This window comes from Frankia canadensis (assembly GCF_900197875.1).
Lineage (GTDB): Bacteria > Actinomycetota > Actinomycetes > Frankiales > Frankiaceae > Frankia > Frankia canadensis.
Window position 1 is genome coordinate 1 of the sequence record NZ_FZMO01000113.1, and the last position, 54,006, is coordinate 54,006.

A 54,006-nucleotide genomic window follows, 5' to 3' on the forward strand; every position below is an offset into this window, starting at 1 on the left:
CGCCTGACCACCACCCGCCGCCCCGCCCTCGGCAGCTAACTCCCAAACGCACACCCGAAGGGCCGGCCCACTCCCACCGGGAGGCGCCGGCCCTTCGCTATGCCACGGCGTCTGAAGCGCCGCCTGAAGCCCCTCCGCAGGCCGCCGGCGAAGGCGGCCCGTGGCGAGCTGGGCGCAACCAGCCGAGACGCAGTCGGCCGCACCCGTCACCAGAGCGAACTACACCCCAAAAAAGCACGACACCCGGCGTCACCAACCTCCGTCGGCACATATGGAGCTTGCGCTACGCGCAAGCTCCCAGGAACCACGACTGGCCGTTGAGAACGGCCTGCCGTGCGCCCGCGTGACGCGAGCACGGCAGGCCTCTCACCGAGCTGCGCGCTCCCACGGAAGATCAGCGCCGAGGCGGACTAGCTCTTCGGGAGCGGCTCCCGGAAGACGAGGGTCACCTCGACGTCACCGAAGTGTTCGGTGAAGAGGGCGTCCACCGGCAGCGTGGCCAGCGCCGCGGACACCTGCGCCACCGTCGCGTCCGGATCAACCGTCAGCCCGTGATCCACCACGGGCGCGTGGACGATCGTCGCCACGCGGACAGGCTGAGACGAGAGAAGCGGACCACCGATCGGATCAGGGATCGGGTCGTAATTCATGATCTACGGCCTCCTGGTAGCCAGGGCCCGCCGCCGACCTTCGCGGCCGGCGGGACCGTCAGCGACACACACCATCTGGCGTAGTCGTCAATTGACAACCATCCCCCTTCTGTTCGAGGTTGTCAATTGACAACTCCATATGATCGCCTCGTGGCACCGCCGGTGATGGGAACCCGCGAAGTCGCCGACCGCCTCGGCGTCTCCCGTCAGTACGTCCTCCGGCTACTACGAGACGACCCCGCCTTCCCCCGACCGATCGCCGAGCTGTCCGCCGGCCTCATCTGGAACACCAGCGACATCGAGGCCTACGCCGCCACTCGCGGAAAAGATCGCGGCGCCCCCTCTTGATCACACTGTGAATCGAACCCGGGTGCATGCCGGGCCCGGCCCGCGCCTCGACCAGACGGTCAGGCACGCGGCACTTGGCCCTTCGACAAGAGACATCGCCATCGCATCCGCCAGCCTCGGAACCCGAAGCGGTTCGCCGTCTCCCGGTACCTTCCGAACCCAAAACCGACATAAACCGGGCGGAATCACCGCCATCTTGCGGACGCGCCGGGAACAGGCGTCCGAAATATGCTGCTCGGGCAGGGCAGCGTCGGGCGTCCGCGCCCGGCGAAGGGTCACAACGTCCTCGGCGACGCCGCCGCGAGTAGCCCTCAGGAGCAGCGCCGGACGCCAGACTGCCGCACATCCTGCAAAGAAATCTCGAGGAGCAGCTGGGCAAGCTGGGCGTGGACGACACGGACCAGGACGACTGGCTGACCGCGCTGCGCACCAGCCTGTTCCAACGTCTCTTCCTGCTGCTCCAGTACGCGCGGACCGAGGAAAGGACCATCCGGCTGGACAAGCAGTTCCGGATGCACCCGGACCTCGGCAACCTCGTCAGGCGGATGTTCTATGAGCCGACCGGGCCTCGCATCGAGAACGGAGGGACGGCCGAGCAGAGGCGGCACGGGTTCGCGCAGTATGGCGGACGACCTGCAGCCTGGCACACCACGACACGGCATCGATGTCACACAATGCTATAGAAACGTTACCAGGAGAGACTCAGTGACCCGGGTCGATCACCGATGGGTCGTACGCAGGTAGGGAACAGCAGCTTCTGGCACAGCTCGTGAGCAGATGTGCCGTGACGGTTCGTGGGGTTGCAATGCGATGCGTGCATCAGCCTGGCCGCTGCCGCGATGACTTCCGTGAGGTCCTTGGCGGTGTCCTTGCCTCCGATCTTGTCGCCCATGACGGAGACAAGGCCACCAGCAAGGTCTGCGGCAGCGCTACCCGATTCCGGCGCGCCAGGGTCCGCGACGGGGGAGCGGAGTCGAACAGAGTGTGGGAACAGCGACGGGTCTCCCAGAAGCGCCGGCCGTTCGCTGGGTTCGGCGAATGGCGTCTCGGTAGGGGAGGCGGTCCGGTTGATCCCACCGGAGACCCCGCCCGTCATTACGCCGGACGTCGCGCGGCTGTTGCTGCGTATCCTGTACGCAGCGAGGGCCAGTCGCCGCTCCTCCGAGGCCAGTCGGGCACGGGGTGGGCCGCCCCGCGGCGCATCGACCTGACCGGTCTGCGTCCGACCATCCTGAAGGGCAGAGCCCATGATCCGGTTTGCCTTCTACGGCCGAGTGTCCACCGAGGACCAGCAGGACCCGGAAGCGTCGCGCAGCTGGCAGCTCGGGCGGGCCCGCGCCCTCATCGACGGCCACGGGCAGGTCGCCACCGAATACTTCGATGTAGGCCAGTCCCGTTCCCTGCCCTGGAAGCGTCGCCCAGAGGCCGCGCGTCTGCTTCAGGACCTCCCGCATTCCGACCGTGGATTCGACGCGGTGCTCATCGGCGAGCCGCACCGGGCGTTCTACGGCAACCAGTACGGCCTGACCATGCCCGTCTTCGAGCACTACGGAGTCACCCTGTGGGTTCCAGAAGTCGGCGGGCCCATCGACCCCGCCTCCGAGGCCCACGATCTGATCATGTCCGTGTTCGGGGGCATGTCCAAGGGCGAACGAAACCGAATCAAGATTCGGGTGCGGTCCGCGATGCAGTCCCAGGCCAAGGTCGAAGGCCGCTATCTCGGTGGACGGCCTCCCTACGGCTACCGTCTCGCCGACGCCGGTCCCCATCCCAACCCGGCAAAGGCCGCCGACGGCAAGCGTCTCCACGTGCTGGAGAAGGACCCGGTCACGGCACCCGTCGTGGAACGGATCTTCCGCTGGTACCTGGGCGGCATGGGGTTCTTTCTGATCGCCCAGACACTGACCGACGAGGACATCCCCTCACCATCGGCCTACGACCGGGCCCGTAACCGGCACCGCACCGGCATCGCCTGGTCGAAGGGCGCGGTGCAGGCCATCCTCGCGAACCCGCGCTACACCGGCTACCAGGTCTGGAACAAGCAGCACAAGGCCGAGGTCCTTCTCGACGTTGACGACGTCGCTCTCGGCTACGAGACCAAGCTGAAGTGGAACGAACGGGAGCAGTGGGTCTGGTCCGACCGGCCCGCCCACCCCGCCATCATCGACAGGGCGACCTTCACCGCAGTCCAGGAACGCCGCGCCCGCCGAGGGCCCAGCTCCGACCGGCCGAAGGTCCGTGCCGCGCACCCCTACGCCCTGCGCAGCCTGCTGGTTCACCATCAGTGCGGCCGACGGATGCAGGGCACCTGGAACCATGGGCACGCCCACTACCGTTGCCGCTACCCGCAGGAATACGCGATCGCCAACCTGATCGACCATCCGCTGGCGGTCTACCTCCGTGAGGACGCGATCCTCCCCGACCTCGACGCCTGGCTGGCCAGCGCCTTCGACCCGCAGCGGCTCACGGCCACCCTGGACGCGCTCGTAGACCAACAGCCCGAGGAGACGACCGCCCTGACCGACCCGATCCGCCGGACGATCGCCGCCTGCGACCGCAGGCTCGCCCAACACCGTGCCGCCCTCGAAGCCGGCGCCGACCCCATCCTCGTGACCGGGTGGATCAACGAGACCCAGGCCGAACGCGCCACGGCCGTGGCCGCCCTCGCACGGGCCGGAGCCCGCACGAAGACCACACCGCCTCGCCTCACCCGTCAGGAGATCAAGAACATCGTCGAAGGCCTCGGAGAGATCATCGACGTCATCCGCGCGGCAGAGGCAGCCGACAAAGCGGAGATCTATGGCCAACTCGGGCTGCGTCTAAGCTACGATCACGAGACCCACGTGGTCTCGGCTGAGGTCTCACCGAGATCATCGGTGGGCCTACTGGCTGTGTCCGAGGGGGGACTTGAACCCCCACGCCCGATAAAGGGCACTAGCACCTCAAGCTAGCGCGTCTGCCATTCCGCCACCCGGACAGGTGGTAGCGGGGTGTCTCACCCGCGTACGACTGCGATGTTACACGGTCGGACAGGGTGCTTGTCGCTACCCTCGACCACCGGCAGATCAAGAGCAACCGTGTGTCCCGTGGGGGCCTGGCAGCAGGCGTGGACGACCACGTCGAACGGTTACTGGTGGCGGACCAGCGCTTCGCCCGGAGGGCGGGACCCGCGGGTGTCCGGGGTGGGGTAGGCGAGGACGTCACTGGTGACGGTGACCCGGACCTCGCTGCCGGGTTCGGGTAGCTCCGTGCCGCTGAGGCGGGCGGTGATCGGGAGCCCGTCGGGGTGCAGGGTCAGTCGCACCGCGGCGTCGTGGCCGTAGTAGCTGATCTCCCGTACGGTCGCTGTGGGCCCGTCGCCGTCGTGGCGCAGGCGGAGCTGCTCGGGGCGGACGAGGACCTCGGCCGGGCCGGTGACGCTGGGCGTGCGAACGACGAGGGTGCCCAGTGCGCACCTCGCCTTGCCGTCGATGACGTCGGCGGGCAGCAGGACGGCCTCGCCGAGGAAGCGCGCGATCCCGGCATCACGTGGCTGCCGGTAGACGGTGGCAGGCCGGTCGATCTGGACCAGGCGCCCGTCGCGCATGATGGCGACCTGGTCGGCCATGGACAGCGCTTCGGCCTGGTCGTGGGTGACCAGGACCGCCGTGGCCCCGGCAGCGCGCAGCGCGGCGGCGACGGCGCGGCGGGTGTCGTCCCGTCGGCGGGCGTCGAGCGCGCTGAACGGTTCGTCGAGCAGCACGAGGTCGGGTTCCGGTGCCAGTGCTCGGGCCAGGGCGACCCGCTGCTGCTGGCCGCCGGACAGCTCGTGCGGGTTGCGGCCGGCGATCTCCCGGTCGAGCCCGACGAGGTCGAGCAGCTCCCGTAGCCGGTGCCCGGACCGCCGCTCGCGCCGGGAAAGACCGAACGCGATGTTGGCGGCCACGCTCTGGTGCGGGAACAGGGCGCCTTCCTGGGGCACGTAGCCGATCCGCCTGCGCTGCGGCGGCACCGAGCGCCCGCCGGCGAACACGGTCTGCTCGCCGAGGGTGATGGTGCCGGTGTCGGGGTCGGCGAACCCGGCGATCAGCCGCAGCAGGGTGGTCTTGCCACAGCCGGAGGGGCCGAGGATCGCGGTGAGGCCACGGGCGGGGGCGTCCAGGTCGACCCCGTGGAGCACCCGGGTCGTCCCGAACGACTTCGTGACGCCCTGCACGGTCAGTGCTGTCATCCGGAGGACGCCCTCCTCATGTCACGGGTCAGAAGGTAGGTGGCCGGTGTCGACAGCAGCACCATCACGGCGGCATAGGGCGCGGCCTCGCCGTAGGCGAGACCGTCGCTGCTGGCCCAGAACCGGGTAGCCAGGGTCTGGGTACCGGTCGGGGCGAGCAGCAGCGTCGCGGTCAGTTCGGTCACGACCGCGATGAACACCAGCGCCGCCCCCACGCCGAGTCCGGGCGCGGTCAGCGGGATCGTGACCCGGCGCAGGCCGGCCATCGCGGACAGGCCAAGGCTTCGCGCGACGTCGTCGAGCACTGGGGGCGCCTGGGCGAGCGCGGCCCGCACACCCACCACGGCGCGCGGCAGGAACAGGATCGCGTAGGCCGCCGTCAGCAGCGGAACCGTCTGGTACAGCGCTGGGACGACGCGGATGCTGATCGTCACCAGCGCCAGCGCCACCACGATTCCTGGCAGCGCGTTGCCGAAGTAGGTGCTGCGCTCGATGAGGGTGGCCAGCCGACCGGGGCGGCGCACGTCCAGCCAGGCCACCGGCAGCGCCAGCGCCACGGTCACCAGGGCGGCGGTGGCTCCGAGCCCGAGCGAGGTCGCCGCGGCCACCCCGAGTGGGCCGAAGGCCACGTGGCTGGTCGTGCCCTTGGCCAGCCAGTAGACGAGGCTGCCCAGCGGTACTCCGAGCGACAGCGCGGCCAGCAGCGCCAGCCCCGCCACGGCGGGCAGCGTCAGGGCGCCCAGCCGCACGCGGGGAGCGGGCCGGGCGGCGCCGGAGCCGACCCGCGCGTAGCGGGCGCGGCGGCGCAGCCGCAGCTCGGCGAGCAGGAGCAGCAGGCAGTAGGCCAGCAGCACGGCGGAGAGCATGTTGGCCGCGGGGCCGTTGAACGAGGACTGGTACTGCTCGTAGATCGCGACGGTGAAGGTCGGGAACCGCAGCATCTGCAGCGCGCCGAACTCGGCCAGCAGGTGCAGCCCCACGAGCAGGCAGCCACCCGCCAGTGCGGGGCGCAGCTGCGGCAGCACGACCCCCCAGAACACCCGCAGCGGACCGCGGCCCAGAGTGAAGGCGCTTTCCTCCAGCGCGGGGTCGAGCCCGCGCAGGGCAGCCCCCACCGGCAGGTACACCAGCGGGAAGTACGACAGTGTCACGATCAGCAGCGCCCCGCCGTAGCCGCTCGCCCCCGGCAGCAGCGACACCCAGCCGTAGCTGTTGACAAAGGCGGGGATCGCCAGCGGGGCCACCAGCAGCACCCGCCACAGGCCCCGCCACGGCACCGTCGTGCGTTCCACCAGCCACGCCGTCGCTGTCCCGAGCACGGCGCAGGCCAGCACGCATCCGGCGATCAGGCGGCTGGTGTTCCACAGCAGCTCCGCGGTGCGGGGCCGCAGCACCAGCTGCCGGATCTCGGCCCAGCTCGAGGTCGCCACATAACTGGCGACGAACCCCAGCGGCAGCAGCACCAACAGCGCGACCAGGACCCCCAGTACGGGCACGGCTGACGGAAGGCGCCCGTGGGCGAGGGCCAGCGCGCGCGGCAGGTCCTGGGCGACCTGCGGCGTGGCCGGATGTGCGTCAGTGGCCGGTTGAGCGTCGGTGGCCGGAACCGAGCTGGTCAGAGCAGCCCCGCCTTCTGCATCAGCGTGACCACCTCGGGCCCGTTGAGCTTGGCCGGGTCCACCTCGGGCGGATCGAGCACACTGATCGGCCTGAGCACCGAGTTGGTCACACTGGGCAGGAGTGGGTACTCCATCGCCTTGCTGGCGGCGAGCACCTTCTGGCCGGCCTCGCTGGTCAGGTACGCCAGGAACTGCTGGGCCTGCGGCTGCTTCTTGCTGGAGGCCAGCACGCCCGCGCCCGAGGTGCTCAGGAACGCGCCCGGGTCCTGGTTGCCGAAGAACCTGAGCTCGGCGTTGCCGCTGGAGACGCCCCCCGCGGCGCGGTCCTTGTACCAGTAGTAGTGGTAGCTCACCCCGGCGGCGACCTCGCCGGAGTTGACGGCCTTGAGAATGGCGATGTTGTTGGAGTAGGCCTTGGCGTTCGCCTTGAGCCCGTCCAGCCACTGCCGCGTGGCCGTCTCGCCCCTGAGCGCGAGCACGGCGCTCACGATCGCCTGGAAGTCCGCTCCGGAGGGAGCGATGCCGACCCGGCCCCGCCACTGCGGCTGGGCGAGATCCATGATCGACACAGGGAGCTGCCCGGGGGCCAGCGCCTTGGTGTTGTAGACCAGCACGGTCGAGCGCGCGGCGAAGCCGACCCAGTTGTGGCTCGACGGCACGAACTTGCTCGGCACCTGGGCAACCGTCGCGGTGTCGACCCGGGCGAGCAGGCCCCTGCTGTCCGCCAGCCCCATCGCGGGCGAGTTCTCGGTCATGATCACGTCGGCCGGCGAGGCTTTGCCTTCCTGCACGATCTGGTTGGCCAGCTCCGCGTCGGCGCCGGGCCTGACGTTGACCTTGATCCCGGTCTGTTGCGTGAACCCGTCTGCCATCGCGCTGAGTAGCTCTCCGTGCGGAGCCCCATAGACGGTGAGCGCATTGCCGTCGGCTCCGGACCCGCCTCCGCAGGCAGCGAGCGCCGCACCCAGGGTCACGCTGAGTAGCACGGGCAGGGCCCGCCTCGACCGACGCATACGCTCCCTCTCCCTCGATTGTTAGCTCAGGTATACCTTAACCAGCATCACCGTGAAATGATCTCTAAAGCGGCATCTGACCTGCGCGTTCTGTGCCCTTCGCCACAGATCTACCGTTGATGTTCGGTTAGGTTAACCTACCCAATCGTTTCCCCTGGTTCCAGTGCCGGCAGCTACCGGTAGATGCAGGTAGGAGTACTAAATCCGGTGTCGACGCCGCTCCTGTCACCCGCCGGACCCGCCGATGTCGAGGGCGCGGGCCGTGGAGTGCCGTTCGTGCGGGCGATCGCCCGGTACGGCAACCGGCCGGCGCTGGTCGACCCGGATGGATCTACGCTGAGTTACATCGAGCTCGCGGGGAGGGTCGGCGAGGTCGCCGAGCGGATCGGCCCCATCCGCCGGCTGGTGCTCGTCACCGGAAGTAACACCGTCGACGCCGTCGTCGCCTATCTGGCGGCCCTGCACGGTGGCCACCCCGTCCTGCTCGCCACCGACCACCAGCATCACGAGGCCCTCGTCGCACGCTACGACCCCGATGTCGTGGCCGGAGACGGGTCGGCCGTGGACGAGCGGCGCGCGGGGACGGCGCACCGGCTGCATCCCGACCTCGCGTTGCTGCTGTCCACCTCCGGCTCGACCGGCTCGGCGAAGCTGGTACGCCTCTCGCACGACAACGTGCAGGCGAACGCCACCGCGATCGGCGACTACCTGGACATCCGGAACACTGACCGCGCGGTGCTGTCGCTGCCCATCCACTACTGCTACGGCCTGTCGGTGCTCAACAGCAACCTGGCACGCGGCGCCGCCGTGCTGCTGACCGACCGATCGGTCGTCGAACCCGAGTTCTGGGCGATGTTCCGCGAGCACGGCGGCACCAGCCTGCACGGCGTCCCGTACACCTTCGACCTGCTCGACCGGGTCGGGTTCGGCCGGATGAGCCTGCCCAGCCTGCGGTACGTCACCCAGGCGGGTGGCCGACTCGCACCGGAACAGGTCGGCCGCTACGCCCGGCTGGCCGAGCGCGGCGGCTGGCGGTTCTTCGTCATGTACGGCCAGACCGAGGCCACCGCGCGCATGGCCTACCTGCCGCCCGAGCTGGCCCTGACCCACCCCACGACCATCGGCGTGCCGATCCCCGGTGGCGCGTTCGAGATCCGGCCCACCGGCGACGCCCCCGACGCCGGCGAACTGGTCTACCGCGGACCCAATGTCATGCTCGGCTATGCCGAACGCCCCGCCGACCTCGCCCTCGGGCGCACCGTCGACGTGCTCGCCACCGGCGACCTCGGCCGGCGACGCCCGGACGGGAGCTACGAGGTCACCGGGCGAGCGAACCGATTCTGCAAACTGTTCGGCCACCGCGTCGACCTCGACCATGTCGAGTGCCTCCTGCGCGAGCACGGCCACGACGCCGCGTGTACCGGCACCGAGGACACCCTCGTGGTCGCCGTGACCGGCCACGACGCCCGCTCCGCCCGGAACCTGCTGGCCACGCACCTGCCCGTGCCGCGGCGGCACATCCTCGTCCAGCCGGTGACCGAACTCCCCCGGCTCGGCAACGGCAAGATCGACTACCCCGCGCTGGCGCGGCTACCCGGGGCGCGGCGTGAGGGACCCTCGGCCGGGTCGGTGCGCCAGGTGTTCGCCACCGCCTTCCCCGGCGCCCCCATCACCGGCGACGACACGTTCGTCGACCTGGGCGGGGACTCCCTGTCATACGTGGCGGTGTCACTGGACCTGGAACGGCTCATCGGCCGCGTCCCGCCGAGCTGGCCCACGACCCCGGTGCGCGACCTCGAAGCGCTCCGGCCGCGGCACCGGCGCCTGCCACGCGTGGAGACCACGATCGTGCTCCGCGCGGTCGCGATCACGCTCGTGGCCGCCAACCACATCGGGGCCTTCCATCTGCTTGGCGGCGCCCACCTGATGCTGGCCGTCTCCGGCTGGACCTTCGCCCGCTTCGCCCTCGCTCCGGCCGGTCCGGCGGCGCGCCGCATCCTGCGCGGCGCGGCCCGGATCGCGATCCCCGCCATGCTCTGGATCGGGTACCGCGTCCTGGTCAGCGACGACGTCGGGTGGGACAACCTCCTGCTCGTCAACAGCTACCTGCACCGGTCCCCGGCCGCCGGCTACTGGTACATCGAGGTTCTTGTCCAGATCCTGCTCGTGCTGGGCGCAGCCGCCGCGATCCCGGCCGTGCGGCGGTTCGAGCGCCGCCGACCCTTCGCCGCCGCCGCCGTGGTGCTGGCCCTCGCCCTGGCCGCGAACCAGTTCGCCCAGGACCGCGACGACTTCCCCGAGCAGTTCTACACCGCGCACGGCGCGGCCTGGTTGTTCGTACTCGGCTGGCTCGCTCACCGCGCCGTGACCCGCACCCGCAGACTCGCCGTGCTCGCCCTGGTGCTGCTGCTGGTCCCCGGATACTTCACCAACCTGACTCGCGACACCATCGTCACCGCCGGCCTGCTCGCCATCGTCCTGCTTCCGACGATCGCCCTGCCGCGGCCCGCTGCCCGCGTGGCCGGGCTGCTCGCCAGCGCATCGCTCGCGATCTACCTGACCCACTACGCGATCTACCCGGCGCTCCTGCCGCACCTGCCCCCGCCCGTCGTGCTCCTCGTCTGCCTCGCCGCCGGAACCGGCGCCTGGGCCGCCGGCCCGGCCCTGCTCACGCAGATACGGCCGCGGGGCGCGACCGCCCGGCCGCGGTGGCCGTCACGGGACACGGCGAACCGGTACCGGCTGCCGCGATCGCCGATGTCGTCACCAGCGGAACCGGAAGGCACGGCCCAGCCGGTGGATCACCTGAACGGCGATGACACGTGGGCCGACGGGACGTCGAAGTAGCCGATCATGTCGGCTCCGCGGATGGCCAGGTCCCTGTCGGTGAAACCGTCAAGTCGTTCGGCGTCGCGCGCCAGCAGCGACGCCGCACCCCTGTCGACCAGCATCACGTAGATGCGAGTCGTGATTCCGGGATAGCCCGGGTAACCCACGATGCCGCGCGGTCCGCGAAAGCAGAGCTCGTCGGAGACGGTGAACACGTCCCCGGGGTAATAGCGGCCGTTACCCGGGTTGTGCCGGGGCGTCGAATCAGTCGTGGCCGGATCGGCCCAGCCGGCGCCGACGAGCTCCTTGCCGACCGGTACCGGCGTCGAAAGCCGGCCGCCCACCTCCAGCGCCGGATTCCAGGAGGCTTGGTACGTGTAGGAGGCCTCGATGACCCGGACGCCGTACTGGGTTGCGCCGCGCTGGTCGACGACGGTAGCCGCCGTCCGCAGTGGCAGGTTGAAGCAGCCGTGCGGGCCGGCCGCGGCCCGCGCGGCCGGCACCGCGGCCGGCGGCACGGTGCCGCCGCCGAACAGCAGCGCACCCAGACCGACACCGGCGCCGATCCCCACCCCCACAAGGCCGATCGCCGCCCCGAACAACGTCCTGACCGACACCGCCCGCCGCTGTCCGCCGGGCCGTTCCCCGTCTCGTTGCGGCCGGCCCTCGCGAGGTCGCGCCGGGACGGCTTCGGACGGGTAGGTCACGGACGGCCCGGTCACGGACGGGTCGGTCCCGGACAGGTCGGTCCCGGACGGGTCGGTCCCGGACGGGTCGGTCCCGGACGGGCCGGTCCCGGACGGGCCGGTCCCGGACGGGCCGGTCCCGGACGGGCCGGCTTCGGGCTCCTGCCCCACGGGCTCCTGCCCCAGGCCGGCCGTGCGCTGCAGCCGGTACCAGGCGGCCAGCCAGGCCGCGCTGCGGGCCGGGTCGAAGGCCTCGACGATCCGGGTCACCGAATGCTCGGTGAGCCGACGGCGCCGATTTCGCAGGTCGTTGATAGTGGTCTTGGACAGGCCGGTCCGTGACTCGACCGACCGGTCGTTGGACCTCCCCCACAGGCCGGTGATCGCTTCGTGCAGATCCTGGTAGCTGGATACCCCGTCCGGGCCCTGTGGCGGCGACTCGGCCATGTGCGACGTTTCCCCCGTGCGCGACATCGCTTCCGTTCGTTGGTGGTCTGCGGCTTTCACGTGAGCCGATTTCATGCGCAAGATTGTCCGTTTGGTCCATTTTTATCCACTCGGACAGGTCTGCGTTCCCGCCGATCCGACTGTCCCGGGCGGACAGGACAGGACAACCGGTACCTATTGTGCCGCCGGACGCCGGCTGGGGGCACCGAAATCCGGCTACGTTTTCCCCGGCCCGGTCGATCGGGGGCGGCCGGGCCGCCCTGATCGCCGTCTCGGTCACGCCGGGCGCCGAACGTCGAGGACGAGTGCGGCGCGGGGAGACGTCACGGCGACCGGCCAGATCTCTCACCTTCTCTTCATGCTTCGGGGGAGCAATGATTCGCATGCCTGCTCGACCGAGTTCGGCGCCCGTCGTGGGCCGTCTGACTCGGGGCACCGTCGCGTTGGTGGCGCTGCTCGCGGCTCTGGTGACAGTGGCCACCACCACGCCGGCCGATGCCGCGACCCGGTCCTGTTCAGGCCTTTCGGGGGATGGCTCCTACTCGCACCCCTACCGGCTCGGTACCGTCCGGGGCAGCATCGTCATCCGTCGGTGCCCACCGCTGATCTCAGGCGCCGGATACAACACGGCCTACTTCTCCTTCGCGCTGTCCTCGACGGCGCGGCCGACCTCCTATATCGGCGCCCGCTTCACGCTGGGACGCAATACCCGGTCCGCGGTGAATCCCCGCCTGCTGCGAGGCGCTCTGACCGTGATTCCCTCCAGCGCGGCGGAGTGGACCGGCTCCGGCCCGAACTACACCGGCCGTTACCTGTACCTAGCCCCGCTCGCCAGCGGCGGCAACCTGCGGGCCGGCGGGTACACGCTGGCCGTGGGGAAACTCGACAGCCCGCTGCGGTCGACCTCCACGCCTTCCTACGACCTGGTCCTCAAGATCCGCTGACCTGTCCGAGAGCCGATCCCACCCGACCAGAACGGCGTCGCGCCAACCATCGGCGCGGCGCCGTCTCTCGATGAGCCGCGAGATCGGGCAGGAACGCCTGCCTCAGGTGACCTCACGCCTGCCGACGGTCTCCGCCCATCGTCGAACTGGGCCCGGCCGGTCCAGGCTGTTCAGGGATCTTGGCGGTCGATGCGGTTTCGCCTGGGACGGCACGGTAAAAGAATGGTCATGGCTGCGAGCTGGCGACGTCGTCGACGCGAGAGGAAGCGGGCGGCGGCGAGCGCCGAGCCGCAGGATCTCACCCTCCATACGGCACCGCCGGCGCCCGCAGTCCTGGCCGCCCCCGGCAAGGGGCCGGCCGGGCGGCCGGCAGCGGCGTCCGGTGAAGGCACCGTCACCGGGGTATCGGCCGAGCTCGAGCGGCAGCCGCAGCTGCGGCCGCGGTCGTGGTTCGCGGTGCTGCGCCGCACGATCGGCGAGTTCCGCGGCGACGAGCTGCCCGACCGCGCGGCCGCGCTGACCTACTACGGCGTGCTCGCGGTCTTCCCCGCGCTCCTGGTGCTGGTCTCGACGCTCGGGTTCATCAGCCAGTCGGCGGCCGACACCATCCTCACCAACGTGCAGCAGCTCGCGCCGGGTTCGGCCCGCGACATCCTGCGCGACTCCGTCACGGGCATCCGCGCCAGCCCCGGTACCGGCAGCGTCCTCGCCGCGGTTGGTCTCGTCGGTGCGCTGTGGTCGTCGTCGAGCTACATCGCCGCGTTCATCCGGGCGGCGAACGTGGTCTACGACGTACCCGAGGGCCGTCCGGCCTGGAAGGTCGTGCCGTTGCGGCTGGCCGTCACGGTGCTGCTGGTGATCCTGCTCGCGGCCTGCACCGGCATCGTCGTCATCTCCGGCGGCCTCGCCGACCGGGTCGGCGACGTGCTCGGGCTCGACGTGCACTCGCTGCACGCCTGGTCGTACGTGAAATGGCCGATCCTCGCCGTGCTCGCGTCGATGGTCATCGCGTTGCTGTACTGGTCGACGCCGAACGTGCGGGGGCCGGGGTTCCGGTGGCTGACGCCGGGCAGCGCCCTCGCCGTGACGCTCTGGCTCGCCGCGTCCGCCGGCTTCGCGGTGTACGTGGCGAACTTCGGCTCGTACAACAAGACCTACGGGACGCTCGCCGGCGTCATCATCTTCCTGGTCTGGCTGTGGCTGTCGAACCTGTCAATCCTGCTCGGCCTGGAGCTGGACGCCGAGATCACCCGCGAGCGGGCCCTGCTGCGCGGCGTGCCGGCACACACCGAGCTGTACGCCCAGCCCCGCGACACCCGCACCTGGCGCCGCCGACGCACCCCCGGCGCCGGACAGTCCCACCAGCCAGGGCAGGCGCTCTCCCGCGAGACGCCGTGAACCGGCCGCGCTCGCGCATCGCCGCGGGCCGGTTCCCCGGATGACGGGCGGGGAACCGGCGGGCTGACGGCGGGGCGGGGGCCCTCAGGTGCAGCGGTCGACCAGGTGCCGGGTGCTTGTCGTCACCTCCGTGAGCAGGGCGGGCTGATAGGTGCCGGCGTCGCTGCGCAGCCGCAGGAAGCCGACGGCGGTGGTCACCCTCTCAAGGTCGGCGACGTACTCGCCGGCCGTGTCGAGCTGGCTGTACAGCTTCTCCTGGGACGGGACGAGCGCGCGGGAGAGCGTCGCGATCCCGTTCGGGCCGCTGTGGTCGGCCTGGGCGAGACGCAGCGTCTCGATCAGGTCGGGGGCCAGCTGCCGGCAGATGCCGGCGGTGAACGACGCCGCCTGGGGCAGCGGCGGCGCGGGCGGCGGGCCGTTGTCCGCGCAGCCCGCCGCCGCGGTGGCGAGGACGGCGATCAGGACAGCGGCCACGCCGGCGCGCGGAAATCGATTCATGGTGTCACCGCTCGTCGGTCAGTTCGATCCGGAGGTGGGCAGGCCGACGTAGGGGAACCAGCCCCGGAAACGCACGTCGGTTCCGTTCACCCCGTCGCCGAGTCCGGCGACGGCGGCCGGCGGGTTGGGCAGCAGGGCGCCTTCGACGGCCTGCAGGGAGATGTCGAGGACATCGTCGCCGAGGCGGCGTCCGTTCGGGTAACCGGCCTTGTCACCGCCGAGGACGCCGAGGCGGTTGGGTGCCGCGGTCGGTGGGATGGACATGTTCAGCCGCAGCTGCTCGGACGGCGCGATTCTCGCCCGGTCGGCGTCGGCGTTGAGGGTGTGTGCGTTCAGGTCGACGCCGACGTTGTCCTTGCTCACCCCGGTCAGGAACACCGCGGTCAGATCTCTGCGCGGGGCCGCCGGCGCGGGAATCCTGTAGATGGCCTGGATCAGCTTCGGCAGTTCGGGGTCGGTGACGAACTTCAGGAACTGCGCGTCGGTGCTCGGCGTGGAGGCGTTGAAGCGGTCCTTCTGGCCCACGGGTACGACGACCTCGTTGACGAGCGGGGAACCGAGCCGGGACACCTGCGACCAGCCGCCGAACGACATCCGCTGGCCGGAGCCGCCCGTCGGGCCGAGCAGCGCGGCGCCGCGGCGCTGGGTGCTGCTCCACACGCCGATCACCGGATTGCGCTTCTCGTCGCGGCGCAGGGCGAGCTCCGACCTGGGTACCTGCAGCACGATCGAGTTCACGTTGAATCCGGCGAGGGTGTCCTTGCCGACCTCGGACAGGTTGGCGCCGTAGAGCAGGTCGAACACCCGCAGGTCAACGAAGAACGGGTCGTCGGCCTGCCCGGCGAACGTCTTCGCGCCACCAGGCAGGGTGCGCAGCGTGGAGGTGCGCAGCGCGAGATAGTCCGGCATGGACGCGTTGCCGACGAACGACGGCGCCACCGGCACCTTGTCGGCGAGGGTGGTCGTCTTCCCGCCGGCGATCCGCTCGAGCCGGTAGGTCTGGCGGAAGTTCAGGTCGGGGTCGTTGAACGAGGTCACCTGCCCGGTGTTGTACAGGAACGTGTTCGGGTTGCGGTAGCTGCTGGTGAACGTCCAGCGGAAGGTGATGTCGGGCTTGGCGTCGCCGTCGTTGTCGACGTGGATGTCGTACTGGGCGTCGGTGGCGAACGGGTAGAAGTTCGGCCCGCCGGCCGGCTTCTGGAAGGGCGACCAGTTGGCGACGAGCGTCACGGACTTCGGGTCGTCCGGGCTGACGAAGGCGTAGGTGTCGGTGTTGTCGACCGTCGGGTCGGCGCTGATCAGTGGTGCCTCCCGGTGGCTGGACGCCTCGGCGGCGGTGGGCACGGCGGCGAGCGTGGCGGCCGTCATGCCCACGACCAGCGCGCCCGCGCCGACGATCCGGCGATGACGGCTGCGGCACCGGCGCGGCAGCCAGGCCCGAGGCGGACGGTCTCTGACGGCGCCTGGAGCGGGGCCAGCGCCGGCAGTGGGGCCAACGCCGGCAGTGGGGCCGGCCCCGGGCGTCAGTTCTCTCATGGTTCTCCCTGGAGTGGGGACCGGCCCTCGGGCGCGGTCTCGGTGATCGCCGATGGTTCGGCGCCGCGGGCGACCCGGATGTGTCGGATACCCGACACCCTTCGGCGCGGCCGGCGGTGATCCGTGCGCCGCCGCGGGCCGAACAACCGATGCCTGGCTGTCGGCCTGGCCGGTGGCCTGGCCGGTGACAGGCGGACATGGACGCGGACACGGGAGGACGGCCTTGGGATGGCGGTCATGACAGGGCTGCGGAGCACCAGGGCGCGCCGGATGCTGACGTTCGCCGTCCTGGCGGCGGTGCTCGGCCTGACGGGCAGCGCCGTGACGGTCAGCCGGCCGGAGGTCCGACTGGCCGCCACGTCCGCCGATGCCGGTCACGTGCCAGCGGCGATGACCGGACCCGCGGCTGGCCGCACGAGCAGCTCGGCGGCGCGCCTCCGTCCGGCTGAGCTGACGGACCAGACTGACCCGGCGGGTGCGTCCGTCGCGGGTCTGCAGGACCGGCTTGGACGGGTACCGCGGGACTGGACGAGCTGGGCCGCGCTCGGCCTGGCCTACGTCGAGCAGGCCCGGCTGCGCGGCGATCCGACCTCCTATCCGCGCGCGGACGGCGCGTTCGCCCGTTCGCTGGCGCTGCGGGCGGACAACGATCCCGCGCTCGCGGGACGGGCGGCGCTCGCCGCGGCGCGCCACGACTTCCCCGCCGCGCTGCGCGACGCGGACCATGCCCTGGCCGCCAACCCGTACAACGCGACCGCGCACGGCATCCGCTTCGACGCCCTCGTCGAACTCGGGCGCTATCCCGAGGCCTGGCAGGCCGCGCAGGCCGCGGTCGATCTCCGTCCCGATGTGGGATCCCTGGTCAGGGCCGCGTACGCGGAGGAGCTGCGCGGACAGACCGACGAGGCGGCCAGCCTGCTGCGCCGTGTCCTCGCCGACGCCACCTCCCCCGCCGACATCACGTTCGCCTCCTTCCACCTGGGGGAACTGGCTCGCCAGCGCGGCGACCTCGACGGCGCGGCCGTCGCCTACGCGACGGGACTCGCCCACGACCCGTCGTCGGTGCAGCTGCTGGTGGGACGCGCCCGGCTGGCCGCCGCCCGCGGGCAGACCACCGCCGCCCTGGCGGACTACGGCGTCGCCGCGACCCGCAGTCCCCAGCCGTGGATCGTCGCCGAGTACGGCGAACTGCTCGAGGCGTCGGGCCGGCCCGACGAAGCGAGACGGCAGTACGACCTGGTGCGCACCACGGCGGCACTGTTTCGCGCCCAGGGCGTCGAGGTGGACGTCGACCTGGCGCTGTTCGAGTCCGACCACGGTGATCCGGCCGCGGCACTGGCCGCGCTGACGCCCGCGCCGGGCGCCGCACCGCATCGCGCCGGCGTCTTCGTCGACGACGCGCGCGGCTGGGCGCTGCACCGCCTCGGCCGGGACCGTGAGGCGCTGGCGTCCGCGAACGCGGCGCTCGCGCTGGGGCTGCACCGAGCGCTGTTCTCGTATCACCGCGGCGAGATCCGCGCCGCTCTCGGCCAGCCCGCCGGGGCGATCACCGATCTGCGCTCGGCGCTGGCCATGGACCCGCATTTCTCCCCGCGGCACTCCCCGCGGGCGCGCACCCTGCTCGCCTCCCTCGAGGCGGCACGCCGATGAGCCGGGAACCGCGTCCGCGCCGGCGCCTGGGCCGTGCCGGTGTGCTGGCAGTGGCCGTGGCGGTGTTCGTCCTGACCGCCGGCGGGTCCGCGTCGGCGCATCCGCTGGGGAACTTCACCGTCAACACCGCCAGCGTGCTGCGGGTGGGCGTCACACAGATCCGCGTGGACGTGGTCGTCGACGCCGCCGAGATCCCGACCGCCCAGCTGCGCCCGGACGTCGACCGGCTCGGCGCCCAGCGCTGGCAGCGGGCCGAGTGCGCCCGCACCGCCGGTCAGGCTGCCCTGGCCCTCGACGGCCACCGTCTCGCCCTGGCCGTGACCGGCACCTCGGTCACGTTCCCCGCCGGCGCCGGCGGGCTGGCGACGACCCGCCTGGTATGCCGCTACGCCGCCACCACGGCTCCTGCTGCCGGCGGCACGGCGGGGGCGGCACGGACGGTCCGGTACGCGCTGACCGCCTACACCGATCGGATCGGGTGGCGGGAGACGGTCGCCCTCGGGGACGGCGCGACGGTGATCGCCTCGGACGTTCCCGACCGCTCGACGACCGCGCTGCTCACCCGGTATCCCACGGATCCCCTGGCGCGCGGCTCGGACGTCACCCGCGCCAACGTCACCGTGCGCCTCGGCGGCCCGCCGGCCCCGGACCTGATCTCCGGCCCCCCGGCCAGCACCGCCGACACGTCCAGTACAGGGCAGCGCGGGCCGGCTGACGCGACTGCGAGCCGACGGGTGGGCGGCGGATTGTCCGGCTGGTTGGACGGGTTGGTCCGGCGCACCTCACTGTCCCTCGGCGTCGCTCTGCTCGCGCTGCTCGCCGCGGTCGTGCTGGGCACGGCGCACGCCTTCGCCCCCGGGCACGGGAAGACGGTGATGGCGGCCCGGATCGTCGGCGGTTCGGTGACGCGCCGGCAGCTGGCCCTCACCGCCGCGGCGGTGACCCTCACCCACACGTGTGGCGTGCTGGTCCTCGCGCTCGTGCTGTCGGCGTCCAGCGGCTTCGCGCCGGAGCGCGTGTACCCCTGGCTCGGCGTGGCGAGCGGGCTGCTCATGGTCGGCGTCGGCGCGGGCCTGCTGCGCTCACGCCTGGCCCGCGGCTCCCCCGGCCTCGACCTCCCCGGCCACGAGCACCCCCACCGCGACCACGACCACCCCGACGACCACGACCACGACCACCATCCCGAGCACAGCCATCCCGAGCAAGGCCATCCCGAGCACAGCCATTCCGGCCACGACCATCCAGGCCGGGACAACGGCCACACCCACACCCACGATCACGGCCGTCGCCATGATCACCGCCACGCCCACGAGCACAGCCACACGCGCGGGCACAGCCACACGCGCGGGCGTGGGCGTCGCGAGGGGGTCGCGCACGCTCACGGGGGGCGTTGGCATACGCACCCCGCCGTGACGGAGGCGCCGTCACTGCGTGGGCTGGTCGCCGCCGGGTTCGCCGGTGGGATGGTGCCGACGCCGTCGGCCGTGATCGTGCTGCTCGGGGCGGTGGCGCTGGGGCGGGCGTGGTTCGGGGTGCTGCTGGTCCTGGCCTACGGCACTGGGATGGCGGTGACCCTGGTCGGCGTGGGATTCCTGCTCGATCGCACCATCATCCCGCTGCTGCGCCGGGCGCAGGCCTTGGTCCCCGGGTTCACCGCGAGCCTGCGCTGGGCGCCGGTGGCGAGCGCGGCCGTAATCATCATCGTGGGGGCAGCCGTGGCTCTGCGCGCCGGTGGTCAGGTTCTCCCTCCCCCATGACCCGCGTTGATCGAACGACGGCGGCCCCCTGCGTTACTATCCCGATCGTGCGTGATCCGGCCAAACCGGCAGAAGTCCCGCACCCGGCCGCCTCGGCACGCCCATCACCCGCGTCGCCGCCACCTCCGTCGTCCTCGGGTGGCGAGATCGTCGAGTTGCACGGCCGGCTGGTATCCGGTGATCCTGCGGCGCTCGCTGAGGTGCACGAGCGCTACGCTCCCTACCTGCTCGCCGTCGCCATGCGAGTGACCCGGGACGCCCATGCCACCCGGGATGTGCTGCAGGAGGTCCTGGTCGCCTTCTGGCAGCATCCGTTGCGTTTCGATCCGTGCCGCGGCGAGCTGCGCACCTGGCTCGCGGTGCTCACGCACCGGCGTGCCGTCGACTGGGTGCGCCGGGAGACCGCGCGGCGGCCCACCGAACGGGTCGCCCTGGCCCTCGTCGAACGCGCCGCCGAGGCGCCGGCCGACAGCGAGCTGCTCGCGCGCGAGAACACGGCCGCGGTACGCGCCGCCGTCGCCGCACTCCCCCCGCAGCAGCGTGAGGTGGTGCAGCTGGCGTACTACACGCGACTGACCTAGCGTGACATCGCGCTGCGGCTGGCCATCCCCGAAGGAACCGCGAAGTCCCGCATGCGCGCGGCTCTCACTTCCCTCGCCCGCGCTCTCGCCGCCCAAGGAGTCTCCCCGTGACGCCGGACCCACCGGAGGTTCCCGCCGGCGGTTCCTGTGTCGGTGATCTGGTGGCCGCGTACGTACTGGGCGCCTGCACGGCGGCCGAGGCGGATGTCGTCGAGACGCATCTCGGCCACTGCGCGACCTGCGCCGCCGACGCGGCCCGTCTCCTGCCAGCCGCGCTGCCGTGGTCCTCGGGGACGGCCGTCACCGCCGGTCCGCACGACCTTGAGCCGCCGATCGACGGCCCCGGCTCGCTCACCGACGTCCTCACCGCGGCGCTCGCCGTCTGGCCCTCCGCCCCCGGCTTCGATCTGGCACCGTCCAGCGGTCCCGCAGGACCGGCCCGCGGAGTGGGTGCGGCGTGCTATGGGAACCGGGTCGGCGCGCTCGATCGGGTGTTGATCGAGATGGCTCCCGACCTGTGGTCACGCCCGGCCGCCGTCGGCTGGTCGGTCCGGGAGCTGATCCTGCACCTCTACGCCGTAGACGGACTGCTGCTCGACGCGCTGAGCGGGCACGCCGCGACCGACGACGACCCGCTGACCCGAACGCTCGCCGTCCACGACCACGCCCGGGACTGGCCCATCGAGGTCGTCTGGCAGCGCTGGTACGAGCGGGCCGGGCGGCTGTGCACCGTTGTGAACCACTCCGGGCGGAACCCAGCGGCGTGGGTGGTGACGGTAGGCCCACTGGCAGCTCCGGTGAACGATCACCTGATCGCCCGCGCCTTCGAGACCTGGATCCACACTCGTGACGTCGCCGCGGCCGCAGGCCTGCACCCCCCGGACCCCGGCGGGTTCGACCTGCACGCCATGGCCGACCTCTCGCTGCGGCTGCTGGCCTCCCCCTGGGCGGCCACGACCGCCGCACGCACCGGACGGAGCACCGACGCGGCGCTGCACGTCACCCTGACCGGCCCGGGCGGCGGCAGCTGGACGCTGGACCCCGTGGGCGCCCACGAGGCGGGGGTCGCGCCAGGTCCGGCGCGGCCAGGCAGCGGGGGCGTGCTGAGTGCGGGCATCGTCGAGTTCTGCCTGGTCGTCGGCGACCGGCTACCCCCCTCCGCGCTGCCCCGGCGGACCGCGGGCGACGACCAGCTCGCCGCCGATCTGCTCGCTCTGGCTCCGAGCCTGTCCGGTCCCTGAGCACTCGGCTCCCTGACAGAGGCTGCCCCGCGCCGTACGGGACATGCGCACCATCAGGTCGCTGCTGGAGGGAGCCGAAGCCGAAGCCCTGCGCGCCATCGGCATCGACGTGTCCGGCGTCCTCAAGCCGCCTTTCCCCCATGCTCCCCGCGCCCGCGGGTTCCCTGCGCGGCTCGGACTCCCGGAGGAGGTTCGAGCCCGGGGCACCCGAAATGGAAAGCCTGCTTTACTAGATGGAAAGCCAGCTTTACACTTGACCCATGGCTGACGAGGCTCGGCAGGACAACGTGACACGCGACGCCCGCAGGGCGATCATGATCGACGGGATCCCGGTGTCCCTCCTCGGGATGATCGCGCTGGCACTGGGCAGCTCCCCCGACCCGAGCAGCGCCGAGAAGGGCTGGTGGCTCGGCGTGACCGGCGCCTTCACCCTCTCCGTCGCGTGGGTCCTGGTGCGGGCCTTCAGCCGCGCCGACGAGTACCAGCGCAAGATCCAGCTGGAGAGCATGGCGATCGCCTTCGCCGCCGTCCTCGTGGGCCTTCAGGCCGCCGTGCTGCTCGACGCCACCGACATCATCGGGCTGCGCCCCCTCAGTGAGGCGATCGTCCTCGGCGGCGTGGGGATCTGGTTCACCATCGCGGACCTGCGCACCCGCCTGCACCGGTGAGGAACCGGCTACGCACGCTGCGAGCCGAGCGCCACTGGAGTCAGGCCGACCTGGCCGACCGATGCCAGGTGTCCCGGCAGACCATCAACGCGATCGAGACCGAACGGTACGACCCCGGCCTGCCCCTCGCCTTCACTCTCGCCGACATCTTCGACCTGACCATCGAGGAGATCTTTTTTCCCGACCGTCCCCAGGGCCCCACCGACCCCGGCACGCGCCGCTGACGCGATCCGGCTCCGCGGACTTCCCAGGTGGATGTGGGTGCGCGCGCTGGGATCCCTCGCCGCGCCCGCCTGCCCCGAGAATGTTCGCCGCCGGTCGCTCTGACCTCGACGAGTATCGCGATGTCCGCTATATCCGCCGGAATCGGAGCCACTTTTAGCATGACCCGCGTACGGACGTACCGGGCACGGCATCAGGATCGCAGCATCGCACGAACATCCATGAGCGCGAAGCCGAGAAGGTTTAGACCAGGCCAGTCGGCGGGGCGGGTGGCACGTGGATCGCCGGCCGACAGACCAATTCCCCAGACTGCATCCAGTGGGCTCGCCTCGACAAGAACATCGTCGCCCGTGGCAAGCAGAAAGCCACGCAGCCGGTCATTCTGGGCGAACTTCGCCAGGTTGCCCGCCACGACAATCTCGTAGCGATGCCGCTCCCAGATCGCCTCGTCGAAGCCGCGAACGCGGCGGCCAAGCGCCTTCGCCCTGCCCGGATCCGGCGCGGCGAGGATCGTTTCCAGGGCGTCATCGTCACCGAACAGCCGCGCCTTGCCAGCCATCATGAAATGCTCCGCCGTGGCGTATCGTCGCTTGTCGACGGTGAACGCCGAGGCGAGCCACTGACTCAGACAACTCGCGCCGACCCCGCCACCAGCCGCCGGCCGGTGGCCCCAGAAGAACCTGAACGACAACGCCACACCCTCGAACTCCGCCTGGATCAGATCCTCCACGGCACGGGGATGCACGGGCTTTCCCGGTGGCACCGGCTCTTGCGGCTCGCTGATCACAAGCGGAATCATGCCATGGGAACCGCCTGGCCAGACCCCGGCTACCCCAGGGGCGGAAGATCACCTAGGTCCCAGCCAGCATCATCGTCGACCAGCCGGGCTCGTTCGGAACCCGACTGGGTGACGAGATCGGACGATGCGCGGGCTACGGGCAGCTGGTGGTTGACTCGGCGTTGGTGCAGGTGTCGTAGCCGTCACGGCCGTCGATGGTGTCGTAGCCCGTGCCGCCGTTGAGGGCGTCTGCCGCGGTGGAGCCGAAGATGAAGTCGTCGCCGGGGCCGCCCATCACCGACAGTCGATAGGTCGGGAAGCTGTCGACGCTGACGACCTGGTCGTCCCCGTCACCGAGGCAGATGGTCACGTTCCTGACTCCGGGGAAGATCCGCACGACGTCGTTGCCGCCCTTCGCGGACACGACGGCATTCGAGACCGGGTCGAGGATGTCCGGGCCGTTCGTGCCCTCCAGCGTCGCGGTGAGGCTTGCGCCGGTGAACTGGTTGACGCAGCTGTCCGCGGCGCGGGCCGGTCCGGCGAGCACGACGGCGGGAACGGTGGCGGCCGCCGCGAGCGAGAGGGCGACGGCGATTCTGCGAAGACGCATGTGTGGTGTCCCTTGTCCGTGCGTCAGCTCCGCGGCTGACGTCACCAGGGGGTTCGTCGGATGCCGCGGCGCCGGATGGATTCTGTGGGATCAGCGACGTTCGTCATCCGCCAGCCGTCGCCCGACGAATACGCGCGGAGGGAGCGTGGCCGCACGACGTTCGGCCGGCGAAGGAGACCGATCGATGGCGCTGTGCCACCGACCGGTCCGCCTGCGGCGTCGCGCACGCTACGATGATCTCCCTTCTGGGGGTGGGGGTCACGGTGGCAGGCGAGAGCACGGCGCAGGTGGTCTCACCGGTCTGTTCCGACGCGGACTGGCATGGTCGGCTGGTTGCGGGGGACGAGTCCGCGCTGGCCGAGATCTACGGTGCGTTCGCGCCGCTGGTCACCGCGGTGGCGTTCCGGGTCATCCGCGATCCCGACGCGGCGGCGGACGTCACCCAGGAGGTGTTCGTCCAGTTCTGGCGCAGCCCGCTGGTCTACGACCCCGGCCGGGGAAGCCTGCGGGCGTGGCTCGCGCTGCTGGCGCATCGACGGGCGGTGGACTGGGTGCGCGCCGAGCAGCGCCGCCGTGGCCTGCCGCTGGCCATCGCCGAGCGGGCCAGCGACGTCGAGGCGGTTCCCGTGGACGAGGTCGTCGTGGACGCCGAGACGGTCGAGCGGGTGCGCCGCGGGGTGCGAGGCCTGCCGAGTGCGTTGCGAGTGGCGGTGGAGCTGGCGTTCTACCAGGGCCTGACCTACCGTCAGGTCGCCGCCGAACTGGGTATTCCGGAAGGTACGGCCAAATCGCGCCTGCGGTTGGCGCTGCAGCGGCTGGCGCGGTGCCTGGCCGACGAGACAATCGAGGGGTGAGCCGTGGCTGACGACTACGAGTCCATGCTGCTCGCCGCGCTGGCCAGCACCATCCCGGCGCCCGGCGGCGCCGATGTCCCGAGCCTGGGTGACGGTTCGGGTATGGGCGGCCAGTCTGCCCCGCCCGGGCCGCCGCCGGTCGGCGCGCTGCTGGCGGCGGCGCGGGCCAGCCGACCTCCGGTGCCCGAGGTTCCCGCGTTCGCCGCCTCCTTCCGCGCCGCCGCGGGCATGCTCGACGCGGTGCTGGCAGGCGTCGACCCCGCGCGTCTGACCCGTCCCAGCCCGGTCCTGGACTGGTCTCTCGGCGACCTCGTCACCCACCTGGCCGCCGGCTACGCGCAGCTGACCTGCGCGCTCGGAGCCCCGACGGAACTCCCGGTGGCCGCCGAGGCGGACCTCGAGAGCGCGACCCGCGCGGTGCTGGCCTGGACCGCCGCCGAGCGCACCCTGCCCGAGCGGCGAGCTCTGTGGTGGGATGCCGTCACCACGCTCGCCGCCGCGTTGCGTGCGCCGTCCGCGTTCCCGGACCGGGTCCTGCAGGTGGCGGGCCATACGATGCCGGTCGCCGGGCACGTGGTGACGCGAGCCTTCGAGACGTGGATCCACGCGCGGGACATCGCGCTGGGCACGGGGATGCGCCTGCCCGACCCCGCCGGCGAGGTCATCGGCCCCATGGCCGACCTCGCGGCGCGCACACTCGCCGGTCTCGCCGCCCGGAGCCCCACGCGTGGCCAGGCGGGCACCGTGGCGCTGGCGCTGACCGGTCCCGGCGGGGGGTCCTGGCTGGTGCGGTTGGGGGCGCCGGCACCGAGCGGCGGGATCGAGGCGGCCGGCGACGGTGTCGACGCCGAGCTGACCGTCGACACGGTCGCGTTCTGCCTTCTCGTCAGCGACCGGATCGCCAGGCCCGACCTGGACGTCGTCGTCGATGGCGACGTGGCTCTGGCCGAGGACCTGCTCGCCCTCGCGCCGGCCCTGAGCGGACCCTGACCTGGACCCAGGTCACCGTGCCGGGGGCAGGTGACAGTCATTCGCGGCATGGACGACCTCGATCAGCGGATTCGCCCGCGCGGCCACCTCGGACCCGGGGCATCCGGTCCGCGGTGCGATGATCAGCGGCGCAGGGCGCGGCGGGCCAGCCAGCTGCCGAGGAACTGCCCGGCCTGCACGAGGACGACGATGGTCGCGACGGAGATGTAGACGATCGGCCAGTTGTACCGCTGGGAGCCGTAGGTGATGGCGAAGTCGCCCAGCCCGCCGCCGCCGAACAGTCCGGCCTGCGCGGACATGTCGACGACGGCGACGAAGATGAACGTGTAGCCGAGGATCAGCGGTCCGAGCGCCTCGGGGATCAGCACGGTCAGCAGAATGCTGATCGGCCGCGCCCCCGCGGCGCGGGCGGCCTCGACGACGCCCGGTTCCACGGTGAGCAGGTTCTGCTCCACGATCCGGCTGATCGCGAACGCGGCCGACAGTGACAGCGCGAACGTGACCGCGTTGGTGCCGATGGTCGTGCCGATGGTGTGCAGCATGAGCGGCTGGATCGCCGTCAGGAAGATGACGAAGGGAATCGGGCGCACCACGTTCACCAGCACGTTGACGATCAGGAACGCGGCGCGGTTCGCGAACAGGTTGCCCGCCCGGGTCGCGTACAGCACCAGGCCGAGAACCAGGCCAAGCGCGCCGCCGGCCACCACGGAGATCGACACGATGAACAGGGTCTGCCGAATGGCCTCCCGGTAGACCGCCAGGTTGTCGAGAAACTCATGCATTCCCGGCCGGCTCCTCCACGACGTCGACGCCGTCCGCGCGCAGCGCCGCGAGCGCGGCATCCACCGCCGCGTCCGCGCCGCTGAGCTCGAAGGTCAGGCTGCCCGCGGGCCGGCCCTGGAGCTCACGGATGCCACCGAAGACGACCTCCGCGGCCACCTGGTGTGCCAGGAAGACGTGTGCCAGGCCGGGCCGGGCGCCGCCCCGCTCCTCTGCCCGTTCGCCCTCCCCGTCCCCCTCCCGCACGCGCACCGTCACCAGCCGGCCGCCGCCTGGCCCGGACCGCAGCCGGGCCAGCGTTGCCGGCGAAGGCCGTTCCCGCAGGTCGGTGCCGATGAGGCGGGCCGCGGCCGTCGTCCGCGGGCGGGTGAAGACGTCGTAGACGGTGCCGGTCTCCACCACCCGCCCGACGTCGAGGACCGCCACCCGGTCGGCGAGGGAGCGGATGACGTCGAGCTCATGGGAGACGATCACGATCGTGACGCCGAGCTCGCGGTTGACCTGGCCAAGTAGCGCCAGCACCTCCCCGGTGGTCTCGGGGTCGAGCGCGCTGGTCGCCTCGTCGACGAGCAGCAGCGACGGCTCGGTGGCCAGGGCACGGGCGATGCCCACCCGCTGTTTCTGACCGCCGGAGAGCCGTTCGGGATGGTCGTGGGCACGATCGAGCAGCCCGACGAAGGCCAGCAGCCGCGCCACCCGGCGGTCGCGCTCGGGCTGACCGACCCCGGCGACCTTCAGCGGGTAGGCGACGTTGCCGGCGACGGTCCGCGACCGGAAGAGGTTGAACTGCTGAAAGATCATCCCGGTGTCGCCTCGCGCCTCCCGCCGGCCCCGCTCGTTCAGCGCGCCAAGCTCGCGCTCCCCGAGGTACACCCGGCCCGAGGTGGGCGTCTCCAGACCGTTGATCAGTCGCAGCAGCGTGCTCTTGCCGGCCCCGGAGGAGCCGATGACGCCGAACACCTCGCCGCGGCGAACCTCGAGGCTGACGTCGTCGAGCACCACCACCGGCGCGGCGCGCCGCCCCCGGCCCGGGAACGTCTTCCCGACCCGCTCCAGCCGAACATGGATCTCCGCCCGCGCATCGGCAGGCTCGGCGGGGACCGACATCGGCGCCGCGCCTAGCCTCGCGCCGCTGCGGCCTGCTTCTCCACGGTCGCGAGTTCCGCCTGGAGCCGCGGGGCGGGCACCGTGCGGAACACCGCGACACCCCCGTTGGCCTTCTGCACCCCCGCCTCCACCGACGGGTCGTGGTAGAGCGCGGCGAGGGCCAGGTAGGTCTCGTCGTTCTTGTCCTCGTCGCGGGCGACGAAGATGTTCACGTACGGCGCCGCGCTGGCGCCGGCCGGGTCGTCCTGGTAGATCGCGCCCGATCGCGGCAGCTTGGCGCTGGTCGCGTAGTTGTTGTTGACGATGGCCGCGGCGACGGAGCCGCTCTGCAGCGCGCCCGCGGTCTGCGCGGCGTCCAGCGTCACCACGGTGACCTTGTGCGTCTCGATGTCGCGGGTGGTGGAGAAGGCCGAGCCGCCGTCCTTCAGCGTCAGCAGGCCGGCCGACTGCAGAACGAGCAGGCCGCGCGCCTCGTTGATCGCGTCGTTCGGGACCGCCACCTTCGCGTCGGCGGGCAGCGCCGAGGGCCTGTCGTACTTCAGCGCGTACAGCGGCAGCGGATAGACGGCGGTGGCGCCGATCGGGCGCAGGGTGTCATGCGCGGTGGCGTTGTAGTTCGCCAGGTACTGGATGTGCTGGAACTGGTTGAGGTCGAGCTGCTTTTCCCTCAGCGCCGGATTGGGCTGACTGTAGTCGTTGAAGTTGACGTACTTCACCGTGACGTCCAGCCGCTTCTTCGCGAGGTCGGCGAACGTCTTCCAGTACGGCTCGGACGCGTCGACGACGCCGATGCGCACCGTCTTCGATCCGCTCGAGCCGCCGGTGAAGGCCAGAACCAGACCGACCACCAGCGCCGCGACCAGCACGACGGCGGCGGAGACGATCCAGGGCAGGCGCCGTCGACCCGAACCGCTCGGTGGCAGAACCGGATCGACCGGAGCCTCACGCGGATTGTTCTCACCCGCGGACGACGCGGACATGACTCCTCCAGAACGCTCAGGAGCACGACACGGCACAGCGACACAGCGACACAGCGACACAGCGGGCTCGCCGGGCGCGGGGCGCGGCTCGCGGTGGCCTGCGGCGGGCGTGCGACAACGAGGTCGGCGAAACGCCGTCACCGAAGGACGGAAACCCTCGGTGGGCAGGGGCGACGCGGAGGCGTCAACGACACAGGCAGCTGGCGACCCGAACGTGATCGACCGGGCGTCGACTCGTCAGCAGAGCTGCATGCACGGAACAGACCTTAGCAGGTCGAATCCGGCGGAGAATCCGAATTTCCAGGACATCGCGGCGCACCGGAACAATGTTTCGCGAGGGTTGCAGCCGGAATGGTCAGCGCACAACAGGCCCCGACGGTGCCACAACCAGGATGGCGGTCTCGGCCTGGCCGGTCGGGTGCAGCAGATGGGCTGCCGCGGGTTCGCCGGCCAGGTCGAGGTGCGGGCGGCCGAAGGCGCCGATGCCCCGGCAGTTCCACAGCGGTTCCAGCATCGGATGGTCAGCGCGCAGGAGCGCGCTGATCTCGGCGATGCGCGGGTCGCCGGCGTGCAGGTCGGCCGCCATGCGGAACTGGCGCGCGACCGACCGCAGCAGCCCGGTCGTTCCCGGCGCGTGGGCGAGTAGGCCGAGCACATGCCGGCGCGCCGGTTCATGCTCGGACGGGTCACCCAGCAGCTGCTCCCAGGACGCGTTGGTGGCGAGGACGTCGAGCCGGTGGTCGAGCAGGGCGGCGGGGCCGCCGGGCCAGCTCGTCACGAGCGATTCCAGGTCGCGCAGCTGCTCGCCCGGCGGGGTGAGCGCCGGCGGCTCGGGCGCGCTGAGCCGGCTCAGGTGCCGCCGGCCTGCCCCGTCGAGCCCGAGGACGCGGCCGACGGCGTCGAGGACCTGCCGGGACGCCGCCACCCGGCCCTGTTCCAGGCCGGTGTACCAGGTGAGGCTGACCCCGGCCAGCGCGGCGAGTTCCTCCCGGCGCAGTCCGGCGACGCGGCGGCGCTCTCCGGTGGGCAGTCCGACGCTGGCCGGTTCGATCAGCGCCCGGTAGGCCCGCAGGCAGGCGCCGAGCTCGCGACGCCGGGCGGCCACCGCGGCGCCGTCGGGTGTCACTCCCACTGCCACCATCTACAGACTCCTGGTTCGTGTGCCCGGCAACGGCGATGCTCGGCGCCATGATCCGTATCGGTGTCAACCTCGCCGCCGGCCTGGGCACTCCCGGGACCGGCAACCTCGTGGACGATCTCACGGGCGTCGCGCGGACGATCGCGGCTGCCGGCGTGCGTACCGTCTGGCTGCCGCAGGGCTACGGGTACGACGCGCTGGGCGTGCTGACGGCGATCGCCCGGCAGGTGCCCGACATCGAGCTCGGCACCTCGGTCGTCGTCGTGCAGCCGCGTCATCCGCGGGTGCTGGCCGCGCAGGCGCTGACCGCGCAGGCGGCGGCGCACGGACGTCTCACCCTCGGGCTCGGGGTCAGCCATCCGGGCCTGCTGGAGGTCTACGGCCAGCCGTTCCACCGGCCGGTCGCCGCGCTGCGCACGCATCTCGACACGCTGCTGCCGATCCTGGCCGGGCGCCGCGTCCCGGGTGCCTCCGGGCCGGGATCGGACGCCGCCGACAGCGCCGTGCCCGGCGCGACGGATCGGGTTCCGGTTCTGCTCGGCGCGCTCGGCCCCGCGATGCTGCGGCTGGCCGGGGAACGGGCGCAGGGGACGATCACCTTCCTGGCCGGGCCGCGCACCATCGGCGAGCACGTCGTTCCGCTGATCAGCGCCGCGGCGCGGGAAGCAGGTCGGCCGGCGCCGAGGGTGGTCGTCGGGCTTCCGGTGGTGGTGACGTCCACGCCGGACCGAATCCGCGCCGAGTTGAACGCCGCCTACGGTGATCTCGCCCGGCTACCGTCCTACCGTGCGGCGCTGGACCGGGACGGCCTCGCCGAACCGGGGGCGATCGCCGTCGCCGGCGACGAGGACACCGTCGTCGACCAGCTGGCGGCCTACGCCACGCTCGGCGCCACCGACGCGCTGGTCAGTCTCGTCGGCACGGCGGCCGAACGCGCCCGGACGCTGCGCCTCCTCGGCGCCGTCGGATCGACGCCGCACGCCTGATGTCCCCGGATCCGGGTTGACGTGGACGTGGACGCGATGTCCGACGTGGACGTCGGCCGCTGGCGCCTGGCATCAGCGGGAGGTGCCCTCGGTCGCCGGGTGGGGGCTCGACCAGCGGCTGGGCGGGCGGGGCAGGCCGAGGGTGTCGCGCAGGGTGCGGCCGGGGTAGTCGGTACGGAACAGGCCGCGGCGGCGCAGTTCGGGGATCACCTGGGTGGCGAAGTCGTCGAGGGGGTCGGGCAGGTAGGGGAAGATGACGTTGAAGCCGTCGGCGGCACGTCCGGTGAACCACTCCTCGATGTGGTCGGCGATGGACTGGGCCGTACCGGTGATCGTGCGCGTGTCGCGGGCGAGCTGGGCGGCCAGCTGGCGGATGGTCAGCCCCTCGTCGCGGGCCCGGTGCAGCAGGTGTGCCTGGGCGCTCTGGCTCTGGTTGGACAGCGGCAGCTCGGGCAACGGGCCGTCGAGTGGGTGCGACGCCAGGTCCACGCCACCCAGCCAGTAGGCGAGGTCGGCGAGGGCGACCCGCGGGTCGAGCAGTGCGCTGAGCCGGTCGAGCCGGTCCTCGGCCTCCGCCTTCGTCGCACCGACCAGCACCGACAGGCCTGGCAGGACGATGACCTGGTCCGGGTCCCGGCCGGCGGCGGCGGCGCGTGCCTTGAGGTCGGCGTAGAACGCCTGCGCGCCGGCAAGGTCCGGGTGGTGGGTGAACACGACGTCGGCGACGGAGGCGGCCAGGGACACGCCGGTGTCGGACGAGCCGGCCTGCACGATCACCGGACGGCCCTGCGGCGGGCGCGCGATGTTCAGCGGCCCGCGCACGCGGAAGTGCCTGCCCTGGTGGTCCAGCCAGTGCAGCTTCGTCTCGTCGAAGTACAGCCCGCCGTGCTGGTCGTGCAGGAAGGCGTCGTCGTCGAAGCTGTCCCACAGGCCGGTGACGACGTCGAAGAACTCGGCGGCACGTTCGTAGCGGACCTCGTGGTCGACGTGGCGGTCCAGGCCGAAGTTGCGCGCCTCGGCGTCGTTGAGGGAGGTGACGAGGTTCCAGCCGATCCGCCCGCCGCTGAGATGGTCGAGGGAGGCGAACGTGCGGGCCAGGTGGTAGGGCTCGGTGTAGGTGGTCGACGCGGTGGCGATCAGGCCGATGTGGCTGGTGGCGGTCGCCAGGGCGGCGAGCAGCGTCGTCGGTTCGAAGGAGTCGTTGACGACGCTGACCCGGCGCAGCACCTCCTGGTCGGCGAACGGCACGCCGACGAGGTCGGCGAAGAAGATCGCGTCGAACCGGGCCCGCTCCGCCGTGCGCGCCAGCTCGACGACGTGGCGGATGTTCACGCCCGCGTCCGCGACGCTGTCCGGGTGCCGCCACGCGGCGAGGAACTCCCCCGGCGGCTTGAGAAAGGCGTTCAGGTGCAGCTCGCGCCGCGCGGCCGGCCGTGACGCGCTCACCGCCCGGCCACCTCGGCGGCGCAGGGCCGGGAGGGTCCGGCGGGGCGGCCTGAGGGGCGTCGCAGGCCCAGGTGACCGCGCAGTGTCGTCTCCTCGTACTCGTGGCGGACCAGGCCGCGGCGGCGCAGTTCCGGGATGACCTGGTCGACGAAGTCCTCCGCCGAGCCGGGCAGGTAGGGGAAGCTGACGTTGAACCCGTCGGCGGCGCGTCCCCGGAACCAGGTCTCGAGGTGGTCGGCGACCGACTCCGGGGTGCCGACGACCGACGAGACGGCGGCGAAGCGCAGCGCCAGCTGGCGGATGGTCAGGTTCTCCCGGCGGGCGAGGTCCAGCATGAGCTGCTGGCGGCTCCTGCTGCGGTTGGTGACGCCGATGGCGGGCAGCGGCCCGTCGAGGGGGACGCCGCTGAGGTCGAGGTCGCCGATGTTGTCCTGCACGAGCCGGCGGGCGACGTCGTCGTGGATGAGGTCCTGCAGCTCCTCGAGCCGGGCCCGCGCGGCCGCCTCGCTGCTCGCCACGTACGGCGCGAGCACCGGCCAGACCAGCACGTCGTCGGGGCCTCGGCCGTGCGCCGCCGCGCGTGCCTTCACGTCCCGGTAGAACCCCTGGGCGCCGGCCAGGGACGTCTGGGCGGTGAAGACGACCTCGCCGTGGCGGGCGGCGAAGTCCCGGCCGGTCTGCGAGGACCCGGCCTGGAACAGCACCGGGTGGCCCTGCGGCGGCCGGGAGATGTTCAGCGGCCCGCGAACCCGGAAGTGCTCGCCCTCGTGGTGGGGCGTGCGCAGCCCGGCGGGGTCGTAGTAGCTGCCGGCGGCCTTGTCGCGGACGACCGCGCCGTCGGCGAAGCTGTCCCACAGCGCCCGCACGACGTCGACGAACTCGTCCGCCCGCCGGTAGCGCAGGGTGTGGTCGAGGTGGGTGTCGCGGCCGAAGTTGCCGGCCTCCAGCGGGACGACGGACGTCACGATGTTCCAGCCGGCTCGCCCGGCGGAGAGGTGATCGAGGGAGGCGAACCTGCGCGCGACGTGGTACGGCTCGTTGTAGGTGGTCGTCGCGGTCGCGACCAGGCCGATCCGCTCGGTCACGGTCGACAGGGCCGCGAGCAGGGTGAGCGGTTCGAAGTGCTCCGCGCGGGCGGTGCGACGCAGCGAGTCGAGGTCGTGGCCCCAGATCGCGACGACGTCCGCGAGGAACAGCGCGTCGAAGGCGCCGCGTTCGAGGGTCCGCGCGACCCGGATGTGGTGGTCGAGGTCGAGCTGGCCGTCGGGCCGGGCGAGCGGGTGCCGCCAGCCGGCGATGTGCCCGCCGGAGCCGTGCACCAGCGCCCCAAGCGTCAGCCGCCGCGGCCGCTCATCCCCGCTCACCGGTGTGCTCCGAGTGCGGCGGGCAGCGCAGCCAGCACGCCGCGGGAGCGCAGCAGTGCGGCGGCCCCCTCGGCCAGGTGGTAGGCCTCCTCCAGATGGGGCTGACCGGAGAGGATGAAGTGGTCGACGCCGAGCGCGTGGTACTCCTCGATCCGCTCGGCGACCTGCTCGTGGCTGCCGACGATCGCGGTGCCGGCGCCGCCGCGGACCAGCCCGTAGCCGGCCCATACGTTCGGGTAGACCTCCAGGCGCGCGCGGTCGCCGCCGTGCAGCGCGGCCATCCGGCGCTGTCCGACGGACTCGCTGGCGGCGAACACCGCCTGGTGCGCGATGATCCGCGCGTCGTCGAGCCCGACGAGCAGCCGGTCCGCCTCGGCCCGCTCCGCGGCGGGACTCGCGCCGCCTAAGAAGACCGGCGGCGGCCCCCACGGTGTCACGTCGACACTGGCGTCGCGGACCTGGTAGTGCTGGCCGGTGTAGGTGAACGGCGGGTCCGCCGCGGCGACGCCGCGCAGCACGGTCAGGAACTCGGCGGTGCGGGAGTAGCGCTGGTCGTGGTCGAGGTGGTCGCCGAGGCGGCGCTGCTCGGCCGAGTCGCCGCCGGTGACGATGTTCAGCAGCAGACGACCGCCCGAGACGCGCTGGAAGGCCGCCGCCTGGTGCGCGGCCAAAGTCGGCGAGATCAGGCCCGGCCGAAAAGCGACCAGGAACCGCAGCCGGCTGGTGACCTGGGTCAGCGCGGCGGTCACGATCCAGGCGTCCTCGCACCACAGCCCGGTCGGGGTGAGCACTGCCTCGTAGCCGAGCTGCTCGGCGGCGCGGGCGATCAGGGCCAGGTAGTCGATGCTCGCGGAGCGGGACCGGCCGCCTGACCGCGCCGCGGCGGCCGAGCCCTGGTGGGGTTCACCGTCCCCCGAGCCGACGATGCCCCGGTCGTCGCCGTTGGTGGGCAGATACCAGTGCACATGCGCGGGCATGGCCGCAGGCTCTCCTCGGATACGGGTGCACAGGACCGGAAGAATGCACGCGGACGCTTTTCCGGCCGTTCTGGGTGCGTCGGCACGACCCGGTGAGCGTCGCACCGGCGAGCGGCCGCCGTCAACCAGCCGGCGTATTTCTACGAAAGCACTGCCATAATATTTCCCAACAGTGGCAGCCCGACACTCCAGGAAATTCCGCCGCTCGCGGCGGCTTATGCGCGGTATGCTGCGCGCCATGCAGCCGCCATCCGCGGGCCGTCGCTGTAGCTAGCGCCGCCAGCTCCCTTTCCGCTGTCGCGATGGCAGGTAGTTCCCCCGTGAACACCGCCTCCATCCTGCATTTTTCCGTCCCGCCGACCACCCTCGTACCTGCCCTGAACCCGCATTCCCGCCACCAGTTCGGCACCGCACAGGGAGGACACTGCGTATGAAGGTCGGATCCCCCTGGCCGACACGGGGAACGCGCCGGCGACCGCCGGTGATGACGTCCGTCGCGGCACTCACGGCGGCCGTCCTGCTTCTTCTCGGCGCCTGCGGCGGTGGCTCGGGTGGCGCCGGAGCCGGAGCCGGCGCGAAGGGCACGGATCCGGCAGCGACGGTCACGATCGGGCAGATCCTCGAGCCGAGCACGCTCGACATCACCCGGGGCTCGGGCGTCGCGATCGCCGACGTCCTGCAGAACAACGTCTACCAGGGACTGCTGCAACGCGACGACACCGGGACGATCACCCCGGCGCTTGCCAGCGGCTACCAGGTCTCCCCCGACGGCCTGACCTACACGTTCACCCTGCGCCCAGGCGTCCGTTTCCACGACGGCAACCCGCTTACCGCCGCCGACGTCGTCTCGTCGCTGACCGCCGTCATCGCGCCGGGCTCGACGAACCCGAACGCGGCGAACCTGGCCTCGCTCGCGTCCGTCGCGTCCCCCGACCCGGGCAGGGTGGTGCTGACGCTGCGCCACCGCGACACGAACTTCACGTTCTGGCTGACCACCGCCGCCGGGGTGATCCTGCGGCGCGGCGCGACCGACCTCGCCGCGACGGCCAACGGCACCGGGCCGTTCCGGTTCGCCTCATGGCGTCACGGCGACAGCATCACGCTGGCCCGCAACGACGGCTACTGGGGCGCCCGGGCCGGCGTCGCCAAGGTCGTCTTCCGCTACATCACGGACCCGAACGCGCAGAACAACGCGGTGCGGACCGGCCAGGTCGACATCGGCGCGATCGCCGACGCCGACCTGATCAACAGCTACCGGGGCAATCCGGACTTCGTCGTCGTCCGAGGCACCACCACTGACAAGTTCACCCTCGGCTTCAACGCGGCGCGCGCGCCGCTGTCGGACGAACGGGTCCGGCACGCGCTGCGCCAGGGCATCGACAAGGACGGCCTGATCAAGGTCCTCGGCACGGGGGTGCGGATCGGCGGCGACGTCCCGCCGAGCGACCCCTGGTACGAGGACCTGACCGGCATCGACCGCTACGACCCGGCGCACGCGAGGGCACTGCTCGCCCAGTCCGGCCATCCGCGCGGGCTGAAGCTGACGCTGACCGTGCCGACGATCTACCCGACGTCGATCGCCGAGTACGTCGCCTCGCAGCTGCGCCAGATCGGCGTCGAGGTCACGATCCGGCCGGTGGAGTTCTCGACCTGGCTGACCGACGTGTTCGCCCACCATGACTACGACCTGAGCATCGTCGACCACGTGGAACCGCGCGATCTCGGCAACTACGCCCTCCCGGCCTACTACTGGGGCTACGACGACCCACGCACCCAAGCCCTCTACCAGACCGGCGTCCAGGCCTCGTCCGACAAGGACCGCGACGACAGCTTCCGCGCGGTGGCCAGGCGCGTCTCGCAGCAGGCCGTCAGCGACTGGCTGCTGCTCGGCGAGTCCCGCCAGGTGGCCAGGAGCGGGATCCGCGGCTATCCGGCGAACAACACCTCGCAGATCTACGACGCCTCGAAGATCGTGGTCACCCGATCGTGACGCGGTTTCGCACGCCGCCGCGGCCCGGGGTGCTCCGGTGGCGCTGATCCTCATCCGGCGGCTCGGCCTGCTGCTGGTGTCGCTGCTGGTGGCGAGCGTGCTGGTGTTCGCGGCGCTGCGGCTGCTGCCCGGCGACGTAGCCCAGGTGATCGCCGGGACGCGCGCGTCGCCCGAGCAGGTGGACCGGATCGCCCACCAGCTCGGCACCGACCGTCCCCTGGTGATCCAGTACCTGCACTGGCTGGGCGGGGTGCTGAGCGGTGACGTCGGACACTCGGCGGTGAACGGCGTCTCCGTGTCCGGCGAGCTCGGGCAGAAACTCACCGTCACCGGGCCGCTGGTGGCCGCCGCGACCCTGCTGGGGGCGCTGGTCGGGGTTTCGCTGGGAATCGTGGCGGCGGCGCGCCACCGCCGTCGGTCGGGGATCGTGCTGTCGGTCCTGAGCCAGCTCGGCCTCGCGGTGCCGAGCTTCTGGGTTGGCCTGATGGCGACGACGGTCTTCGCGGTGCACTGGCGGTGGCTGCCCGCGGGCGGATTCCCGGCCGGCGGCTGGAACGAGCCCGCCGCCGCGGTGCGCTCGCTCGTCCTGCCGGTGCTGACACTGGCGCTGCTGGAGGGTGCGGTGCTGCTGCGGTTCACCCGCTCGGCGACTCTGGAGGTGCTGCACGCCGACTACCTGCGCACCGCCCGAGCGAAGGGGCTGACCCGGGGACGGGCGCTGCTGCGGCACGGGGTGCGCAACGCGCTGCTCCCGGTGCTGTCCGTGCTCGGGCTGGAGTTCGCGAGCCTGCTGCTGGGCGCGGTCGTGATCGAGAACGTCTTCTCGCTGCCCGGCGCCGGCCAGATGCTCGTCACCGACGTCGGCAACCGGGACCTGGTCAAGGTGCAGGGCACGGTCCTGCTGGTCACGGCCGTGATCCTGGTCGTCGGTTTCCTCGTCGACGTCGGGCACCACCTGCTCGACCCGCGCCTGCGGGACGCCCGGTGAGTGCGGGCGCGGGCGCGGGCCGTGGCGCGGGCGGCATCGTGCGCGGGGTGTTGCGCACCCGGTCGGGACGGCTCGGCGCCGCGCTGTCTGGCCTGATCGTCCTTGCGGCGCTGGTCTCGCTCGTCTGGACGCCCTACGACCCGACACAGGTCGATCCGGCCGACTCGTGGGCGCCACCGTTCGGCCGGCACCCGCTCGGCGCGGACCGGCTCGGGCGCGACCTGTGCAGCCAGCTGCTCGCCGGAGCCCGGATCACCCTGGCGGTCGCGGTCGGCACGACGGCGCTCGCCGCTGTGATCGGGCTGGCCCTGGCGCTGTCCGCGGTCCTCCCCCCACCACCGGTCGCCCGCGGCGTCGTCCACCTGGTGGACGTCCTGGTCGCCTTCCCGCTGCTGCTGATCGCGCTGGTGCTGGCCGCGGTCTTTCCCGGCCGCACCTGGACGACCGTGGTGGCACTGGGGCTGGGCCTGGGAGTGCAGGTCGGCCGGGTCACCCGCGGCGAGCTGCGCCGGGTGCTGGCGACCGACTACGTCCTGGCCGCCCGCGCCGCCGGGGCGGGAACCGGGCGGATCGTCCGCCGCCACCTGTTGCCCAACGTCGCCCCGACGCTGTGGGTGCAGCTCTCGCTGACGGCCGGGGTCGCGGTGGTGGCGGAGGCAGCGCTGTCCTACCTGGGTCTCGGTCCGCCGCCGCCGGCACCGTCCTGGGGCCGCAGCCTGCACGACCTGCAGCCCTACCTGACGCTGCGCCCACTGGTGCTGCTGTGGCCGGGGCTGGCCATCGTGCTCACCGTCCTCGGCTTCAACCTCCTCGGCGACGGCCTGCGCGAGGCCGCCGACCCGCACCTGCGTCCCGCGCCGCACACCGCTGTGGATGGTGCGCCGTGACGGCCGGGGCAGGCGGGGGCGCGGAGCTCCTGTTGGAGGTCACCGACCTGCGGGTACGGATCGGGAGGACCCCGGTTGTCGACGGCGTCGGGCTCCGGGTGGCGGCCGGGGAGCGGGTCGGGCTGATCGGCGAGTCCGGATCGGGCAAGTCGATAACCGCGCTGGCGATCATTGGGCTGGCCCCGGACGACGCGGTCGTCCGCGGCAGTGTCCGCCTTCGCGGCCGGGAGCTGGTCGGCCGCTCCGACCGCGAGCTGTCCCGGATCCGGGGCGCCGAGGTCGCGATGATCTTCCAGGAGCCGCTCAGCGCGCTCAACCCGCTCATGCGGGTCGGGCGGCAGATCGCCGAACCGCTGCGGGTGCACCGCGGGTACTCGCGCCGGGCCGCCGACGCGGCCGCCCTCGACCTCGCCGAGCGCGTCGGCCTGCCCGATCCCGAGCTGCTCGTGCGCGCCTATCCGCACCAGCTCTCCGGTGGCCAGCGCCAGCGGGTCGGCCTGGCACTGGCGCTCGCCTGCCGCCCGGCACTCATCCTCGCCGACGAACCGACGACCGCACTCGACGTCACCGTGCAGGCGGAGATGCTCGGCCTGCTGACCCGGCTCGTCGACGAGACCGGCGCGGCGCTGCTGTTCATCACCCATGATCTGGCCGTCGTCGCCGCCACCACGCGCCGGCTGGAGGTGATGCGGGCGGGCCGCCTCGTCGAGTCCGGAGCCACGGCCGACCTGCTGCGCACCCCTCGCCATCCCCACACCCAGGCACTGCTCGCCGCTGCCCGCGCCGCCGCCTGGCCGCCGGCCGGCACCGTTCCCCCACGGGAGCCGGAGGACGTGCCCGGCCCGTCGGACCCCGAGGCGGTCGTCCGATGACGGTCCATCCGAAGCCGCCCCACCCCACGTCGGCCCACCCCACGTCGGATCGTCCGGCGTCGGATCGTCCGGCCAGCCGTCCGGCGCAGGGACCCGGTACCATCCCGCTCTTCGAGGTGGCGGGGTTGTCGAGGTCGTACCCGCTGCCTCACGCGGGCTGGCGGGCGGGCGGCCGTCCTGGTGGGCGCCGCGCCCGGCGGCAGGCCGTGCGGGACGTGACGCTGACACTGCCGGCGGGCTCGAGCCTCGGGATCGTCGGGGAGTCCGGCTCCGGCAAGTCGACCCTGGTACGGCTGCTCCTCGGGCTCGACCGGCCCGACTCCGGCACGATCCGCTACCGCGGGCGGCCCGTGCGCGCCTCCCACCGATCCCGTGACCTGCGCTGGCTGCGCCGCGACGTGCAGGTCGTCCTGCAGGACCCGGTGGCGTCCCTGGATCCGCGGCTGACCGTCGGTGCGATCGTCGCCGAACCGCTGGAGTGCCTGCGGATCGACGAGGATCATGGTGCGCGCGTCGAGGAGGTGCTGGCCGCCGTCGGCCTGCCCGCGGACGCGCGCGATCGGTTTCCGCACGCGTTCTCGGGCGGGCAGCGGCAGCGGATCGCGATCGCCCGGGCGCTCGCGCCCCGGCCGCGGGTACTCGTCGGGGACGAGCCGGTCAGCGCCCTGGACATGTCGGTCCGGGCCCAGATCCTCGACCTGCTCGGCGAGCTGACGGCCGCGCACCGGCTCGGGCTGATCCTCGTCTCGCACGACCTCGGCGTCGTGGCCCGGCTGTGCGACCAGGCGGCGGTGATGCGCGCCGGCGAGATCGTCGAGCGTGGGCCCACCGCCGCCCTGCTGACACATCCCACACATCCATACACGCGCGCGCTGCTCGACGCCGTCCCCCGCCTGCCGATCGGTTGATGGCGACGGAGATCAGCGTGGCGGATCCCACACCTAGCGATGACCGGCCCCCGGAGTCAGGGCCGGTCATCGCGGCGCCGGCTATCGCGGCAGGCGGTTGACCGCGGCGATGACGGCGTTGACCGAGGCGGTGAGTACGGAGGTGTCCTGGCCCGCGCCCCAGCTGTCCGTTCCGTTCCGGCTGACCTGGACGTAGGCCGTCGCGAGGCTGGTCCCGCCGCGTTCCATGGCGTGTTCGCTGTAGGCGACGATCTCCGCCTCGACGCCGACCCCGGCGAGCAGGGCTGTCAGCGCCGCGAGCGGACCGTTTCCGGTCGCCTTGGCGCTCGTCTCAATGCCGGAGATCGACAGCTCGGCGGTGAACTCGTGCTCGCCCGCGGCTGTCTCGGTGGTCCGCCAGGCGGACAGGGTGACTGGCCCGTCGTGCACGGGCGCCAGGTAGCGGGTCTGGAACATCTCCCACAGTTCCTTGGGCATGAGCTCTCGGCCGTCGCGGTCGGCGGCCTGCTGGGCGACCCGGGCGAAGTCGACCTGCAGGCTTCTGGGGAGTTGCAGGCCATGGTGCAGGTTCAGCAGGTGTGCGATGCCGCCTTTTCCGGACTGACTGTTCACCCGGATCAGAGCCTCGTAGGTACGCCCGACGTCTGCGGGGTCGATCGGCAGGTACGGCACGGCCCATGGAGCCCGGCCCGCCGGCGCCGCGAGTTCGGTGGCGCGGGCCGCGTGATGCGCGAGGCCCTTGCTGATCGCGTCCTGGTGGGTGCCGGAGAAGGCTGTGTACGCCAACTCACCACCGTAGGGGTGCCGCGGATGGACCGGCATCCGGTTGCAGTGCTCGACAGTCTCCCGGATGACGTCGATGTCCGAAAAGTCGATCATCGGATTGACGCCCTGGGAGTAGAGGTTGAGCGCGAGGGTGACCAGGTCGACGTTGCCAGTGCGCTCGCCGTTTCCGAACAGGCAGCCCTCGATCCGCTGCGCGCCGGCGAGCAGTGCCAGCTCAGCGCACGCGACCCCGGTGCCGCGGTCGTTGTGCGGGTGGACGGAGAGGATCACCGAGTCCCGTCGGTCCAGGTTGCGGTGCATGTACTCGATCTGGTCGGCGTAGATGTTCGGTGTGGAGATCTCGACCGTCGCCGGCAGATTGTGGATGACCGGCCGTTGCGGACAGGCGTCCCACAGTTCAGTGAAGGCGTTGCAGATCTCCAGCGCGAAGTCGGGTTCAGTCGCGTTGAAGACCTCGGGGGAGAACTGGAAGCGGACGTCCGGGCAGTGCGGTGCCTCGGCGAGCCGGGCCATGTGCCCGCCGGCGTCGCGGGCCAGCGCCAGCAGGTCCGCGCGGTCGCGGCCGAGGACGACCTGCCGCCAGACCGGGGCCGTGGCGACGTAGAGGTGGACCACGACCCGGGGCATCCCGTCGTTGCTCGGTATCCCGGCAATCGACTCGAAGGTCCGTTCGATGAGGTCGCGCCGTGCCGGCGTGAACACCACCACAGTGACGTCCGGTGGTATGGCGTCGTCCTCGACCAGGTGCCGGACGAAATCGAAGTCGGTCTGGCTGGCCGAGGGGTAGCCGATCTCGATCTCCTTGAAGCCCATGGCGACGAAGAGGTCGAACATCGTTCGCTTGCGTGGCGTGTCCATGGGCTCGCGCAGGGCCTGGTTGCCGTCCCGCAGGTCCACCGGAACCCACAGCGGCGCGGTGTCGACGCGGCGCGTGGGCCAACTCCGGGCGGACGGGTCGATGCCGGGCAGGTCCACCCGCTCGTGGATGGGCTCGTACCGCTGGTGGGGCATGGAGCTGGGGCGCTGCGGATTCCAGGCGGGTGCGTGAGTCGGCCTGGTGCCCCGGGGTCGGATCAGCGTGGGAAAGCTGACCGCGGTGGCGAGGGAGGCGGGGGCAGTCCCGGGCACCGTCGCGGCAGGCAGCCTGGAGGAATGAACGGACATGGGAGTGGTCGGCCTTTCGGCTCGGTCGTACTGGTCGACCGGCAGCACGACACTCACCGCGGCGGGGTGCCGGTCGCGTCAGGCCCCGCCGCGGCGGAGAAGAAGCAGCCACACGCCCAGCGTCACGGACGTACCATACTCCAGGTCTCAGCTTCTCTGACAACCTGTGGGGTCCGATGGCTCTCGGTGCACTGCATCCGACGTCTCTGGTCGACCAGGCGACCCAGCGCCTGCGTGAGCAGATCACCGCCGGCGAGTGGCCGGTCGGCACTCGCCTGCCCGGGGAGACCTCGCTCGCGGCGGCGCTCGGAGTGGGGCGATCCACTGTGCGGGAGGCATTACGCGCGCTTGCCGGGGCGGGGCTGGTGCGGTCCCGGCAGGGATCCGGCGTGTTCGTCATCGCCCTGGAACCGGCGCAGGACTGGCGGGAGGTGCTGCGCCGAGCCGCGGTCGCGGACGTCTACGAGGTGCGGATGCTGATGGAAGTGCAGGCGGTGCGGCTTGCCGCGCAGCGCCGCACCGACGTGGAGATGAGTGCTCTGTGGGCAGCCCTCGACCGGAGGCGCGAGGCGGCAGCCGGTGGCGACGACGAGGCCTTCGTCGACGCCGACATCCGCTTGCACGCGGCCGTGGTCGCGGCCGCGCGTAACCCCGTGCTCGACGGGCTGTTCACCGAGTTTCTTCCCGCTCTGCGCCGAGGGCTCGTCGAGGTGGTTGAACTTCTGGATCTTCGCGCCGCCGAGGTCAACCACGGCGACGCCGCGCACGCCGCCCTCGTCGAGGCCGTGGCTGCCAGCGACGGCGAGCGCGCCAGCGAGATCCTGCGAGCCGAGCTGGACCAGACGCTGAACCTGCTCCGAGCGCCGACAGCCTAAGCGGGCAGCCGTGATAGTCACACCAACACTTCTTGCATCCTGCTGAGCGGCCGACGTCTTCGCCGTGGAAGCGGAGGTCGCCGCCCACAGCTTCTCCCGTCTCGAGGAGCAGCACCTGGAGGAGCAAGCGCCGACCAGTTCTTCGGCCGATCAGTTCTTCGGGCACGCCGGGGCGGCGGATCGCCGCCGCCGCGGCGCGGGTTACCGCTGCCCGCGATCGTCCAGATCGTCGCCGGAGTGCCGTACTCGGATCTGCGACGGATTCGTTAGAGTTACGGCGCCCGGTGGATTTCGGGGGCCCTCAGGGCGTCTGCTGGTGCGCGGCTGACGGGGGGTCGCCGGTGACCTGGCTGGATGAGACAAGGGTCGCGGACATGAGCGGCGCCGAGCGCCGGACGGTTCGCGACGCGCTTCTGACCGCGTATCCGACCTGGGGACGGCTCGAGGAACTGCTTGACGGCCTCGACCGGCCGCTGAGCCGATACGCGGCCGAGTCCATGCCCCTGCCCGACGCGGTGTTCAGAGTTGTCGAGGGAGCGAGGGCCGAGGGCTGGCTGCCACGGCTGCTTGCCGACGCCGCCGCGGTCAATCCTGGCAACAACCACTTGGCCGTGGTCGTCCTTCGGTACCGACGCGCCATACCCGGCGACGACGCGCTGGAAGAGTTATCCGAGCCGCCCGTCCGCCGTCCTCCTGCGGACATCAGGCCGCGCGCGCCGCGCCGCCTCGCCACCACCCGCGGACGGCTGGCCACCTCCCTGGCCATCGGCGTGGCCTTAGCCGGTGTGGGTTTAGGGACCGGGCTCGCCATCGACTGGTCGGGCCCACACGGCCACGCGGGAACACCCAGCGTAGGGAGCCACTCCCCGGTCACGAACACGCGTCCCGGGAACATCGCCCAGCCACGGCCGCTCGGACGGCTCACCGGCCAGGCCGGCGGCATACCGTCGGTGGCGTTCTCGCCGGATGGCCGGACCCTCGCCACCGCGAGTGCCGACAGGACCGTCCGGCTGTGGGACCTTACCCACCCCGCCCAGCCACGGCCGCTCGGACCGCCCCTGACCGGCAACACCGCCGAGGTCTGGTCGGTGGCGTTCTCGCCCGACAGCCGCACCCTCGCGGTCGCCAGCTATGACAGCACCGTCCGCCTGTGGAACCTCACCAGCCGGGAACGGCCCTCGCCGCTGGGCCCACCGCTCACCGGTCCCGCGGGCCCGCTGTACTCCGTCGCGATCTCCCGGGACGGCTGCCTGCTCGCCGCCGCCAGCGACGACCGCGACGTCTGGCTGTGGGACACCACTGACCCGGCGAATCCGACCCGCCTCACTCCACCGCTGACCGGCGCCACCGCCCCGGTCGTCGCCGTGGCGTTCTCGCCGGACGGCCAGACCCTCGCCGCGGCGAGCGACGACCACGCCACCAGACTGTGGAGCCTCGTCGATCCAGCACACCCACGCCCACTGGGCGGACCCCTCACGATCGACACGGGCGCCGTGTTGTCGGTCGCGTTCTCCCCTGACGGCCGCACCCTCGCCGCCGGCGACCACGACCACACCATCCGGCTGTGGAGCCTGGCAGACCCGTCGAACCCGGTACCGATCGGGAAACCGCTGACCGGCCACACCGGCGCAGTGTGGGCCGTCGCCTTCGCCCCCGACGGCCGCACCCTGGCCAGTGGCGGCGGTGACAGCACCGTCCGTTTCTGGGACGTCACGGACCTCGCCCACCCCCACCCCGTCGGCCGCCCGCTGACCGGCCACACGGGCGCGGTGTGGTCCGTCGCGTTCTCCCCCGGCGGTCACGTCCTGGCCACCGCCGGCGCCGACGGCTCCGCACGGCTGTGGCAGTTCCCCTGACGGAGAAGGCGGTGACCATGGTCAGACTGGACGATGCGATGGTGCTCGGCATGAACGGCGCCCAGCGCCGTGCCGTACGAGAGGCGCTCGTCGTCGCGTACCCGAGCCGAGGCCGGCTCGAGGCGCTGCTTGACGGTCTCGATCGGTCCCTGGCCCACTACGCGGCCGACCAACTACCCCTGCCCGACGCGGTGTTCGCGGTAATGGCGGGAGCCAAGGCGGAGGGTTGGCTCCCGCTGCTGTTGGCCGAGGCTGTTGCGGTGACTCCTGACAATCGCCAGCTCGCGGACGTCGTCGGCGACTTTCAGGTCGGCGACTTTCAGGTCGGCGCGGCGACGACCGGCCGCGCGCCCACCACGCCGCCGTCGGACTGGGCCGTGATCGGCGCGCTGGCCGACGAGTTTCCCGATCTTCCGGCCGCGCGTCCACTGATCAGCCAGGCGGGGCTCCCACCTGGGCGCCAACCCGCGTGGAACGTCGCCGACGCCGAGACGTTCTGGTCGGAGGTCCACCGCCTGCTGGTCGACGGGGCTGTCGTGGACGGCTGGCCGAAGGTCCTGCTCGCGGCGCATCGCGCCCGCCCGGCGAACCCGGTACTCGCCGCCGCCGTGTCGGCGGCCGGCGCGACCGGGAATCCGGGGTGGCGCGAGATCAGCGGGAGGCCGTGACCTCGGTCCGGACACCGCCACTCATCGAGGCGGCGCGCTGCGTCGGAAGAGCGGCGACGCCGGCCGGCGTGCTCTGCGCGTGCACCAGGATCGCGTGCAGCTCCTGGCGGACGAACGGCGACAGGGCGGGGTCGAGCAGTACCGCGAGCTCGCGCCGCCGGGCACGCTCCGCACGAAACCCGACGACCTTCAGCCGCAACGAGGAAAAGGATTCACGGACGTACATGGGAACTCCTCCTGTGAGAATTCCAGGGGTAACGGACCACTGCCATCACCCCACACCATTGTGCCCCGGGTGGGAACACATGGACCCCGGATGACGACGTGATCTGTACTGCAGTCGCACATAAACCCGGAAATATGACCTGGGCCACGTAATGGCGCTCACACGAAAGGGGCGAGATACCGAATCAGCGTATCGGCCGTCACATTGTATCGGCGGTCACGTTGTATCGGCCCGCGGGGCGGCGCCGAGCGCCGCCTCAAGGCCGTTGAGGCGGAGCAGCGTGCCGCCACGCAGGTGGGCGACGTCGTCCGCACCGTCGCCGGTCAGGACGAGAAACACGTACTGTTCCGTCCAGCGCAGGTCGGTCCGCGTCGGTACCTCGCGACCACCACCATCGGGCCCGTCCCGTTCGGACTCGGCGGACGCCGCGGTCCGCGGCCTGAGTTCGACCGTCACCAGCGAGATCCACCGTGGGCGATCGTCGACCACGGCCTCGTAGGTGAACACGACGCGCTCGTCGGGCACGATGTCGAGGAAGGACCCGCGGTACTCCAGGCGCTGGGTGAGATCACCGGCCACGAACGTGTTGCCCGCGGACTCCGACCCACCGACACGGAAGTCCAGCTCATGCGTAGCCGTCGCCGTGGGGCCCGGCAGCTTCGCCCACCGCGAGCGCAGCTCGGCCCTGGCGAATCCGGCGAACACCCGAGCCGGGGACGCTGCCAGCGTCCGTTCCAGCGTGAACGAGCCATGCAGCGCCATGGTTCTCCATCTTGCCCTGGCTGTGGCCGCAACCGCCTGACCCGGTTCCGCGGGCCGTTCCGCGGGCGGTTCCGCGGGACCGCGGTTCCTGGTCTCTTCGGTGGTTACCCACGGACGGCGGGGCGCCACGACGCCAAGCCCGACCCGCACGCCAGGGCAGACGCAGCAGGGCGGGAAGCTCAGCGACGCCGGGCAGGTGGTGGGTGTGGCGCGCCTACCGAGGTGACCGACGCCCTAGGCCCCGGTCAGGACGCCGACGACCGCGCCGGCTCCGGCGTTGGTGCCAGCGCAATGCCGGGCCTCGTGGTGGCATCGGCAGTTGCCATCCCCACCGGCACGCCGCGCGCGTCCCCGCCCAGGCACAGCAGGAACGCGCAGCAGAGCAGCGCCCCCAGCACGCCGAGGATCCGCGCCTCCCGCTCGGCCTGCCGCTCCCAGGCCGCCCGCACCGCCTGAGGATCGATCTCCTCCGGACGCTTGCGGCGACTACCCATCCGCACCCGCCGGCCAGCACTCGACTCGTCTGCCGCGGCCCGATCCGCCGCCGTCACCGCCGCGAGGCGCCCTGCCGTCACGCGATCAGTTTACGGCGGACGGTAGGCGCCGCTCGGGTGCCCTCGCCGGGCGTGGGCAGGGCGCGGCCGGCCAGATCAGGCCGGCCCGGAGACTGCCTGCCGGTCGGCGGCGGGGTCGAGGATGAGGGGGAGGTGCTTGAGGCCGGGCTGGTTGCTGGAGTAGCTGCGGACGACGCCCGCGTGGTCCACCTGATAGTCGGGATAGCGGGTGAGCAGCTCCTCGAAGGCCACCCGCGCCTCAAGCCGGGCGAACGCCGCGCCGACGCAGAGGTGGATGCCATAGCCGAAGCCGAGCTGGCGACCGACGACGCGGCGGATGTCAAAGGTCTCCGGATCTCGGTGCGCCCGCTCATCGTGGCAGGCCGAGCCGAGCAGCAGCAGGACCCGACGCTCGGCCGGGACAACCGTGCCGTGGATCTCGACGTCGCGGCTGGTCCACCGGCCGGTGTACTGGGCGGGTGGGTCGATGCGCAGCATCTCCTCGACCGCGCCCGGGATCAGACTCGGGTCGTCGACGAGCTCGCGGCGGGCGTCCGGGGAGGCGGCGAGGCGCACCGCGCCGGTCGAGACGAGTTTCTTGACCGTCTCGTGGCCGGCGAAGGTCAGCTCGATCAGCCGGCCGAGGAGCTGGGTGTCGGTGAGGAACCGCTCGGTCCCCGCGTCGTCGACGACCGGTGTGTGCACAAGCAGGCTGATGAGATCGTCGCCTGGTTCGGCACGCCGCTGCGCGACCAGGGTGAGGAACAGTCGGGCCAGCTCCTCACCGGCCGCGACGGAGGCGGGCGGGCGCACACCGGGCGGATCGGTGGGTGCGCGGTCGAGCAGGCGGAAGCACAGGTCACGCACGCGCAGGCGCTGATCGACGGGCAGTGCGAGCAGCTCGGCGATGATGGTCAGGGGCAGCTCGGCCGCGAAGCCGTCGACCAGGTCGATGCGGCCGGTCTCGGCCGCCGTGTCGAGCAGCCCGGCGGCGACCTCCCGAATGCGGGGTTCGAGTTCCTGCACCCGCACGGCGCTGAACCGCCGCGCGAGGATGCGACGGTTCCACTCGTGCTCGGGCGGATCCCGGGTGAGCAGCGTGTCGAAGCCCTTCTCCACGCCTTCCAGCGTCGTGCCGTGCGCGTTGCGGAACGTGGCGTGGTCGAGCAGGCCGTCCACCACGTCCTCGTGTCGGGAGAGGGCGTAGAAGCCGTGCTCCGCGTTGTGGTAGACGGGCGCGTTGTCCCGCATCCAGCGATAGGTCGGGTACGGGTTCTCCGCGATGGCCGGAGAGAAGGGGTCGTAGTCCACGTTTCGCTCCGAGGCAGGATGAACGACGGTCAGTGCGCGCCGGCGTCGGCCGGCAGGAGACGTTCCGCGGGAGGCGTGCCGACCTCGTCGTAGAGCGCCGCGAGGCTGTCCGGGGCGAAGAACTCGTCGCTGGAGAGGCCGCCGCCGACCATTGTGAAGAACTTTCGCTGGTAGCTCGGGCTCCTGCTGACGGCGCCCAGCACCGAGGCGAGGAACGGCGACAGTGTGAGTTCCGACATCGCGACGGTCAGCCCGAACACGCCGGCGCTGTCGCGGTCGCGGCGCCGGGCGTACTCGGCGACGGCGTCGTCGATCGGGACGTCGCCGGACAGGCCGAGGTGCAGCTGCTCCGCCAGCAGTTCGCCGTACACGAAGGCGTCGGTGATGCCCCAGCCGGTCAGCGGATCCTTGTGGTAGCCGGCGTCGCCGACGAGGGCCCAGCCAGGGCCGTGGGACCGGCGGTAGAAGTTGTCCGCGTAATGGATCGCCCGGAACGGCTCCTCCTGCCGGCCGTTCGCCCGCAGGTCCGCGCCGAACTCGGGCGCCACATGGTCGAACACGGCCTGGAACTCGGCCTCGGGGTCGGCGCGGAACGTGCGGTAGGCGTCCCGCTTGCGCATGACGACCAGCATCATCAGGTCGTCGTGGGTGCGGCAGGCCGCGAACTGCCGCTCGTCGCGAATGAGGTTCTGGTGCGACCAGTCGATGCCGGAGAAATAGGAATAGTAGACGAATCCGGTCGCTGGAACGGCACGGTAGACATCCGCGCCTACCCGGGCGGCCACCGTGGAGTTCACCCCGTCGGCGCCCACCACGAACCGCGCGTGGAACTCCCGCTCCCCGCCATCGGCCATGCTCGCGCGAACACCGGTCACCCGGCCGTCGGCGGCGAACAGCAGGCCGACGACGCCGCACCGTTCGAGAACCTCCGCGCCGGCCTCGCGAGCGGCGTCGACGAGGAGCGCGTCGAGAACAGTGCGCCGCGGGCAGCAGACCTCGGTGATGCCCTCGATCGGATCGGCGAATCCCTCGACCACGAGGTCACCGCTGGCGAACCGCATCCGCCGCAGCGCCGGCATCCCGGTCGCGCGCAGCCGCTCGAGCAGCCCCCACGCGTTCAGCCGGGCCAGCCCCGCCTGGTGGATGAAATGCGTCGACACGGTGTCGCTCGGAAAGGCCGCCCGATCGACGACGAGGACCCGGTACCCGCGGCGCGCGAGCAGCATCGCCACCGGCGACCCCGCGCACCGCGCCCCCACCACGATGACGTCATACATCAGGAGTACCTCTCCAGCACGGCACCGACCACGCCTCGCACGTCCGACGACAGACCCCGCCAGCCCGAACCGATGTCGTCCGCATACGGACGCCGATAGTCCGTGTGCTGGGCGCCGGCTCCCAGAAGTCGTGGCATGTACAAGGAGTGGAACTGGATGGAAAGTTTGAGCCCGGGCACGGTCGCGACGGCGACCGGGCCCTTCCCCAGCGACAGGGCGTCAAAGATCTGCAGTTCCGTGCGATCGGTGTGATGCACGACGATCGCGACCCAGCCAGTGCCTCCGTCTGGGTCCGGCACAAACACCGGAGACTCCCCCGCCGTACCTGACGGAAACGACCACGCCGACTGTTCGGTCATGGTGTCCAGATCGAGGCAGACCAGCGAGGACGGTATTTCCATGGTGGGCAGCGCGTCGATCGGCACAGCCCGGTATGGATGATCCCGATAAAGGTCCACGACCCGGGTGACCAGCATTCCCGGGTCGCATCCCCAGTAGGCCTGCCACAGGTGGCGGCCCTTCTCCAGCGCCGGCGCCCGCATGTCCCGGCTGTAGAGCAGCGTTGCCCAGTGCCGGTCGACGTCGAGGAACGTGCGGCTGTCGCGGACCTCGCCGGTCCGGCCGTCGATGACGTACCGCCCCACGGGTGACGCGTCGACGGGCGCGGACACGAATCCGCGCAGCCCCTTCGCGACGGGCTCGCCGCTACCCCAGACCCGGTCGCTGTCGCGCAGCGAGTAGTTCAGGTCCCAGCCGTTGGAATGCGCCAGGTACAGCGTGACGTCGTCGCCGTCCTGCCGGTAGTCGGCGAAGTGGTGGAACGACTCGCGCGGCACCCGTGCGTGCACCACCGGTACGGCGCGCCCGCGCCGCTCGCGGGTCAGATCACGCTTGGCGACCAGGTACACGTCGGTGAACGGCAGGTGCGGCCGGGTCCGGTCACGGCCCGCCACGCTTCCCGGCTCCGGCTGGAAGCCGATCTCGGTGAGGATGACGTAGTCCTGCGTGACCGTCACCTCGTGCACGCCCTGGACCAGGTGCGCGCCGGGCACGTACCAGGTGTCGATGTCGCCCTGGCCATCCCAGCGCACCACCCACAGCGGACCCTCGACCTCGGTGCGGGAACTGCCCCGTGGCCTCAGGTTGGTGTTGCACCACCACATGCAGCCCTCGTCGAGGTCCTCGACCGGATGGGCGGCCGTGCGCACCCCGGGCCACAGCGGATGCTCGACGACCTCCGGATACTCCCCGACGCCGCCGAGGTAGGAGGTGAACTCCCAGCTCACCGGGTCGATCTCGACCGGGCGCTGGGCCAGCCCGGTCAGCAGGAGCCGGTCACCGAAGGTGTGCGGTGCCACGTTGGTCATGGCCGGCCGCGACGTCGCCAGCAGCGCGGCGAGCTCCTGCGGCGGCAGGGCCGCGGACAGGCCCGCCAGCATCGCGAGGTCCGGGGTGACCACCCGGGCCGTACGCCAGTGCCGCCTCGCGAGGTCGACATGGGTGAGCAGGCCAGGCCCGGCGAACATGAAATCGACGGCGGTCGGCTGGGCCGGTCCGATGAGCAGGGCATGCCCGGACATTCCCGCCGGCCACTCCCCCGAGGTGACCGTCAGGTCGACGTCGTATTCCACGCTTGGTTCGAGAAGATGGCGCAACGCGTGGTCCATATGGACTTCCTCGTCGGAGAAGGAAAACGCGGACCGGAGCAGTCGGTCAAAAGCAACCTAGCCCGGCGTCCACGCACCGACATGACACCATCGAAAAGCGGGATCGTTCCATAGGGAGGCACCCGAACACGCCGCGGCCGGGTAGCGAATCCGATAGAAAGTGGTCCACTACTGCCGGGTCGCACCGCGTTCCGGCCCCCGGCCAGGGAGAAGAGACACTCCGTTGCTCGACACGACGCTCGAGGCCAGCCTCACCATTCCCCGCCCGCCAGCGGACGTCCACGCCTTCATGACCACCCCCGACAACTGGGCCGCCGCCTCCCCACTGACCGAGTCGATTCGCGGTGAGAACACCGACCGCCCGGCGACGCTGGGCACGACGTTCGTGGACGTGCTGCGGCTCGGTGAGGCCGCCATGACCGTCGAGGTCGAATGGACCGTCACCCGCGACGAGCCGGGGATCACCTGGCAGATCGCCACCGATCCCCCGGCCAGCTCCGACCCCGCTGACGGCCGGGTGCACGTCACCCTGACCTACGCCTACGCCGACAGCCCCCTCGGCACCGGCAGTACGCTGCTGACCCGGGTGGTACGCGCCACCTACCCCGGTTCCGCGCCTCTCCCGCTGGCCTACCGCGACACGTTCACCAACCAGGCCGCCGCGAACCACTTCCTTGCCGCGATGCGGGACACCATGCTGGCTCGCCCTCGCGGGATGTCCACCGCCATACCACGACAAGGCTGACTCGCCCCACCTCCTGGGGCCTGCTACGGTTCCGTCCGGCGTCGTCGCAGGTCAGAGGGGTTGTCCCGACGACACCGACCACGGCGGGTCCCGGTCCGGTCCCGCCGCCGCGGACGGGGGTTGGACATGGGACATCGATGGCGCGCGCTCGTCGCCGCAGCGGCACTCGGCTGGACGGCAGCCACGCTGGCGGCCTGCGGCACCTCCCCGTCCACCGCCGACGTGGCCGGCTCGCGGAGATGCGCCGCCACCGCCAGCGTCACCGACACCGCGATCAACCTGGGGCTGCTGTACTCGGGTAGCGGCGTCGGTGCCGATCCCAGCATCCAGTTCCGCGCCGGCGTGGACGCGCGCCTCGACGAGCAGAACGCCCAGGGCGGCATCAACGGCCGCCATGTCGCCTACGACCTGCAGAACGACGAGAGCCGTCCTGAGATGAACCTCGTCGTCGGCCGGCGGCTCGCCGAGGAGAAGCAGGTCCTGTCGATCCTGCAGTTCAGCGTGGCCCCGACGGGCGCCGCGGACCTGCTCGACAAGGCCGGCATCGCCACCGTCGAGGGCGTCGTCCCCAATCCGGTCAACCACAGCAATGTCTTCAGCTATTCGCGGCCGCTGTCCCAGCAGCCGCCGTCGAGCAACTGGGGCGAGTTCATCGCCCAGCACGGAGGCCGGCGCGCCCTCACCGTCTCGGTGGAGTTCTCCGAGGCGACGCAGGCCCTCGCCGGTTTCGCGGCCCAGAGCCTGCGCGCGGCCGGCATCAACGTCGTCGGGACGCTGCAGGCACCAGGCAGCGGTTTCGACACCGCCGCGTTCGGCGCACGGATCAGGGCGACGGGCGCGGACAGCATCATCGCCTTTGTCCCTGCCTCGATCTTTTACCAGATGGTGGCCGGCGCCCGGGCCGCCGGAGTGAACCTCACCGTCGCGCTTGGCAACATCGCCACCTACGACCCGACCGCGCTGGCCGGAGTCGGCGCCGCGGCGGCCGGCGCGTACTCGTTTCTCGACTACGCGCCGTTCGAGATCGACAGCCCGGCGCACCGCCGCTTCCAGACGGCGATGAACCTCTACTCGCCGCAGGCCGCCGGGCACCCCCAGGGCGTCTCGCTGATCGGCTGGATCTCCGCCGACCTGCTGCTGCGCGGCCTCGAGGCGGCCGGCCCCTGCCCAACCAGACAGACGGTGCTCGACGGCCTTCGCTCGGTGCAGAACTACAACGCCGACGGCCTGCTCCCCGCGCCGATCAGCCTGCGCAGCGGCATCGGCGCCATCGCGCCGTGCTACGACTACGTGCAGGTGAACCAGGCCGGCACCGGTTTCGACGTGGTCCGCCCCGCCCCCCAGTGCGGCCGAATCCTCTCCTGACTCCACCCACCCGGCTACCAACTGATCGCGCTGACGACTCGCGTCGCCCCGGCTCACGCGTCCGCTCACCCGATCGCCGTCCGGCCCGGCCGTACCAGCGGCCGGGCCGGGCCCGTGTGTTCCCGCGGTAACACGGTTTTTCGCCCTTCTGGTGATCGTCCCGACCGGGCTGGAACTTTTGCGTCAAGGGCAATCTTTTGAGTGTGGCTGAGCTGCCCGCCGGGTGAGGGGTGCCAGTCAGTCGCAGGTGGCCGCGGGGCCGGGGCCGAGGTCCTGGGCGACCCAGCCGCTGCCGCGCGGCACCAACGTCACCGTCTGCGCGCTGCGGGTGCCGGTCTCGCCGGTTGGCGTGCCGCGTCGCTGGAACTGCTGGCGGGAGCCGCCGAAGCAGTCGTCGATGACCACGTTCTGCGGGGGTGGATACTGTTGCCGGTTGAGTGCTAGATAGCGCTGATTGGTGCCATATGATCGTGGGTGTGAACCTCAAGGAGTGGGCTGCGGTGAACGGGGTCGGGTACTCGACCTCCCGGCAGTGGTTCCTTGACGGCAAACTGCCGGTGCCCGCCCGTCGGGTCGGGGGGCTGATCCTCGTCGACGAACCCGTGCCGGCGGCTACCGGCCTGACGGCGGTGTATGCCCGGGTGTCGTCCGCAGATCAGAAGCCGGACCTGGACCGGCAGGTCGCGCGGGTCGTCACCTGGGCGGCCGGGCAGGGCCTACCCGTTGGCCGGGTCGTCACCGAGGTCGACGACGACCTGGTCCGCGACATCACCGAGATCCTCACGTCGATGTGCGCCC

General features: G+C 71.7%; 49 protein-coding genes, 1 tRNA gene and 1 pseudogene. 26 read left to right on the plus strand and 25 right to left on the minus strand.

What is annotated here, in order from left to right:
* Positions 1–410: 410 nt before the first annotated feature.
* Complete coding sequence (locus C1A33_RS11765; RefSeq protein ID WP_243407448.1) at positions 411–587, minus strand: hypothetical protein; 177 nt, start codon at positions 585–587, stop codon at positions 411–413.
* A gap of 213 nt (positions 588–800) precedes the next feature.
* Between C1A33_RS11765 and C1A33_RS11770 the strand changes: the two genes are divergently transcribed.
* The 3 genes and pseudogenes from C1A33_RS11770 to C1A33_RS36525 all read left to right on the plus strand — a co-directional run.
* On the plus strand, positions 801–998 hold the full coding sequence (locus tag C1A33_RS11770) for a helix-turn-helix transcriptional regulator (protein WP_243407449.1): 198 nt from the start codon (positions 801–803) through the stop codon (positions 996–998).
* Positions 999–1,384: 386 nt separating this feature from the next.
* Entirely contained in the window at positions 1,385–1,681 is a 297-nt protein-coding gene (locus C1A33_RS11775; protein WP_101831556.1) for an AAA domain-containing protein, read from the plus strand.
* Positions 1,682–2,245: 564 nt separating this feature from the next.
* Positions 2,246–3,148: pseudogene (locus C1A33_RS36525) on the plus strand (recombinase family protein); the annotation flags it as partial.
* A 742-nt stretch (positions 3,149–3,890) separates the two neighbouring features.
* On the opposite strand, the gene C1A33_RS11785 reads toward C1A33_RS36525, so the two are convergent.
* The 4 genes from C1A33_RS11785 to C1A33_RS11800 all read right to left on the minus strand — a co-directional run bounded on the left by C1A33_RS11785 (position 3,891) and on the right by C1A33_RS11800 (position 7,840).
* Positions 3,891–3,975: transfer RNA gene (locus C1A33_RS11785), tRNA-Leu, on the minus strand.
* Between the two features lie 150 nt (positions 3,976–4,125).
* Positions 4,126–5,208 (minus strand): ABC transporter ATP-binding protein, encoded by a 1,083-nt coding sequence (locus tag C1A33_RS11790; RefSeq protein WP_101831557.1) that lies wholly within the window; start codon positions 5,206–5,208, stop codon positions 4,126–4,128.
* Entirely contained in the window at positions 5,205–6,704 is a 1,500-nt protein-coding gene (locus C1A33_RS11795) for an ABC transporter permease (protein ID WP_243407450.1), read from the minus strand. Before C1A33_RS11795 ends, C1A33_RS11790 begins: the two co-directional genes overlap by 4 nt.
* Positions 6,705–6,823: 119 nt before the next feature.
* On the minus strand, positions 6,824–7,840 hold the full coding sequence (locus C1A33_RS11800) for an iron ABC transporter substrate-binding protein (RefSeq protein WP_101831558.1): 1,017 nt from the start codon (positions 7,838–7,840) through the stop codon (positions 6,824–6,826).
* A 207-nt stretch (positions 7,841–8,047) separates the two neighbouring features.
* Here C1A33_RS11800 and C1A33_RS11805 point away from each other — a divergent pair, with 207 nt between their 5' ends.
* Complete coding sequence (locus C1A33_RS11805) at positions 8,048–10,687, plus strand: AMP-binding protein (RefSeq protein ID WP_207770270.1); 2,640 nt, start codon at positions 8,048–8,050, stop codon at positions 10,685–10,687.
* Here the strand turns inward: C1A33_RS11805 and C1A33_RS11810 are convergent.
* Entirely contained in the window at positions 10,642–11,829 is a 1,188-nt protein-coding gene (locus tag C1A33_RS11810; protein ID WP_133150646.1) for an XRE family transcriptional regulator, read from the minus strand. The two genes, C1A33_RS11805 and C1A33_RS11810, sit on opposite strands and share 46 nt — an antisense overlap.
* A gap of 386 nt (positions 11,830–12,215) precedes the next feature.
* On the opposite strand from C1A33_RS11810, the gene C1A33_RS11815 reads away from it, so the two are divergent.
* Both C1A33_RS11815 and C1A33_RS11820 read left to right on the plus strand, forming a co-directional pair.
* Positions 12,216–12,746 (plus strand): hypothetical protein, encoded by a 531-nt coding sequence (locus tag C1A33_RS11815; RefSeq protein ID WP_101831561.1) that lies wholly within the window; start codon positions 12,216–12,218, stop codon positions 12,744–12,746.
* Positions 12,747–12,974: 228 nt separating this feature from the next.
* Complete coding sequence (locus C1A33_RS11820) at positions 12,975–14,144, plus strand: YihY/virulence factor BrkB family protein (RefSeq protein ID WP_101831594.1); 1,170 nt, start codon at positions 12,975–12,977, stop codon at positions 14,142–14,144.
* An 84-nt stretch (positions 14,145–14,228) separates the two neighbouring features.
* Here the strand turns inward: C1A33_RS11820 and C1A33_RS11825 are convergent, their stop codons facing one another.
* Together C1A33_RS11825 and C1A33_RS11830 are read right to left on the minus strand one after the other, a co-directional pair.
* Positions 14,229–14,642, minus strand: coding sequence for a hypothetical protein (locus C1A33_RS11825; RefSeq protein ID WP_101831562.1), 414 nt, complete (start codon positions 14,640–14,642; stop codon positions 14,229–14,231).
* A gap of 18 nt (positions 14,643–14,660) precedes the next feature.
* Positions 14,661–16,010 (minus strand): DUF4331 domain-containing protein, encoded by a 1,350-nt coding sequence (locus tag C1A33_RS11830; RefSeq protein WP_243407451.1) that lies wholly within the window; start codon positions 16,008–16,010, stop codon positions 14,661–14,663.
* 405 nt (positions 16,011–16,415) lie between these two features.
* On the opposite strand from C1A33_RS11830, the gene C1A33_RS11835 reads away from it, so the two are divergent.
* The 6 genes from C1A33_RS11835 (at position 16,416) to C1A33_RS11860 (ending at position 22,299) form a co-directional block, all read left to right on the plus strand.
* On the plus strand, positions 16,416–17,828 hold the full coding sequence (locus tag C1A33_RS11835) for a tetratricopeptide repeat protein (RefSeq protein WP_243407452.1): 1,413 nt from the start codon (positions 16,416–16,418) through the stop codon (positions 17,826–17,828).
* On the plus strand, positions 17,825–19,585 hold the full coding sequence (locus C1A33_RS11840) for a nickel/cobalt transporter (protein WP_101831564.1): 1,761 nt from the start codon (positions 17,825–17,827) through the stop codon (positions 19,583–19,585). Before C1A33_RS11835 ends, C1A33_RS11840 begins: the two co-directional genes overlap by 4 nt.
* 47 nt (positions 19,586–19,632) lie before the next feature.
* Positions 19,633–20,166: an RNA polymerase sigma factor gene (locus C1A33_RS11845; protein WP_243407453.1), complete on the plus strand. Its 534-nt coding sequence runs from the start codon at positions 19,633–19,635 to the stop codon at positions 20,164–20,166.
* Between the two features lie 107 nt (positions 20,167–20,273).
* Complete coding sequence (locus tag C1A33_RS11850) at positions 20,274–21,407, plus strand: maleylpyruvate isomerase N-terminal domain-containing protein (protein WP_101831565.1); 1,134 nt, start codon at positions 20,274–20,276, stop codon at positions 21,405–21,407.
* Positions 21,408–21,667: 260 nt separating this feature from the next.
* Positions 21,668–22,075 (plus strand): hypothetical protein, encoded by a 408-nt coding sequence (locus tag C1A33_RS11855; protein WP_165818341.1) that lies wholly within the window; start codon positions 21,668–21,670, stop codon positions 22,073–22,075.
* Entirely contained in the window at positions 22,072–22,299 is a 228-nt protein-coding gene (locus tag C1A33_RS11860; RefSeq protein WP_101831566.1) for a helix-turn-helix transcriptional regulator, read from the plus strand. The genes C1A33_RS11855 and C1A33_RS11860 overlap by 4 nt, the downstream gene beginning before the upstream one ends.
* Positions 22,300–22,490: 191 nt before the next feature.
* Here C1A33_RS11860 and C1A33_RS11865 read toward each other — a convergent pair whose 3' ends face one another.
* Both C1A33_RS11865 and C1A33_RS11870 read right to left on the minus strand, forming a co-directional pair.
* On the minus strand, positions 22,491–23,096 hold the full coding sequence (locus C1A33_RS11865; RefSeq protein ID WP_101831567.1) for an NADAR family protein: 606 nt from the start codon (positions 23,094–23,096) through the stop codon (positions 22,491–22,493).
* Between the two features lie 133 nt (positions 23,097–23,229).
* Entirely contained in the window at positions 23,230–23,685 is a 456-nt protein-coding gene (locus C1A33_RS11870) for a hypothetical protein (protein ID WP_101831568.1), read from the minus strand.
* A gap of 233 nt (positions 23,686–23,918) precedes the next feature.
* On the opposite strand from C1A33_RS11870, the gene C1A33_RS11875 reads away from it, so the two are divergent.
* Both C1A33_RS11875 and C1A33_RS11880 read left to right on the plus strand, forming a co-directional pair.
* Entirely contained in the window at positions 23,919–24,539 is a 621-nt protein-coding gene (locus C1A33_RS11875; protein ID WP_101831569.1) for an RNA polymerase sigma factor, read from the plus strand.
* A gap of 3 nt (positions 24,540–24,542) precedes the next feature.
* Entirely contained in the window at positions 24,543–25,529 is a 987-nt protein-coding gene (locus tag C1A33_RS11880; protein ID WP_101831570.1) for a maleylpyruvate isomerase family mycothiol-dependent enzyme, read from the plus strand.
* Between the two features lie 122 nt (positions 25,530–25,651).
* Here the strand turns inward: C1A33_RS11880 and C1A33_RS11885 are convergent, their stop codons facing one another.
* The 4 genes from C1A33_RS11885 to C1A33_RS11900 form a co-directional block, all read right to left on the minus strand.
* Positions 25,652–26,311, minus strand: coding sequence for a methionine ABC transporter permease (locus C1A33_RS11885; RefSeq protein ID WP_101831571.1), 660 nt, complete (start codon positions 26,309–26,311; stop codon positions 25,652–25,654).
* A complete protein-coding gene (locus C1A33_RS11890; RefSeq protein WP_101831572.1) occupies positions 26,304–27,416 on the minus strand; it encodes a methionine ABC transporter ATP-binding protein in 1,113 nt (370 codons plus the stop codon). Before C1A33_RS11890 ends, C1A33_RS11885 begins: the two co-directional genes overlap by 8 nt.
* An 11-nt stretch (positions 27,417–27,427) precedes the next feature.
* Positions 27,428–28,396, minus strand: a complete 969-nt coding sequence (locus tag C1A33_RS11895) for a MetQ/NlpA family ABC transporter substrate-binding protein (RefSeq protein WP_101831573.1) — start codon at positions 28,394–28,396, stop codon at positions 27,428–27,430.
* A gap of 355 nt (positions 28,397–28,751) precedes the next feature.
* Positions 28,752–29,537: a helix-turn-helix domain-containing protein gene (locus C1A33_RS11900; RefSeq protein WP_101831574.1), complete on the minus strand. Its 786-nt coding sequence runs from the start codon at positions 29,535–29,537 to the stop codon at positions 28,752–28,754.
* A gap of 47 nt (positions 29,538–29,584) precedes the next feature.
* Here C1A33_RS11900 and C1A33_RS11905 point away from each other — a divergent pair, with 47 nt between their 5' ends.
* Entirely contained in the window at positions 29,585–30,520 is a 936-nt protein-coding gene (locus tag C1A33_RS11905; RefSeq protein ID WP_101831596.1) for a TIGR03564 family F420-dependent LLM class oxidoreductase, read from the plus strand.
* Between the two features lie 72 nt (positions 30,521–30,592).
* On the opposite strand, the gene C1A33_RS11910 is transcribed toward C1A33_RS11905, so the two are convergent.
* From C1A33_RS11910 to C1A33_RS11920, 3 genes are read right to left on the minus strand one after another with little or no spacing between them, the layout of a single operon-like run.
* Positions 30,593–31,966 carry an LLM class flavin-dependent oxidoreductase gene (locus C1A33_RS11910; RefSeq protein ID WP_101831575.1) on the minus strand — a complete coding sequence of 458 codons (1,374 nt, stop codon included), beginning with the start codon at positions 31,964–31,966 and terminating at the stop codon, positions 30,593–30,595.
* The gene (locus C1A33_RS11915; RefSeq protein ID WP_101831576.1) at positions 31,963–33,330 is read right to left on the minus strand and encodes an LLM class flavin-dependent oxidoreductase; all 1,368 of its coding nucleotides are present in this window, start codon (positions 33,328–33,330) and stop codon (positions 31,963–31,965) included. The genes C1A33_RS11910 and C1A33_RS11915 overlap by 4 nt, the downstream gene beginning before the upstream one ends.
* A complete protein-coding gene (locus C1A33_RS11920; RefSeq protein WP_101831577.1) occupies positions 33,327–34,307 on the minus strand; it encodes an LLM class flavin-dependent oxidoreductase in 981 nt (326 codons plus the stop codon). Before C1A33_RS11920 ends, C1A33_RS11915 begins: the two co-directional genes overlap by 4 nt.
* A 484-nt stretch (positions 34,308–34,791) precedes the next feature.
* Between C1A33_RS11920 and C1A33_RS11925 the strand changes: the two genes are divergently transcribed.
* From C1A33_RS11925 to C1A33_RS11945, 5 genes are all read left to right on the plus strand, one after another.
* Entirely contained in the window at positions 34,792–36,297 is a 1,506-nt protein-coding gene (locus tag C1A33_RS11925) for an ABC transporter substrate-binding protein (RefSeq protein WP_101831578.1), read from the plus strand.
* Between the two features lie 37 nt (positions 36,298–36,334).
* The gene (locus tag C1A33_RS11930; RefSeq protein WP_101831579.1) at positions 36,335–37,285 is read left to right on the plus strand and encodes an ABC transporter permease; all 951 of its coding nucleotides are present in this window, start codon (positions 36,335–36,337) and stop codon (positions 37,283–37,285) included.
* On the plus strand, positions 37,282–38,172 hold the full coding sequence (locus C1A33_RS11935) for an ABC transporter permease (RefSeq protein ID WP_207770271.1): 891 nt from the start codon (positions 37,282–37,284) through the stop codon (positions 38,170–38,172). Before C1A33_RS11930 ends, C1A33_RS11935 begins: the two co-directional genes overlap by 4 nt.
* A complete protein-coding gene (locus C1A33_RS11940; RefSeq protein WP_207770272.1) occupies positions 38,169–39,044 on the plus strand; it encodes an ABC transporter ATP-binding protein in 876 nt (291 codons plus the stop codon). Before C1A33_RS11935 ends, C1A33_RS11940 begins: the two co-directional genes overlap by 4 nt.
* Before the next feature lie 116 nt (positions 39,045–39,160).
* Positions 39,161–39,952 (plus strand): ABC transporter ATP-binding protein, encoded by a 792-nt coding sequence (locus tag C1A33_RS11945; RefSeq protein ID WP_243407454.1) that lies wholly within the window; start codon positions 39,161–39,163, stop codon positions 39,950–39,952.
* A gap of 81 nt (positions 39,953–40,033) precedes the next feature.
* On the opposite strand, the gene leuA is transcribed toward C1A33_RS11945, so the two are convergent.
* A complete protein-coding gene (gene leuA, locus C1A33_RS11950; RefSeq protein ID WP_207770273.1) occupies positions 40,034–41,749 on the minus strand; it encodes a 2-isopropylmalate synthase in 1,716 nt (571 codons plus the stop codon).
* Between the two features lie 329 nt (positions 41,750–42,078).
* Here leuA and C1A33_RS11955 point away from each other — a divergent pair, with 329 nt between their 5' ends.
* The 3 genes from C1A33_RS11955 to C1A33_RS11965 all read left to right on the plus strand — a co-directional run bounded on the left by C1A33_RS11955 (position 42,079) and on the right by C1A33_RS11965 (position 45,301).
* Positions 42,079–42,777, plus strand: coding sequence for a FadR/GntR family transcriptional regulator (locus C1A33_RS11955; protein ID WP_101831581.1), 699 nt, complete (start codon positions 42,079–42,081; stop codon positions 42,775–42,777).
* 374 nt (positions 42,778–43,151) lie between these two features.
* Complete coding sequence (locus C1A33_RS11960; protein ID WP_101831582.1) at positions 43,152–44,633, plus strand: effector-associated domain EAD1-containing protein; 1,482 nt, start codon at positions 43,152–43,154, stop codon at positions 44,631–44,633.
* Between the two features lie 17 nt (positions 44,634–44,650).
* The gene (locus C1A33_RS11965; protein ID WP_133150647.1) at positions 44,651–45,301 is read left to right on the plus strand and encodes an effector-associated domain EAD1-containing protein; all 651 of its coding nucleotides are present in this window, start codon (positions 44,651–44,653) and stop codon (positions 45,299–45,301) included.
* Here the strand turns inward: C1A33_RS11965 and C1A33_RS11970 are convergent.
* The 6 genes from C1A33_RS11970 to C1A33_RS11995 form a co-directional block, all read right to left on the minus strand.
* Complete coding sequence (locus tag C1A33_RS11970) at positions 45,285–45,527, minus strand: hypothetical protein (protein ID WP_101831584.1); 243 nt, start codon at positions 45,525–45,527, stop codon at positions 45,285–45,287. The genes C1A33_RS11965 and C1A33_RS11970 overlap by 17 nt on opposite strands.
* 216 nt (positions 45,528–45,743) lie before the next feature.
* Positions 45,744–46,289: an SRPBCC domain-containing protein gene (locus tag C1A33_RS11975; protein WP_101831585.1), complete on the minus strand. Its 546-nt coding sequence runs from the start codon at positions 46,287–46,289 to the stop codon at positions 45,744–45,746.
* 245 nt (positions 46,290–46,534) lie between these two features.
* Positions 46,535–46,864 carry a hypothetical protein gene (locus C1A33_RS11980; RefSeq protein WP_101831586.1) on the minus strand — a complete coding sequence of 110 codons (330 nt, stop codon included), beginning with the start codon at positions 46,862–46,864 and terminating at the stop codon, positions 46,535–46,537.
* Positions 46,865–46,939: 75 nt separating this feature from the next.
* A complete protein-coding gene (locus tag C1A33_RS11985; protein WP_101831587.1) occupies positions 46,940–48,154 on the minus strand; it encodes a cytochrome P450 in 1,215 nt (404 codons plus the stop codon).
* A 29-nt stretch (positions 48,155–48,183) separates the two neighbouring features.
* A complete protein-coding gene (locus tag C1A33_RS11990; RefSeq protein ID WP_101831588.1) occupies positions 48,184–49,431 on the minus strand; it encodes an NAD(P)/FAD-dependent oxidoreductase in 1,248 nt (415 codons plus the stop codon).
* Entirely contained in the window at positions 49,431–51,098 is a 1,668-nt protein-coding gene (locus C1A33_RS11995; protein WP_101831589.1) for a carotenoid oxygenase family protein, read from the minus strand. Before C1A33_RS11995 ends, C1A33_RS11990 begins: the two co-directional genes overlap by 1 nt.
* Before the next feature lie 223 nt (positions 51,099–51,321).
* On the opposite strand from C1A33_RS11995, the gene C1A33_RS12000 reads away from it, so the two are divergent.
* Positions 51,322–51,843 (plus strand): SRPBCC family protein, encoded by a 522-nt coding sequence (locus tag C1A33_RS12000; RefSeq protein ID WP_101831590.1) that lies wholly within the window; start codon positions 51,322–51,324, stop codon positions 51,841–51,843.
* Between the two features lie 126 nt (positions 51,844–51,969).
* The gene (locus C1A33_RS12005) at positions 51,970–53,208 is read left to right on the plus strand and encodes an ABC transporter substrate-binding protein (RefSeq protein ID WP_101831591.1); all 1,239 of its coding nucleotides are present in this window, start codon (positions 51,970–51,972) and stop codon (positions 53,206–53,208) included.
* Positions 53,209–53,445: 237 nt separating this feature from the next.
* On the opposite strand, the gene C1A33_RS34815 is transcribed toward C1A33_RS12005, so the two are convergent.
* Complete coding sequence (locus C1A33_RS34815) at positions 53,446–53,613, minus strand: hypothetical protein (protein ID WP_165818342.1); 168 nt, start codon at positions 53,611–53,613, stop codon at positions 53,446–53,448.
* A gap of 71 nt (positions 53,614–53,684) precedes the next feature.
* Here C1A33_RS34815 and C1A33_RS12010 point away from each other — a divergent pair.
* Positions 53,685–54,006, plus strand: a 322-nt coding sequence (locus tag C1A33_RS12010; RefSeq protein WP_165818343.1) for a recombinase family protein, incomplete at its 3' end; no start/stop codon positions are given.

Excerpts from the sequence above, each read along its gene's own strand:
- C1A33_RS11790 (WP_101831557.1), bottom strand. The coding sequence starts at position 5,208 with ATGACAGCACTGACCGTGCAGGGCGTCACGAAGTCGTTCGGGACGACC.
- C1A33_RS11800 (WP_101831558.1), bottom strand. The coding sequence starts at position 7,840 with ATGCGTCGGTCGAGGCGGGCCCTGCCCGTGCTACTCAGCGTGACCCTG.
- C1A33_RS11810 (WP_133150646.1), bottom strand. The coding sequence starts at position 11,829 with ATGTCGCGCACGGGGGAAACGTCGCACATGGCCGAGTCGCCGCCACAG.
- C1A33_RS11820 (WP_101831594.1), top strand. The coding sequence starts at position 12,975 with ATGGCTGCGAGCTGGCGACGTCGTCGACGCGAGAGGAAGCGGGCGGCG.
- C1A33_RS11825 (WP_101831562.1), bottom strand. The coding sequence starts at position 14,642 with ATGAATCGATTTCCGCGCGCCGGCGTGGCCGCTGTCCTGATCGCCGTC.
- C1A33_RS11830 (WP_243407451.1), bottom strand. The coding sequence starts at position 16,010 with ATGACGGCCGCCACGCTCGCCGCCGTGCCCACCGCCGCCGAGGCGTCC.
- C1A33_RS11835 (WP_243407452.1), top strand. The coding sequence starts at position 16,416 with ATGACAGGGCTGCGGAGCACCAGGGCGCGCCGGATGCTGACGTTCGCC.
- C1A33_RS11840 (WP_101831564.1), top strand. The coding sequence starts at position 17,825 with ATGAGCCGGGAACCGCGTCCGCGCCGGCGCCTGGGCCGTGCCGGTGTG.
- C1A33_RS11855 (WP_165818341.1), top strand. The coding sequence starts at position 21,668 with ATGGCTGACGAGGCTCGGCAGGACAACGTGACACGCGACGCCCGCAGG.
- C1A33_RS11865 (WP_101831567.1), bottom strand. The coding sequence starts at position 23,096 with ATGATTCCGCTTGTGATCAGCGAGCCGCAAGAGCCGGTGCCACCGGGA.
- C1A33_RS11870 (WP_101831568.1), bottom strand. The coding sequence starts at position 23,685 with ATGCGTCTTCGCAGAATCGCCGTCGCCCTCTCGCTCGCGGCGGCCGCC.
- C1A33_RS11875 (WP_101831569.1), top strand. The coding sequence starts at position 23,919 with ATGATCTCCCTTCTGGGGGTGGGGGTCACGGTGGCAGGCGAGAGCACG.
- C1A33_RS11885 (WP_101831571.1), bottom strand. The coding sequence starts at position 26,311 with ATGCATGAGTTTCTCGACAACCTGGCGGTCTACCGGGAGGCCATTCGG.
- C1A33_RS11890 (WP_101831572.1), bottom strand. The coding sequence starts at position 27,416 with ATGTCGGTCCCCGCCGAGCCTGCCGATGCGCGGGCGGAGATCCATGTT.
- C1A33_RS11895 (WP_101831573.1), bottom strand. The coding sequence starts at position 28,396 with ATGTCCGCGTCGTCCGCGGGTGAGAACAATCCGCGTGAGGCTCCGGTC.
- C1A33_RS11900 (WP_101831574.1), bottom strand. The coding sequence starts at position 29,537 with ATGGTGGCAGTGGGAGTGACACCCGACGGCGCCGCGGTGGCCGCCCGG.
- C1A33_RS11905 (WP_101831596.1), top strand. The coding sequence starts at position 29,585 with ATGATCCGTATCGGTGTCAACCTCGCCGCCGGCCTGGGCACTCCCGGG.
- C1A33_RS11920 (WP_101831577.1), bottom strand. The coding sequence starts at position 34,307 with ATGCCCGCGCATGTGCACTGGTATCTGCCCACCAACGGCGACGACCGG.
- C1A33_RS11925 (WP_101831578.1), top strand. The coding sequence starts at position 34,792 with ATGACGTCCGTCGCGGCACTCACGGCGGCCGTCCTGCTTCTTCTCGGC.
- leuA (WP_207770273.1), bottom strand. The coding sequence starts at position 41,749 with ATGCCCCACCAGCGGTACGAGCCCATCCACGAGCGGGTGGACCTGCCC.
- C1A33_RS11955 (WP_101831581.1), top strand. The coding sequence starts at position 42,079 with ATGGCTCTCGGTGCACTGCATCCGACGTCTCTGGTCGACCAGGCGACC.
- C1A33_RS11960 (WP_101831582.1), top strand. The coding sequence starts at position 43,152 with ATGAGCGGCGCCGAGCGCCGGACGGTTCGCGACGCGCTTCTGACCGCG.
- C1A33_RS11965 (WP_133150647.1), top strand. The coding sequence starts at position 44,651 with ATGGTCAGACTGGACGATGCGATGGTGCTCGGCATGAACGGCGCCCAG.
- C1A33_RS11970 (WP_101831584.1), bottom strand. The coding sequence starts at position 45,527 with ATGTACGTCCGTGAATCCTTTTCCTCGTTGCGGCTGAAGGTCGTCGGG.
- C1A33_RS11975 (WP_101831585.1), bottom strand. The coding sequence starts at position 46,289 with ATGGCGCTGCATGGCTCGTTCACGCTGGAACGGACGCTGGCAGCGTCC.
- C1A33_RS11990 (WP_101831588.1), bottom strand. The coding sequence starts at position 49,431 with ATGTATGACGTCATCGTGGTGGGGGCGCGGTGCGCGGGGTCGCCGGTG.
- C1A33_RS11995 (WP_101831589.1), bottom strand. The coding sequence starts at position 51,098 with ATGGACCACGCGTTGCGCCATCTTCTCGAACCAAGCGTGGAATACGAC.
- C1A33_RS12005 (WP_101831591.1), top strand. The coding sequence starts at position 51,970 with ATGGGACATCGATGGCGCGCGCTCGTCGCCGCAGCGGCACTCGGCTGG.